Origin of the sequence: Vibrio sp. G-C-1 (assembly GCF_021728015.1) — a bacterium.
In the GTDB taxonomy this organism is placed as follows: Bacteria; Pseudomonadota; Gammaproteobacteria; order Enterobacterales; family Vibrionaceae; genus Vibrio; species Vibrio splendidus.
Window position 1 is genome coordinate 1 of the sequence record NZ_JAKKCR010000008.1, and the last position, 57,671, is coordinate 57,671.

Genomic DNA, 57,671 nt, shown 5'->3' on the forward strand with positions numbered 1-57,671 from the left:
GACGTTTGAATACCAAGTGTCGGACGTACTCATCATGACCAAGGCGCAGAAAATTAGCGTCAATAACGCGCTGTTGGTCAGTGAAATTGAAAAGCCTATCCAAGTGAGAAACGTGCTCGATCCCGTTAAGGTGAGCGAGGTGGAAACGCCCGTGACTGTCGCGGAAATTCAAGCGCCGGTGGAGGTTCAAAAAGTACAAGAACCCGTCAAGGTTAGTGACATTGTCACACCGGTTAAAGTTTCGGAAATACAAACACCTATCACTGTTAATGAAGTGCAAGCACCAGTAGACGTCCATCGCGTGGCCGAGCCGATCACCGTAGACGAAATCACTCAACCGTTAACCATTGAACGGATCCAACAACCGGTGAATGTCGAGGTCGGAAATGCCTCATTGGACGTGCAAGCCACCATCACTAACAGCGAACTGAAAGTCACGTCGGATCCGGAGCGCGTGACGTTCTACCCAATCGAAACGGGCACCTTGCGAATCACTGGGCAATCACAGACCATTCGAGGAAAAAGAGCAAGAAAGGCACTGATCTTACAAGCCCTGACGACCAATAAAGGCCTAGTCCTTGTGAAAGGGTTCTTGGAGTTACACCCGGGTGGGCATTTGATGCTCAACACCAATCAAGCGGTGAATCTTTTCGGGTCTAGGAATGACTACATTCGATTAGGAGAAGCGATATGATGCTGTCATTAACCAATCCAGAGATTGCCGGCGCTAATGATGGTTTTTTGAACGTGGAAGCGAAACACGACAATCAGATGAGTTTCATTGTCCACTCATATCGAAAGGCGACGTTTCCGCTTTCCAACCACGTTGAATTGCTCGATTTGAGTATTAACCGCCATAAACTCGAGCAAGCAACGCCACACAACCAGCGCCGAAGATCGTCTTCGCTTCTAGCAAAGGAAGGCATCGTCCAAATCAAGTTTTTGACTGCCAACAATACCAACGTATCGGGGCGCTTGCTCTCTCTGTATTTTGCCGCGAATTCCCTCTATGGCTATCCACTGTTTCTTATCAAACCGAAAGCCGCGACCAAGCTTGAGATCACCGTCTCCAACATTGATGCCAGCGTTACGCTGCATTCGAGACTCCTTGTGAAATCGGAGGGCGAATGAGATGGCTAGTGTTACTCGCCAGTGGCTTACTGGCCGGAGTGTACCTTATGAATAAGAAAACCATCGATGAGACGGTCAGCAACTTTGTGCTGTCCGCTCGTAGCGAAACCCGCATGCTCGGCGTGCATGGCGACTTAAAGAAAGTCGTGCGTCGAGCGCTCGAACTGTCCCCGTATGATTTTGGCATCACGGAAGGCCTACGCACCGCAAAACGCCAATACCAACTCTATCAGGAGGGCTTGAGCCAGCTCGATGGGGCTAAACGTCTCAGCCGGCACCAATCTGGCCATGCGATCGATTTCGTGGCTTACGATGAGAACAACAAGGTGACGTGGGACTTTAAGTACTACGACGCCATCAGTAAAGCCTTTAAACAAGCGGCGCGAGAGCTGAATGTCGCCATTGTTTGGGGTGGTGACTGGAAGAGCCTTAAAGACGGTCCGCACATTGAATTAAGTCGTCGGGTGTACACATGATTGGCGCGCTTGTTAATCTCGTGACCGGTGGTGTGGCTGCGTATCAGCAACACAATCAAAACCGAGCCGAAGCGCTTAAGCGCAAAGACGAACTTGAGAGCGAGAAGCATCAGGCGAGGGTGCGTCGACTTCAAAGCGGCGAAGAGCAGGCCAGTAGCCTCGATGAAGTCAGCATTCGAGAGCGGGGATTCAAAGATGAGTTCATTCTCTTGGTGGTGTTTGTGCCGCTTATCCTGTCGTTTATCCCCAATTACGCGCCCTATGTTGAGCAAGGCTTTGAGGCGCTGCAGGGCATCCCGAATCCGTATTGGTTTGTGGTGGGTGCAGTCGTCGTTGACACGCTCGGGATGCGCGCCATGGTGCGTTATCTCCTCGAATTTTACGTGTCTAGATGGAAGGGCAAATGATGAAGCTACTCAGCACATTACTGATTGCACTTCTGACGGGTGGAGTCTCAAGCCTCGGCACGATTACGGCTTTGAAAACGGACATTAATTGGATAAAGCGAGTGCAGCAAGACCAAGAGCAACGGATACGAAAACTGGAGATACCGAATGAAAGGACACAAGTGCAAAGGCCGCCGACCAAACGGCCAACTTAAGAAAGGTTATACGATCAAGAACGGGCGAGTGGTGAGAGCGAATGCCACGAGAAAACGTTACAAGAAACGCCGATAAATCACACGAATCAAAAGAGTCACTTTTGTTATAAAAGTGGCTCTTTTTGTATGCCCTCTATAAGAGACTGAGCTATCAGCATTTAGTTTTAGTGCTAATGATTTAAATCACTGTTATAAATGGGGTTAATAGGTATAATTAGTCTCGATAAATCAGACGAGGAGATAAATTTTGCAGCGTAAGATTCAAGTCGAAATTCAAGAAGATGAATTACTGAAGTTCGAGAAAATAAGTGGCATCTCGTACAAAATCAAAGGTAACTACTCAAAATTATTTTTGGTTGACTTGATGGCGTTTCATAAATTATTTGGCGTTAGCTCTGATGAAGTTTTTATGGTGCTTAATGATTATGAAAAAGGTTGGAATCGCGCTGGCATTAAGGAACCAACGCCTTTTAAGCACCCATCGTTAAAAGGGCTACATCATATCCACTTCGTATCTTCTCGCTACATTCCTCATAATATTAAAATTGGCTTAGGGAAGCATGGTTTAACGAATATCATCAACAGAGCCTTGGAGGACGATACTAAATCTCCTAACCAACAAGCTAAAGAAATTGCAGAACAAGTAGTATCAGGAACTCTTGATCAACGAAAAGCAAGGAAAAAAATGACAGGGGAATGGGTCGTGTATGCAAAGTACAACGATAAACTCTACTATTTGTGCTTGGCTCGCCATGATGATGGAGACGCGTTTATTCGTAATAGAATTAATCAATATTGCGTTGAAGAATTTCCCTTTCTGAACTCATTGTTAAGTAATGAGTACGTTAGTTAGCTAACAAGAATTCTAGAGTGATATACAGCGCCAGGTGCTAGTTATTTAATTTGTTTTATATTAAAAAACAATGGGTTAACGGTATATTTGTATGACGATTAGATTGAGGAGTCTATTTGATTATTGAAAGAATAAAGTTTTGGGCTTTGGCTTATTTTGCTAAGTATGCTTGTCCAAGTAGGTTCTCACTTTCTAGTGAAACTGCAAAGAATAATGACTTCTATGAGACCAATGTATATTTCCCTCAAGGGACAGTAGAGCAACTCGATTCAATGTCAAAAGAACGAGTCGGGACTCAAAACGTATTATATAGATTTATTCCTTCCAAAAATGGACTGCAAGCTAACCACTTAATTAGAGGTTACAGGTTTTTAGATGACAACCAGACCGTTGAATGTTACGTGTCGGATGCTGCACTCAAGCATGCCCGTATAGACGTTACTTATTACCTAGGCTATTGGAGAGATGAAAATACACACTGTACGGCAGGTAAGCTTGTGCAAATGGTTTTATGGCGAAAATGGCGCTTAATGTACATCAGTATATTTTATTCGAGGGTCCGCCAAAAGTTTCGTTCTTGGCGAGTTTCTAAAAGGCTACGTACACCTTTGCGCTCGAAATACGAAATATATGAGTGTTTGATGTCTAGCGATAAGTTCCTAACTAGGGGAACATTTAAGAAAAGTGATCTCGTTGAGCTATTTTTGGGTCAAAAAAGTATTTTTGACTATGAGCTTCATAGAAAGTTTTCACAATCCCTTGATTGGATTTTGGAAGCAAGTGTAGAGGATGGAGAAATTGTCAGAATTAGTCATGCTAATGAGTCAGACCCTTTATATAAAATGAAAGGAAAAGGTATTCACTACTTTACTCAGACCAAAGAAAATATACGAAATGAGGAACATCAAAAAGAAATTCAAAAGACGCAAGTAAGTATACAGAATAGAATGTTATTCCTAACTTTTCTGCTCGTCATTGCAACATTTATGACCGCGGTCGACAAGTTTGATGAGACTCTAGGAGTTATGTATAAGGTGGTTGATTGGTTAACCCAATTACTGGCTTTCGGGTAAGCCACATAACAAGTATTTAAGAGTGATTTTCAACGCGTGATATTTTACTATGCGTTGATTTTGTAGCTGAATCGCTCGTCCTATATATGAAGGGAAGTTATGAGTTTTAAGTCATGGACTAGCTATATGCAGTTTAGTCATTCAGTTAAAAGCAAATCACGATATGTATTAGACGCCGATTCTCAGGAATTTTTGGAAGGCATCAAAAACACATGTGTAAGTAGAATAGAAGTGATTGCCCCAAATTCATTGCTGTGGCGAGCACAAATGGGACATAGTGCTATCCCTTTGATGCAGGACGATATTGAAGTTGATGAAATATATGTTCCCTATTCAGAGTCTAGGATGAGGCCTTTGACAGATAGCGCCACTGAAGGAAGAGCAAACTCTAAGGGAATTCCTTGTCTGTACGTTGCATCGAATAAAGAAACTGCTATGTCAGAAATACGACCTTGGTTAGGTTCCGTTGTCTCAGTAGCTAAATTTTCTAACAATTGTGAACTTCAAGTTATTGATTTTTCAAAACATCATAATGGGTCTTTACCATTTTTCTTAGCGGAACCCGAAGATGCTAAGAAAATTGAAGCTGTTTGGACGCATATTGATAGAGCCTTTTCTGAGCCAGTGACTAACAGTGACCAAAAATCCGATTATGCTCCCACTCAAATAATTGCGGAGCTGATAAAGTCTCTAGGTTACGATGGAATTGCTTTTAAAAGTTCCTTAAATACCGGATTGAATCTTGCGTTATTCGATCTTAATTGTGTGGATTTTATTAATTGTAATCTTTTTAAAGTCAATAACATTCAATTCTCTTTCGAAAATCATGATGATGAACGCTACACATAAGACGGATCTTAAAACTGATTCACTATTCTCGCTCCAGTCGGCATTATTTAATACGTTGTAAGTAAGGAAAAAAATGAACAATCACGAAAAAATAAAACAACTGAAGAAATTGCTCAGTAGAGCTGAAATGGTAACAGTAGAGAAGAGTAGCGACCCTGACTTTAAACAGTGGAAAAACTCGGTAGAAAGAACATTTATTAAAGTGTTCGGAAAGGATTCAACGGAATTTGGACACTTTAATGACTTACTTTTTCATTTTCGAGTACTCATGTTCACAGGGACAAGTGATTATACCGCTGACCACTTAAGATGTTTCCGTCGTGATTTCAAAATGTTAATCAGCTCTATCGAGGAGTATATCCAAGACTTGGAGGATGAATTGCCTCAAGAAGTTGGTGGAAAGATGATCGACTCGGAAACGAGTATTAATAAAGTATTTATTAGTCATGCTTCAAAAGATGCTGAGATTGTAGAAGAAATTATAGAATTGCTTGAGGCTATTGGAGTTGAATCCAATCAAATTTTTTGTACGTCTTTTGAGGGCTACGGTATTGAGCTTGGTGAAAACTTCCTCGATGCAATAAAGAATGAGTTGTCATCAGACTCTATGGTTTTGTTCGTTCTGTCTGAGCACTTTTATGCAAGTCCAGTGTGTATGTGTGAAATGGGCGCTGCATGGGTTCTGTCTAAAGAACATATACCTCTTGTTGTTCCTCCTTTTAATTATTCGGATATAAAGGGTGTTCTTCCATTAACGCAAGGTATGGTTTTAACTGACGCAATGAAGTTGAATTCTTTCAAAGAAAAAATTGAAAAAACATTCAATATTGCAAATAAACTGAGCTTTTCTACTTGGGAACGAAAAAGAGACCGAGTATGTAATCGCTTAGGTAAAGCTCTCGGTTGATGTAAGAACGCGTGTAACAAAGTATCCAAGGGTGATTTCTTACGCGTGGTGACGATGAGTTGATTAACGTGTAATTTCCCAACAGAACTTATCATTATTTATTAACAAAAGCGCCAAATTCAGGCGCTTTCTTCTTGTTTTTCCGACTGTTTTTTTTGATTTTTTCTTAACGCGTCGAGTATTTCTTTCATGCGCTCTGGGGTTGCTTTGGGCGCGTTTGGTGCCGGCGCTGTGCGGTTTGTAGAGCGGGGAAGTTGTGCTGCCATATTGTCGCCCTCCATCGAAGCCCATTCGGCGATGAACTCGTGATATTCTTCAATTTTAGCCCCGATGTATTCTCGGTAACTGGTGTCAGTATAACACAAGTTGTCGTAGTACTGAGGCCACACCTTCTTATGGATCCCATTGCCGGATTGCTCGTCAACGTGGAACGCCATCGTCATCGCTGTATCTATTCTTGTTAACAGGCAAGACAGATTGTCGAGATCTTGATAAAACGTCGCCGCATGGAAGCCTCCAGAGCCGGTAAACACCAGCTCTCCAGTGGTTGCGTTATTGCCGATGGGCATGTCTATCAACGCACCGGTGTTTTCCGTTACCGCAATCAAGCCAATCTCATCGCGCTCGTCGAGCGCTTGGGCTAACTGAATGTATTCCTCGTCAGAAATTAAGGCCAGAAGCACGGCTTGCGCGAGGATAATAGGGTGCTCATCACCCGAAAAAAAGATCACTTGCTCGAGACACACAACGTGTTTGCGCGTCTCACAGTCGACCTCCAAACCACTGACTTGGCTGGTCCACATGGCGTCGCCTGCGATGAAGATGTTCGGACTGGCTATTATCGTTGTCATGACGTTCTGAGTTCCTAGGTTAAAGACGCTTATCTCGAGGGTTTTGACTCTGAATGTGGCCGTTATTTGAATTTGGCCGGGATCCAGGGCTTGGGTGGCATGCGACGACCGCCACGAAATGGCAAGGGATGCTCTTTAGCCGGATAGTATTTCGGGGACTCAATTTTGCCGTGGCGCTCAACCAGTTGACGGTGCTCGTCACGCCAGTACGCAAAACTGAGCAATTCCTTGGGATTGAATTCGCGATCTTCGGGGGTAATGAGAATGGCACGGTCAACGTTGATCCGAAATCCGTTCCAACGATGATCCAGGGGCAAGTAACCACGGGCGTGAATGTTCATCAATTTTTCGGCCAGTGGATTGACCGGTACCGCGCCAGACAGCCATCGCTTGACCGTGATCGGTTGCACGTAAAAATACGCGGCGGCTTCATGAATGTCGTCGAAGTAGCGATTCAACAGATCGGCAAAGCGAGGCGTGAGCATGTGATCTCCTTCAAGTTATCAAACATCCGTCGAATTATTTTTTCGATGACAAAACACGATGTTCATCGGTGAATTCGATGAAACTTGTCGTCAAACCGGAAAAAAGAACAGTGACGAAAACTAGGTATAACGCAAAATGGAAGGACGAAAACTAATTAATGTTCGTATTTATGTGGAAACATTTTGAATTTCAAGCGGCTATAACACGCGTGTACGCAAAATCTGCAAGAACTAAGGTGCTGAAACCCCTCAGATTTCAATGTCCGTCACTGCGTATTATGTACGTTATGTTAAATTGGTTTTGGTGTTTATAAGGCAGGTATCTTTGTGTGATGCCCTGCCTTTATTTGGTGTCGATATTCTCTGATTTATACTGTGTATTTAACCATATTAGCTATTTACCATAAAATACCTAATAACCAGTGATAATAATCTTCGATTTTACCCCTGGCATTAGTTAGAGCTCAACCGCCAGCAAATTTAACTTTGTAGCCTTTCTTTTCAAGGTGCGCTTTGAGCTTGTCACGAGCGTCGCCTTGAATCTCGATGTTGCCATCTTTTACTGAGCCGCCGCAGCCACACACTTTTTTGAGTTCCGCTGCCATTAGTTTTAATGGTGCGTCATCTAGGTCTAAGCCCGTTACGATAGAAACGCCTTTGCCTTTACGGCCTTTGGTTTCTTTTTGGATTCGAACGATGCCATCGCCTTTAGGACGTTGGACTTTCTCTTCTTCAGGTTTAATGCGACCTGTTTCTGTTGAATATACTAGGCTCATAAATTACTTCTTTTGTTGCTCTGCTTTTTGTTTTGCGAGTAAGTAAGCTTCTATATGACGCTGGATTGCAATCTTGCCGCCTTTGATAAGACGCCCGTTAAACATGCAATACCACGCGTTAGGCTCACCGGTGTCATTTTTGATCTGATAGCCATTGAAGTTTTCAGTTAGGCCACCAGTTCCTCTCGACTTATTTAATGCAGTGAACTCTTTAGGGTCAATAATAGACGCCGTGTCAATCCACCAATCAATACTCTTCTTCACGGCAGCTAGGTTGCCCTGAATCACATTGTTTTTTAACTTAGCACGCCAAATGGTGTTATTCGCATCCATCGATTGCAGATGGACGCTACGGTAAATTGAATTAGCCATATCTATTAATCATCTTTTTGTTTTCACTGTATTAATCATAAGTATACTTATAATGATATCAAGCATAATATGGTAAAAACACCTGTCGAGGTACGGTAATTTGCGAAAAAAAGTCCCTATTTTAACCGACTCTGTGACAATTAATTCATTTGTTGAAAAATTGAACAGGCACGCGACAATTGAAATTATAGATGAGTTAACAGGATACCAGTACTCTCGTAACTCACTGTTGGGTATCTACAGTGATTGGAATCGCTACCATGCGTTCTGTACTAAAAACCGTATCAACACACTTCCTGCCTCTATTACTGCTGTTCGTCGTTTTCTTGAGACTGAATCCAGTGACAGAAAATACGCATCTTTAAAACGTTACACTGCAACACTTAGCTTGTTGCATACTGTGCTGAGCTTTGCCAACCCAATCAAGCATAGACAAGTTCGTTTTGCCCTGCTCCACTTGCAAGCTCAAATGGCCGGCGACGCTAAGCAAACCAATGCCATGACTTCAGCACACCTCGCTGAGTTAAACACGTTACTTTCAAATGAGAAATCGAGCTTAAAAGAGATCAGAGACATCGCCATTTATAATGTGATGTTTGAGTGTGCTTTAAAACGCTCAGAACTTAAGGCGTTATCAATGGGTAATGTCGAGTGCGTTGAAAATGATTACCAAATTACAGTAAAAGATTCTGCGTATCGGCTGTCGCAAGTAGCAAGTGCTGCACTTCAGCGTTGGTTTGCGTTTACTGGAACACAAGATGAGTTACCCGTGTTTCGTGCGATAGACAAGCATGAGAATATCAGTCTGCAACCTTTAGATGATTCGTCGATCTATAGGATACTAAGAAGTGCAAGCGACTTACTTCAACTCGCAGAAAACCACCATTTTTCAGGGAATTCGATTCGTGTGGGTGCCGCACAAGAGTTGTCAAAACAAGGTCTTAAGGTAAGGGAGATTCAGGATTTTGGTCGTTGGCTCAGCCCTGCAATGCCTGCGCAATATGTGGGTTATTCGGGTACGGCTGAGACTGAGAAAATGAAGTTTAAAGCTCTAATCCCTTGGCAATAAGCTGACTATCTGTTGGCATTAAACCAATAGTTCCTTGGCTGTAAGCTGATGGCCTCTTTTGGAATAGTCAGCTTTTAATAGACAGCTAGTTAAAAAACGGCGTGATCAATAGACGACTGGCTTTAAAAACAAAAAGCTTTAACTCTGAAAAAGGCTCGGAATCTTAAAAAATAGCGCCTTGGCGGGTAAGCTCAAGGCGCTATTTTTTATTTAGCCAGTGGTGTAAGACTCGCTAAGATATTTTGGAAGAACTAAGAAATGCTCGTTCTCACACAGTTCTCTAAGAACTGGCTGAATTTGTGGCCATCATGTTCAACCATTTTAGGGAACATGGAAATTGGCGTCATACCTGGGAAGGTGTTGACTTCATTCAGGTAGATCTCGTTGTCTTGCGTTAAGAAGAAATCGATACGAGACAAGTGACGAAGCTTCATTTGGGTGAATACTTTGCGTGCACTGTCTGCAATTAACTCTAGTTGTTCGTCTGTTAAGTTATTTGCTTCAACTTCGGTAATTGAGTGGCTGTCTGAGCTGTATTTCTCTTCGTAAGAGTAAAATGCGCCATTAGGTGCAATCACCTCGCCCGGTTTGCTGATGTGTAGCTCACCATCGATTTCATAAGCGGCAACTTCGAGCTCTCTAGGCACAACTGATTTCTCAACCAGTACTTGATCAGAAAAGGTAAACGCCTTATTGATCGCTTCGCTTAAGTCTTCCACTTGGTTAACTTGGTAACAACCTACAGAAGAACCTTGACGAGCCGCCTTCACGAACACTTTGCCCCAATTTTCAAAAGCTTGAGTCGCTTGTGAATGTGCTTGGTCGTTGTTGTCTGATAAAAACAGATACGGCGTGTTTGGGATGCCAAGTGCGTCGTACCAAAGCTTTGACGTGATTTTGTTGAAGCTGTTGTTGCTCGCTTCAGAACCACAACCTAGGTACGGAATCTTAGCCATTTCAAACAATGATTGAATGTCACCTGTTTCACCCGGGAAGCCGTGAATACAAGGCACAATGAAATCGACTTTAGACTCTAGGTTGTCGCCACGTAAGGTTTGATTATTGATATCTAGATAAACCAATTCACCTGAATCAAGACACCAGCCTTCGTTTTTAAGTTCAACTCTGACAACGTTAAAATCTGCAACGCTATTCAGTTGTTCAAAAAGGTAATTGGCTGAAACTAAAGATACTTCATGCTCTGAAGATCCACCGCCACAAAGTAGAAGGATGTTAATGGTGTTCATGGGTAAATTCGGTCCTTGAAACTAGGAATACTGACTTCAATGATAAACAAAAGTCGAAATAGGTACAGTGTTTTGAACGTTAAAATTGTGTTCGAAAGAACGAGCGATTAACTATTAAACAAAACTGCTGGTCTTAAAACAAAAGAAGGAGCATTTGCTCCCTCTTTTTGAATTAAAACTTAGTTCAACTTGTTAAGCGTTGGGTATTCAGAGTTCTTGATGTCATCAATGCTCTTAACAAACGGCTTCAAGTTTTGGAAAGTGGTTGGCAGCGTTGAGATTGCCTTTTTAGCTTCTAAGCGTGTTGCGTAATCACCGTAAAGTACGGTGAACCACTTAGTGCCGTTAACCATTTTGTAGTTTTCCCAAACTGGTTGAGAAGTCGTAGGTAGCATTTTCACGAAAGAATCGACTTTACTCTGGCTGCCAACAGCAACAACTTGAACCGTGTAACCAAAGCGCTGGTTCATATCTTGTTGTTTATTCGTTGGGCCTGTCACTACTGCAACTGGCTTAGCTTTAGTCGTTTGAGTGACTTTCTGCTCAACAGGTTCGGTTCTGATCACGTTGACAACGTTTTCTTCAACAACGCCTGTTTGCTCAGATTGAGATACAACTGGAGCTTCAACTTTTGCCGTTTTGTACTCTTCTTGATAACTATCTGAAGTTACATTGGTAACGTAGTCGTCAGATACACATGCAGCCAAGAGCAGTGGCAAAGTCACAATTGCAAATTTTTTCATGGAAAGCTCTATATCCTTAATAATAATTACTATAAATCATGCCGATACGTCGGTTTAGAATCAAGTTAACTTTGAGATTATACACCATTAGTGGGTGACCTATTTCACAAACTTTATGCAGTGTTTGCTTATTCATCTGAATTCGGTGAATTTGCCATCAACCCGTGAGTGAAAAGTAAGTTACGATGAACTTACGTGCATTGCTAGGATATGTCTATGAATCATCTTGATCCCCTCCTTAAACCCCGTTCAATCGCTGTTGTTGGTGCTTCTCAACGAGAAACGCGCGCGGGATATATCGTCATGAATAACTTGTTGCACGGGGATTTTAAAGGTGCGGTGATGCCCGTTACGCCAAAATATGATTCAGTGGCAGGCGTACTCTCATACAAGAACATTTTGTCACTGCCTATCGTGCCTGACCTTGCGATTCTCTGTACCAATGCGACCCGTAATGTGGCTATTTTTGAAGAGCTGGCCGAGAAAGGCATAGCCTCTGTCATTGTGCTTTCTTCCGACATGCAGCAACAAAGCGATAATGGCGAAACGTATGATGCACGATGCCTAGCGATTGCTAAAAAACACAACATTAGGGTGCTTGGCTCCAATAGCTTGGGGATTATTGTCCCATGGTTAAATTTAAACGCCTCTTTCTCTCCAGTGACTGCGCTGCCAGGTAAAATCGCCTTTGTTTCTCAGTCGGCGGCAGTGTGTACCACGATTCTAGATTGGGCGAACGACAAAGAGATTGGCTTCTCAGCGTTTATCTCGATAGGCAATGGCAGTGACATTGAATTCTCGGAACTCTTGGATTATCTGAGTACCGATTCTCACACCGAAGCGATATTGCTTTATGTCGATAGCATTACTGATGCGAGGCGCTTTATCTCTGCAGCGCGTGCAGCGTCACGCAACCGACGAATTCTAGTGCTCAAAGGCGGACGAACAGCGAAAGGCCGAGCAGCGGCAATGGCACATACCGGTGGTGCCGATACCTTAGACATTATCTATGACTCTGCGATCCGACGCAGCGGTATGTTGCGAGTTAAGAACTTACATGAACTGTTTGCTGCGGTAGAGACACTGACTCATTCAGTGCCCTTGCGTGGCGAGCGCTTGGCTATTGTTACCAATGGTGGCGGCCCAGCAATTATGGCCGTGGACACCCTATTTGACCGCGGCGGCAAGCTCGCAGAATTCTCTGAAGATACGCTCGATAAACTCAGTAAGGTTTTGCCATCGAGTTGGTCTCATAGCAACCCTATCGATATTGTTGGCGACGCCGGCGATCAACGCTATATCGACACCATAAACATCTTACTCGATGGCGACGAAGCGGACGCGATTCTTATCATGCACAGCCCTTCTGCAGTCGCACATTCAGCCAGAACAGCAGAGCGAATTATTGAAGCGATTAAAAAGCATCCTCGCCACAAGCGCTTTAATATCTTAACGAATTGGTCTGGGGAGTTAACCGCAAGGCCGGCGAGAAAGCTGTTTACTGAAGCGGGTTTCCCAACCTATCGAACGCCTGAAAGTTCAGTGGTTGCATTCATGCACTTGGTCGAGTACAGACGCAACCAACGTCAGTTAATGGAAACGCCGACCACGGCAGAAAAAGTGCACATTGAAGACTTGGCAGATGCGAAAAGTTGGATAGAACGCCAACTACTGGATAAAGATACAGTTAGTCTTGATACTCACCAAAATAGTCAGTTTTTCAAGCACTTCAATCTTGATGTGTTGCCAACTTGGATTGCTTCCGACCCAAGTGAAGCGGTGCACATTGCTGAAACGATCGGTTACCCGGTCGCCGTAAAACTTCGCTCGCCAGACATTGCGCATAAGTCGGACGTTCAAGGTGTGATGCTCAATTTACGAAACAGTAGTGAAGTCGCGAATGCCGCTCAGGCAATTCTCGATCGATCTCAATTGTCGTTCCCTACTGCTCATATCCATGGCTTGTTGATTCAAGGTATGGCTAAGCTTGCGGGCGGCCAAGAATTGCGAGTTAAGGTCACAACGGACGAAACCTTTGGCCCTATCATTTTACTTGGCCAAGGTGGCTCTGAGTGGGATGAATCGATTGATGCCGCGGCTGCTTTCCCACCGCTTAACATGACACTGGCGCGTTACTTGATCATTAGGGCGATAAAAAGTGGCAAGATTCGCCTGCAAAAACTGCCTAACCCAATCGACATTGAAGGGCTCTCTGAGTTGCTGGTTCGTATATCGCAAATGGTAGTCGATTGCCCTGAAATACATGATTTGGATATCCATCCAGTACTGGCCAATGGTGACAAGTTCACGATATTAGATGCCGATATCATCTTGAAAGCGTACGAAGGCGATCCACAAGAACGTCTTGCGATTCGCCCTTATCCGGTCGAGCTTGAAGAGAATATAGTACTCAAGGACGGCACCGAAGTGTTGCTACGCCCTATTCTTCCTGAAGATGAACCGCTTCATGCTGACTTTATTAATCGCGTCTCTAAAGAGGATCTGTATAAGCGTTTCTTTAGTGATGTTGGAGAATTCAATCATGAGGCGTTGGCGAATTTTACTCAGATTGATTTTGATAGAGAAATCGCGTTTGTGGTGGTTCGTAAGGAACAAGGTGTGCCTGCGATTATTGGTGTATCGAGAGCGCTAATTAACCCAGAGAACACCGATGCCGAGTTCGCGATTCTGATACGTTCCGATCTGAAAGGTGTCGGCTTAGGTCGTATTCTTATGACTAAGGTTATCGATTACTGCCGTGCGAAGCAGACTAAACAGATGTCGGGCATGACGATGCCAACGAATAGAGGGATGCTGACACTAGCCCAAAAGCTCGGCTTCGAGCTAGATATCAGTTTTGAAGATGGTACTGCAGATATGGTGTTACCGTTACTTTAACGCCCATGTCTTTTTAAGATGTTGGATACACCAAGACTTGGCGTCGCCCATTTTGTTGCGTCGCCAAGCCATGACGATATCGATCGGCTGTGGTTCTGTACCCGAAATCTGCTGTAGAACGCCAGATTCAATCAGCGGCTTAGCAATACTACTCGGCAAGGTGCCAATCCCTAATCCAGTTGTCAGAGCCTCTACCTTTGCAGGGAAGCTTGTTACGGTTAAACGAGGTTGTTTCTCGAGAATGTTGCGACTCAACGCTGGTTGGTCGCGTGCAGTATCCGCAATTGCAATAACCCTGTAACTTTCCCTCGCTTTTTGATCGAACTCGCCAGAACGTTTATGAACGTAGTGGTTTGATGCCGCGACCCATACCATTTCCATCTTACCAATAATGTCACTTTTCATATCGTTTGGAATCGTGTCGAGCTTGGGACATACCAATAAATCGGATCGGCCATCTGTCAGGGATTCCCAACATCCGGCTAAGATCTCTTCTTGTAAGCGAACACGTGTTTTGCTGATTTTCCCGAGTTCGTCGACCAACGGGAAGAAATTGGCAATCGGAATGATGCCATCAAAGGCAATGGTTAAATCGAGCTCCCAGCCATTAGCAAGAATACTCGCATCGTTAACGAGTTGTTCAGTGGCACCAAGAATGATTCTACCTTGCTCTAATATTAACTGCCCCGCTTCCGTGAAATTTGCACGGTGGCCTGAGCGATCAAAAATCATGATATCTAAGTCTTGTTCTAACTTCTGGATTTGATAACTCAATGAAGAAGGCGCTCGGTCCAGTTCATTCGCTGCAGCTGCGAAACTCCCACGACGATCAATGGCATCTAATATGTGTAATGCTTCAAGTGTTATTGGACTATGCATAGCTTTCCTACTTTATAAATGAGACTTGAATCACAAAAACAGAAGCATTCAGGCGATGAATGGAACTGTAAAAGTCTCTTTAATACAGATATTTAAGAGTATTAATTATGAATTAGTTGATAAAATTGAAAATTATTTAAATGCAAATAATAGTAATTATCATTTAGATCCAATATTATCTTTCGCAAATCAAGATAATACTATGGAACTAAGGTAACTATCAGATGTATAAGCAATCCCTACTCTCTGCTTCAATCGTTTTAGCGCTTTCATCAACATCAGCCTTTGCTGACGATTATGCCCTATTTGACGAGGTTGTTGTATCGGCAACTCGTACGAATCAAACACTTATCAATACTGCGGCTTCTGTTACTGTCATCACGGATAAGCAAATTGAAGAGAACATGGCGAAAGATGTGAATGAAATCTTCGAATACACTCCGGGTGTAACGATGAATTCAAGCTCTCGCCAAGGCGCACAGACTATCAACATTCGTGGCATGGAAGGTAAACGCGTTAAGATTTTAGTCGATGGCTCTTCTCAGCCAGGTTCATTTGATGGTGGTCCATACGCATTTATCAATTCTAGCGGTATTTCAATCGATCCCGACATGCTTAAAAGTGTCGAAATTATCAAAGGTGCTGCTTCAAGTTTACACGGAAGTGATGCTATTGGCGGTGTTGTTGCCTTTGAAACTAAAGACCCTTCTGATTTCTTGAAAGATGGCGAAGACTTCGGTGGCCAAGCGAAACTGTCTTACTCTTCAGAAGATAACTCTTTCAGTGAGCACGTTGCATTAGCTAATCGATTTGGTGACTTAGAAACATTGGTTGCCTACACTCGCCGTGACGGTGAAGAGCTTCAAAACTTCCGCGACTCTAATAACTTAGAGAATTACGCAGTAGAAGATCAAGACACATCAGCCGATAACCTATTGGTAAAATTGCAATATCAATTGAATGAAAGCCATCGTATTGAGTTTCTAGCTGAACTAATCAAAGATACTTCAGACTCTGACATTTATCACTCAAGCTACGATAGCTACACGGGTGCAGATGATACAGAGCAAAATCGATTTGCGATTAAACACATTTGGTTTGCTGATGGCGCAATTGCCGATACCGTGACCAGTAAAGTGTCGTACATTTCTAAAGAAGAAAATGGTGTGACGAAGCGCTTTAAGCCAGCGGGTCCAGGTATGCCACCTTGGGTGCCAGCTAACAACGATAACTTACAAACAAAAGACTATGAATACACCGAAGATAAGCTTGAGATCGAAACTCAGCTAGATAAAGAGATTAACAACCATTACCTAGTTTATGGGGCAACTTATACACATAGCGACATCAGCAATACCAATATGGAGTACAACTCTGATACTGCGACTGATGATAAGCTCTATGTATACACTCCTGATGCTAAAGAGCAAAAATTTGGTCTGTTTGTACAAGACGAAATTAGCCTAATGAACGACAAACTTATTGTTACTCCAGGTGTTCGTTTCGATCACTTCTCTACAGACCCTGGTAAAAATACAGGTGAGTCACTTACGGACTTCTCTGATTCTGCGGTAACTGGACGTTTAGGCTCAACATACAAACTTACTGATACAGGCACCATTTTTGGCCAAATTAGCCAAGGCTTTAGAGCCCCTTCTTTCGATGAACTGTACTACACGTATGACAACCCAGGACATGGTTACGTAAACGATCCAAACCCGGATCTTAAGTCAGAAACCAGTATCTCTTATGAGCTAGGTTACCGTCATAATACACAGGCTTCATCGTCTGAGATTGCGGCTTACTACAGTGATTACGATGACTTTATCGAAACAGTGGTAACGAAAAAAGTTGGCGGAACTACACACTATTCTAACGTTAACTTAGATTCGGCAACAATTAAGGGTGTTGAATTCTCTAACACGTTACTATGGGATGTTTTGGTAGGTGCACCTAAGGGGATTTCAACTCACTTCGTTGCTTCATATACAGAAGGTGAAGACGGAAACGGCAATGCACTGAATAGTGTTAACCCTTGGAATGCTGTATTAGGTCTTAACTATGATGCTCCAAACCAAAACTGGGGTACTAGCCTTAAGTTAAACTACACGGCTAACAAGTCTGGTTCAGACATCAACTTCGATGACGAAAGCGGCGGAAACGCTGGTCAAGCTGAGCTTCCAAGCGCTACGGTTGTTGACCTGACAGCTTACTACAAGCCAATGAAGGATCTTACTATCCGTGGTGGTGTATTCAACTTAACTAACGAAGAGTACTACCGTTGGAACGACATTCGTGGTGATGATGAGCTTTACAAAGAGAACTCTCAAGCGGAAAGAAACTACGGCATTTCAGCTAAATACGAATTCTAATTCGTTAAAATCCTGAATTGCAGATACTAAAAAGCCAGCTAAATGCTGGCTTTTATTATTTCACTAAAAATTGTATCAAAAAGGGATAAAGTGAAATTACTTCTCTGCCATCTCTTTCTTAACCATTACTGCAGCAGCAATGATGAAAGTGATAATTAGGCCTAGTTCCATGATTAACTCCAAAGAAAATTAACATTAAACATATAATTCGCGAGCATGATAACAACAACCGATACAGAATGATACTTTTTAACCACCAATTCACTTTTTATTCGATTTAGATCAAAAAAGATGCCCTAAAGCATCTTTTTGTATATTAATCATTCATGAAACGACTAGATCAGCCAGGGAAACCATTAGGATTCGTTGACTGCCAACGCCATGTATCTTCCGTCATTTCAGTCAATGTACGCGTCGCATTCCAGCCCAGCTCTTTTTGAGCTTTAGCAGGGTCTGCCCAACATTCTGCAATATCACCTGGGCGACGATCGACCAGTTTATAAGGGACTTGTTTACCGCTCGCTTTCTCGAACGCTTTAACCATATCTAATACACTCGAACCGTTACCAGTGCCAAGGTTGTAGATATGAAGACCGTCTTTACGCCCTACTTTTTCAAGCGCTGCGATGTGGCCATCAGACAGATCCATGACGTGGATGTAATCACGAACACCAGTCCCATCTTTTGTCGGATAATCGCTACCAAATACCGATAGGAATTCACGGCGGCCCACGGCTACTTGAGAGACAAATGGCATTAGGTTATTTGGAATACCTTGCGGGTCTTCACCTAGCTCACCACTTGGGTGTGAACCTACTGGGTTAAAGTAACGCAGCAGCGTAATGCTCCAATCTGGATTGGCTTTTTGGAAATCGGTTAAGCACTCTTCAACCATTAGTTTACTACGACCGTAAGGATTGGTTGCGCTTGTTGGAAAATCTTCGGTGATAGGCACACTCGCAGGATCGCCGTAGACCGTTGCTGAAGAGCTGAATACTAAGGTTTTTACACCAGCGTCACGCATTGCATCAACAAGGACTAACGTGCCGTTCACGTTATTGTCATAGTATTCAAGAGGCTTAGCCACAGATTCACCAACCGCCTTTAGGCCAGCGAAATGAATAACGGCTTCAATGTTGTGTTGCTTCATGGTTTCAGTCAAAAGCGCTTTATCACGAACGTCACCTTCAATGAAATTAGGGCGAACACCAGATACTTTTTCGATACGCTCTAGAACGCTTGGTTTACTGTTATACAAGCTATCAAAAAGTACAGGTGTCATTCCTGCGTTGATCATCTGGATACTTGTATGGCTACCGATGTAACCCATGCCACCTGTAACTAAAACATTCATGTTTAGCAGACCTTTTAATTAAAAATATTCAACCTATCACTTATGATACAACAACTTAGGTAGAGGTCACAAACGCCTACGGCTATTAACTATCACGAGAGAACACAAATTGACCTTTTCCTTTGCGTTTTGCTTGGTACATCGCCTCATCGGCAACCTTTAGAATCACGTCTATATCACGCTCTGAACCATCAACTAAGTGTATGCCCAAGCTCGCTCCAACATGAAGCGAACGCTGTTTATGGGTCACCTCTTGCCCGATCAGCTCCAACAGTCGCTCCGCTAACTTAGCTAACAAGACTTTATTGGTCTGTTTAATAATAAGAACAAATTCATCACCCGACAAACGTGCTACCAAATCTCCTGCACGAACTTGAGATAGCAACCGGCTCGATACTTCTTTGAGGATTTCGTCGCCCGCATCATGTCCATAGTTATCGTTAACGTGTTTAAAGCCATCGAGATCCAAATAGATAACCGCAAAATGCTGATTAGAATAATGGCTAGACGTGACGACATCATCCATCACCTTATACAGCTGAGCTCTGTTGGCCAAACCCGTTAATGCGTCGTGATGAGCCAAGTGTTCAAGCCTTTCCATCTCTTTGACATTAGATAAATCAGACAGTGTGAGTACCATATCAAACTCGTCTTTCTCGTTGCCTGACGAAACTCGATTCACTTTTACAAACATTGGAACCAAAGTGCCAGATGCACTCTTCTCCCATACCTCGCCTTGCCACTGCCCATAATTTTCCAATGAACTGCGAATTGTCGGCATTAGGGATGAAAACTGTTGCCAAGAAAAAACGTCAAATGGTGTTTTGCCCACCAGCAGATCAGCGTGATAACCAAGAAGTTGGGTGACCGCTGGGTTTACCATGGTAATTACATTGGATGAATTCAGTACGATTAAGCCGTCTTTACTGTTCTCAAAAACACCCGCGGCTATACGCTGGCGACTCATGGCCGTTTCTATCCCCGTGACATCTTGGATTGCATAAAGAATGCGACCGTGCTTTGACAACGAACGGCTGCTCACACGAAGCCAGCGTTTTGAGTTAAAGAGATCGGTGGTTTCGAGTAGTTCGTCATTCAGCTCAATATTAGCGTCGATAACCTCTTGTAAGAACCCAGTTTGCTTTGTTGCGATCAACTCTTGGATCAATAAATTTTCAAGAAACGCTTCGGTACACTTAAAAATGTCACGAGTGGCAGCGTTCGCATGAACGATGAACCCTTTTTCATCGGCTACCAACAACGAGTGCTGAACAGTTTCAATTACCTCATTCGCAAACGACTTTTCTTCTTGTAGTTTATCTAGCGTAAAATTGATTTGGTTGTCACGTTGTTGAAGTCTTTCGAGCATGGTATTAAAAGCTCGAACCAGATCCCCTATCTCATCGTGGTTCGTTGCGACTAATTTTGGTTGTTCTGAACGACGTTCAACAAAGGCTTGCATCGCCTCATTTAGGTCAAACATTGGATCGATAATTAAGCGTTGAACCAATTTGACCAATCCCCCGCCTAAGATCACCAGAAACAGCAGGTAGACGGCCGCAACCTTGAAAATATTCGTTAAGATCGTATTAAACGTCTCTTTTGATATTGTTACTCTCAAGTTAGCGATCACAGCGTCATCCAGCGTCACCGGAACAAGCAAAAAGATGAAATTCTCGGAGATGGCAAATTGGTGATCCGCGATGTCATTTAATTCATCGTTATTCGGCCTTGGAACCAGCGTATTACTGACTTGATAACTCGCAAAAAGCTGTTCGTTAATGTCATAAAGCTTCACCCTGACTATATCTTTGTCCGCAACGAAGGCTGACAAAATCTCCTGAGCCGAAGATTTATCCTCAAATAGAATCGCGGCTTGTAGGTTATAGGCAACACCTTGAGCTAACACTTTAACTCGCTGAATAAGACTCTGTTTTTCTCGCTCAAAAGTGACAGTGTAATTAACTGATTGAATCGTCACAAAAGTAACCGCGATGAAGATGACAATCGGTAATATCAGCTTGTTTTTAATCGATAAATTATTAATGAAAGACAACATTATTGGCCCTCCACTATAGCGATTCGTAATAGGTTTGAGCCGATGACGTATTCACCGCGTCTTGCATTCACTAAGTTGATCTTAGGCTTTAGCTTATTATCGATGTGCGTTAGCTCAATGACTCCTCCCATGTCCGTAAAGTTTGGGATATCGCTAATCGTCACAGTATGTGGTGAGTGGGCTTTACGGCTAAATTGATCATTATCGAGATCAGATAGATAAGTGATATCACACTTAGGAGTCACCATTTGATGTACTTGAATAGCGAGAGAGCGAATAGATTTCCCCTGTGTAATCGACGTCAGTGCTTTGCTTACCTTCTCATCGCCAATCACACAGAAGTTAACCGTATTCATGGTGCTTTCGTCGTTCCAACGAATAAAGTTGGCAATTCTAAAAAGGTACACCGCTTTCACTTCATAAGGCTTGAAACTAGCCGCCGATGTATTTAAAGGCATAATAAACATCGCTAAAGTGGCAAGGCTGAGTTTAGTAAAACCAAGCTTAATACGGTACTTGAGCCACTTAGAATTCATGAGAGACCCTCACATATACAGACTCTTGGTTGACACAAATCTCGGTAAGTTTTTGTGTCACTTTCGAAGCCGTTTCCATTTCAACATCTAACATAGACAACTCTTCAAGGCTCATTGACATGAGTTGGTCTAAAGAATTTTCTTGAGCAGCTACAAAAACAGGTGTCGTTAATGCTAGTCCTAAACAAACCTGGCGCGATATCATGTGCTCACCTAATATACAGATAGATATTAATCCTTTAATCAATAGTTCAACTATATATGAAATGCCATACTGGTAAATTTTTGGTGTCGAAAGTTTGAGTCAGGTCACTGTTTATTTATGGCATTTATAAGACCGTCATTACTTACCTCAACGTAAAGGATTAGCACCACGTGACAACGAAGATTTTGCTTAATTGCGACATGGGAGAAAGTTTCGGCAATTGGAAGATGGGCGATGATGAGTCGGTCATGGAATGGGTCGATATGGCAAACATCGCTTGTGGCTTTCACGCGTCTGACCCGCACGTTATGTCCAAAACCATAAAACTGGCGCAGCACTATCACACTCAAATTGGTGCTCACCCTGGTTATCAAGATTTAGTTGGGTTTGGTCGCCGTTCTATTCCTCATACTATGGACGAGATCAGTGAACTGGTTTGTTATCAAGTCGGTGCACTACAAGCCCTTTGCCGATATCACCATGCATCTGTTGGCTATGTGAAACCTCATGGCGCCCTTTACAACGATATGATGGCGAACATTGATGTGTTTAATGCGGTAGCCCAAGCCGTCGCTGAATTTAACATCCCCTTAATGATCCTCTCTTCGTCAGACAATCAGCAGTATTTAGATATTGCTGACGATCATGACCTGCCACTCTTGTTTGAAGCGTTTGCCGACCGTGCATACTTGAATAATGGGCAGTTATCGCCGCGAACTCAAAAAGGCTCGGTTTACGTCAATCAAGACGACATCTACAACCAAGTCATGCAAATCATTAATTACGGTTCGGTCACGACCATTGAAGGTGAAAGACTGCCTATTGAAGCCGATACCATCTGTGTTCATGGTGATAATCCCCAATCCATCGCATTAATTAGAAAAATCAGACAAGACCTTAACGCTTTTAACTAGTATGAAGCGTGTGATTGGTATAGCGCATGGCCTTATCACTCGCCTAACCGAGCATCTAACCAATTACTCGTAAGGTCTAATCGCTTTGTATTGGTTTAGACACGGATGTTAAAAACGCCAAATACGCAAATAAAAGGCAGTAAGTAAATCAAAGGCAAACAAACGTATGGAAACGAAATGACGACGAATCAAATTGAGTTCAATATAGCGCCAGTCGCAGAATGCAGCGTTTTGGTGACCTTGACGCTATCGCCTTCAAATAATCAATCTAGCACTCAATATGCGCAGTACATGGCTCACTTTTCTGATGCCATTCGCCAAAACTTAGCATCTGTATTGATGAATGTGACACCGGCTTACCACACAATATTGGTCGATTACCTACCTTATCGAATATCAGAACAGCAGCTCATTGAACAACTCAATAATTTGTTGAATCACGCTCTTTCGTCCTTCTCTAGCGTTAGTAACACGCGTAACACTATCGAGCTTCCCGCCTATTACTCACCAGAAACAGCACTCGATTTAGACCGATATCAAGCCAAAGGCATCTCGCTGGATGAGATCATTCAACATCACACCTCACAAACATACAGCGTCAGTGCCATTGGGTTTACGCCTGGCTTTGCGTTTATGTCTGATGTGGTCAACGAGCTTGCTTTGCCTCGTCATTCAACCCCACGTTTAAGTGTACCGAAAGGTAGCATCGCCATCGCGGATACGAAAACGGCGGTCTATCCTTCGGACTCACCGGGCGGTTGGAATATTATTGGCAATTGCCCACTCGCACTGTTTGATCACAGCCAATTAAAGAATGCTGATACCACGCAAACGCCGCTGTCTCTACTTAATGTCGGTGACACAGTCCGTTTCATCGCGATTTCAAAACAAGAATTTGTAGAGCTTAGGCTTATGAAGATTAGTGGAGATGTCGCTAATGGTTAATACAATAGCTAAACCAACACTAACAGTGATTAAACCCGGCCCGTTGAGTTTGATTCAAGATTTCGGACGATTTGGTGTTGCTCATCTTGGATTAACACAAGGTGGTCCTGTTGATGATTACTCGTATAGCTGGGCCAATCACCTGCTCGGAAACCCAGTCAACCGAGCGGCGTTGGAAATCACGCTTGGGCAATGTGCGTTACGAATCGATTTTGATTGCGAAATGGCGTTATGTGGTGGCGATTTACAAGCGAAGCTCGATGGTAAGCCACAGTCGAACTGGCGTACTTTTCAAGCTTTCGCAGGGCAAGTTCTCTCATTTGGTTTGCCTAAAAATGGTCTAAGGGCGTATTTAGCCGTTAAGGGTGGCTTCGATGTTCCATCTACTCTTCATAGCTGTTCTACGGTGACTCGTGAAAAGATTGGTGGATTAACGCAAAATGGAGAGCCATGCCAGCAAGGGCAACAAATTGCGTTTACCCAACACAAACTCTCTCGCCCGTTTAAAGCGTTGAGTGTTACCTTTCGATACACGCCTAATTACAACCTACCAGTGAACCTGCGAGTGATTGAAGGCTATCAAAGCGAGCTGTTCTCCGAGTCAGCAAAAGAGACTTTGTATAACGCACAGTATCACGTTGACCAAAATTCAAATCGCATGGGCTATCGACTGAGTGGTGAATCGGTTGATTCACCTGATATTTCGCTATTGTCAGAAGGCATAGCCTTAGGTGCGATTCAAATCCCCCAAGATGGGAAACCTATCGTGTTGCTTAATGACAGACAGACCATTGGTGGTTATCCGAAGATTGGATGTGTCGCCAGAATCGATTTACCGCGCTTAGCACAAGCCAAACCTGGACATGAGGTCTCGTTTAGTAAAGGCGATCGCTTAAGATTACAAGATGTGTGGTGCCAATGGGCTCAGTTTTTCGGTTATTGATGCGCCCCTGTAGATAAAAGCCACTTAAATTAAGAACATGAGCAAGACGTATTACCTAAAAATCCAACTTACTGTTTGCAGCAAGCTGGATTTTTTTGGTGAGGCCATCATGATTTAAACGCTAGGTGAATCAGCGCAATTTTAAGCGTGATCTTGACCTGATACCTTTGCAAGCGCTTCTGGGTATCCACGTTCTTGTGTCAAATCTATCGCTCTATTCTCAATAGCATTTAGATTAAGTGACATTGTCACTGAGTGTGTATCTTCAATCGATACTGACTCTGCGACATCAAACCAATGCTCAGCAACCTTTTGTGCAGCCTCTAAGGTTGAGGAAGCTTTGACTACTTCAAGTCGAGCATAGCGATCACCACAGAATGAAACGTCTGAAGCTCTTAAGCTCGGATCGGTTCCCGGAATCTGCTGTGCACCGAACAGAGGCTTACCACCTACCAGTGCAGAGCTAAAACTTGGGATGAACTGGGACATATGCGTTATCGCAGCGCGAGTTCTTAATTCAAGCTGCTCTTCACTCCAACCTGATACGATTTTCTTAAGAAGCTTAGAAGGCAGCTGAGGCTGTGATGAATCGGTTGACGATGAAACAAGCCCACCCTCAAACAGAGTAATCCCTTCTGTCATACCGTGAAGTTGGAATACACCATCAGCGTACGGTGTTAACTGAGCCATGCCTTGCGGTGTGCCTCTCGGGCCATGGAAGATAACCTCTGGCCACTCTTCCTTACATTCTTGCGAATACGGCCACTCTGTAACGTATGCGGCTTTGAACTCAACAAGCCTTTGTTGCTTAGAACCGACAAAGTCATCCACGATGCCCGTTTCAAAGCCACTTGCATTAATCAAGTAGTCGGTCGTTAAATGACAGCTTTGGTTCTCAGCGTCTGTATAAGTCAAAGACCAGCCTTGCTCTAACGATTCAACAGATTGTAATCGGCTGTTGGTTAATACTGAGCAATTCGATTGTTGCCCCAAAGACAGTTGAGCGGTTGCAGACAAGCGGAATACACTCCAGCCATACTCTTGAACCATAGCAACAGGATACTTAAGGGTTTCTAGATCCGTATGTTTAGCGAAAGGAATACACCAATCATCAAGCGATGTTGGTTTCAGAGGCTGTGTTTGGGTAGCAAGTGCTAGTAACTCTTCTTTGCTGTACAGCTTGTAATACTCTTCCGGTTTACCAAGCACTTGGTTGCTTTTATCTTGATTAACAAGCTCAGCATAAGCGTCCTTGATTATCTTTAGACGCGGAAGTAGATCCAACGGCTCTCCACCATCACTGTGTGGAACAGCGATAATTGTCGGACGAATATTGATCGTGTGGGGAAACAAGCGGACGGTATCAATTGACTGCGTGAGTAACTGCAGACACTGCTCTACAGAAATATCTCGATACAAATTGCCGCCAGCGTGCAGGTGGCAAATTGGTGGGCCATTAACCAAACTCGGCCCTTTTTCCAAGATAGTGACCTTAAAACCCAACTCACTAAAGTGAATCGCGCTTGTTGTTCCGGCAATACCACCACCAACAATGGCAATAGAAGGCTGATTTGTATCCGTTTTGTTGTGGTTCATCGTGTTCTGTAGAATAAGATTAACTGCCGCTATTCTACTTTTGTTCTGCGATGAATTAAAACACATTTTTATCAAGGTCTTAGTTAAGTGGGATTTAATATCTATGTAAAAAACATAAATAATCTCTTGACTCAATAACTCCAGATAGAGTTTTAAAGGTTATTCTAACAGTCAAAATTGTCCTAAGTGACGCCACATAAAGGCTGCATCAGTACTCTTAAAACATAGATGTTAACTTATCCCTAAAGTTATCCACCGTTTTTGTGGATAACTGTTGATAACGTTCTTGCTAAGTTGCGCAAACCCTTTGTTTACAGGGACTAACCGCTGTTCATTAAATCGGCATTATTGTGCGATTAGTTTTAAAAAACACTAAAAAATTGGAAAATTAAGGTGCGATATTCGTTACTTGTGCTACGCATTGGTCAAATAAAAAACGGTCTAAAGCGACGCCTTATAAATAGTGCATGACTAAATATAAATAATGTCACTTTTAGACCGTTTTAAGCATTTGTGAGATCTCGCTAGAGACTAGCCAAAATCCTTGTTTACTGGTGCCAACAAACGTTTGATTAAGCTATTCACTACCGCGGCCAATGTGATAAACGTTAGCACGGGTAGCGCCATCCACAGCATTGGGTGGAGTGAAGGCTCTAACTCGAAGCCAAAGTTCATTACCCCTGCAACACTGAGCTCAGAACCCATCGCAGCAATAGAGCCAGCCACTAACGCCATTAACCCGTATTCACACCAAATAGTGTTGAGAATTCGCTTCTTACTCGCACCTAGAGTGCGATACAAACGTATCTCTTGTTGTCTTTGAGACAAGCTCAATCGCAACAGAGTAAAGATTAGCAACAACCCCGCTACCACACCCAAAGCCGCAAGTACGGTTATCGACCAAACAATCTGTTTGAGCAACTCTTGGATCTTGCTACCCATTTTACGAATATCCATCAAACTCACGGTTGGGTGATTTCGAGAGAGTTCGTTGAGCATCTGATTATGTTGTTCTTCTAGTCGGAAACTCACGAGCCAAGTAGAAGGAATAGAGCTCAAAACATCTGGCGTAAATATGAAGTAGAAATTCGGCTTCATTTCTCGCCACTCTACTTTTCGGATGCTGTTCACCTTGGCAGAGACATTCTGGCTGTTGATTGTGAACGATAACTCATCGCCAATCTTTAGACCCAGCTGCTCCGCGACATCGGATTCTACAGATACGCCCTGCTCTTGTGTCCAGCTGCCTTCTAACACTTCATTGTACTCAGGCAGGCTATCTCCCCAAGTGAAGTTAATTTCGCGGCTTAATGCGTCTGTTTCTTCTGAGGTCTCGCTGTATTTTGCCGCCTCAACGCCGTTAATGGTTGTGAGTCTTCCTCGTATAATTGGAAACGCTTGAGTACGCTCTACTGCGTTTGCATCAATCGTCTCGAGATAACTGTCTTTCTCATAGCTCGCAATATTCAGCGCAAACGCATTTGGCGCGTTTTCAGGTAAGGTTTGTTGCCAATCCGACAACAAGTCACTCCTGACCAACCAGATGATAGACAACAGCATCAGTGAAAGCGCTAAAGAACCAAATTGAATCCCTGTTGCTAATGGTGTGCGATTAATTCGGCTCAATGCCAAGCGCATAGATGTCGACGTCGGCAGCTTGCCGACCAAACGCAGAACAAGCGTACTGACAATCGCGAGCACTAAGAACAGGCAAGCGATACCCGCAAGAACTATCCATACCAACAAGTTATCGCCGTACATCAGCATCATTGGAATAATAGGCACCAGCAACAACAGGTATTTCTTGTAGCTTTCATTGGACTGATGACTTGATTGAATCACGCTGATTGCCGAGGTGTTTACCAAGCCAATTAACGGAATACCAAGAGCAGGCACACCAATGAGGATGCTTGATAAAATCGCCAAAATGACAGGTTCAATACCATAGCTAGGAAGTGGTGTCGGCAACAAATCACCTAAAGGTATACGAAGTAGAAACTCTAAGCCGACCCCTATTGTAATTCCCAGTACAGCGCCGATGACCACTAACAGAGACACCTGTACAAACAACCATTTAATGATCCATTGCTTACTCGCACCCAAACTTTTAAGCATCGCAATGGTTTTACGGCGACTCGCAACATAATGTTGGCAAGTAAGTACCAAAGTGGTCGCCGCCATTATCACAACGATAGCCACAGTTAACGAAAGATATTGAGTTGTGCTCTCGAACATGTCGTTAGTGCGACTCGCAGAGTCTTGCGTGCGCCAGCGATCGCTCGGTGTTAATTCTACGCTGTCTTGCGCGGCTTTCAGTTTTGTATCATCACCGTTTAGAAACAGCCTAAAGCTTACACGACTGCCCGGTTGAATCGCTCCAGTGGCCTCGATATCGCTGGTATGAATTAGCACAGCAGGCATTTGTTGGAATGGGTTAAAGCTCAAACCTGGCTCTTGGGTGATACGCCCTGTTATCGTTAAATCGGCATCGCCAATAGTGACATTGTCACCAATTTCAACCTCAAGCTGTGCAAATATACGCTCGTCTAACCAAAGTTCACCTGGCTCAACATGGTTACTTGATGCTTTATCAGCACCCTCTAAGATCATTTCACCGCGTAATGGGTAATTACTTTCAACCGCTTTCACCGTTACTAGCTGCATCGAGTTATCACTGAATGCCATGGTTGAAAAACGGGTCAACTGAGAGCTTTCTAACTGTTCAACCTGAGTGAGGTCTAGCAAGGGTTGCGGGATTGGGTTTGCTGAAATAAACACACTATCGGCAGTAAGCGCATCTTTGCCTTGTTTAACAATCACCTGCTCCATACGTTCGGCCAATGCCGACAATGCAAAAACACACGCAATGATCAGTGTTAATGCTATGGAAACTGGCCACAACTGACCGTGTCGAATCTCTTCGACACTCCATGAGAACAGGCGTTTATTCAGTCCGTTTGATGAATTCAATTTAGACTTCCTCTATCTGACCGACATGCATCTTAAGTGTTCGTTGGCAACGTTGTGCGAGTTTAGGATCATGCGTCACTAGAACAAGCGTTGTGCCGTGGGATGAGTTCAACTCAAACAGTAACTCGACAATTTTGGCTGCCGTTTGTTGGTCTAGGTTGCCTGTGGGTTCGTCAGCAAAAAGGATTTTTGGCTTGATCATAAAAGCACGAGCTAAAGCGACTCTTTGTTGTTCACCGCCTGATAGCTGAGATGGCAGGTGATCAAGTCTGTCTTTTAAGCCCACTGATTCAAGCAAAGCCGTCGCACGTTCAATGTCTTCGTCTTCACCTTTAAGTAAACAAGGAAGCGTGACATTTTGCAGCGCAGAAAGGCTTGGGATTAATAAGAAGCTTTGAAATACAAACCCTACCGACTCACTGCGGATCTTAGCCCTTGCCTCATCATCAAGCTGTGACAGCGGCTGCCCTAACAAACTGATTTCGCCTTTCGTTGGCACATCAAGCCCTGCAAGTAACGTCATTAGGGTTGATTTTCCTGCGCCAGACGTACCGACAATCGCAACAGTTTCACCTTCACGAATATCAATATCGACGTGCTCTAGGATTGTTAAATGTTCTTGATTAGTAGACACTGTCTTCGAAACAGCTTCTGCTTTAATGATGGATGTATGCATGACTCGACTAATTTCCTTTTTATTCTTTATTATATTTTCAACCGCTTCTTTGGCTCAAGATACCGAGTTAGATTCTAAGTTACTGGTACTTGGTGATAGCTTGAGTGCTGGTTATAACATGGACATCAAACAGAGTTGGCCAAGTCTATTGCCAAACGCATTAGCGAAGCATGACAAAACAGTTACCGTGGTTAACGGCAGTATTTCAGGTGACACAACCGGCAACGGGTTAGCTCGTTTACCACAATTGCTTGAAGAACATGCTCCAGACACGGTTCTTATCGAACTCGGTGCAAATGATGGCCTTCGTGGCTTCCCACCTAAGCTGATGTCTGCAAACCTTGATCAAATCATTGAGCAGATAAAAGCTGCGGGCGCCAAGCCAATTATGATGCAGATTAAAATCCCACCGAATTACGGTAAGCGTTACAACCAGCAATTTGAATACGTTTTTGCAGCGCTTGCTGATCAACAAAATGTGCCGCTTTTGCCGTTTTTCCTAGAGCATATCATCCTTAAACCTGAGTGGATGATGAACGACGGACTGCATCCAAAACCAGAAGCTCAACCTTGGATCGCCGAATTCGTCGCCGAAGAATTATATCAGTATCTTTAAGTTTTAATGGTCTAGCTCAATAAATTTTACATAGCTTTACGTTAGCCTGAGTGCATATCACCGTTAACTGTAAGGTTATTTATGCTGATCGAACCTATTATCAAGGGTGTGGTAGCCAAAAGCGCTCACCCTCTTGGCTGTCAAGAAGCCGTAAAGCAACAAATCAAGTTTGTTAAGAGTGCGCCGCAAATCAAAGATGGCCCTAAACGAGTACTGATTATCGGCGCTTCCTCAGGCTTCGGCCTTGCAGCTCGTATTGCCGTGACCTTTGGCGGTGCAAAAGCTGACACCATCGGCGTCTCATTCGAGCGCGGTCCTAACGAAAAGTCCCTCGGTAGTGCTGGTTGGTACAACAACATCTACTTCAAGAAAGAAGCCGAACGAGAGCAACGCACTGCTATCAACATCGTTGGCGATGCATTTTCACAAGAAACACGTACACAAGTTGTCGAAGCCATTGAAACCTACTTCGAAGGTGAAGTGGATCTGATTATCTATAGCTTAGCGGCTGGCGTTCGACCTAAGCCAAATTCTGATGAGCTTTGGCGTTCTGCCATTAAGCCTATTGGTGAAAGCGTTACCGGCGCGACTATCTCGCTAGAGCACGACAACTGGGTGACAAACACACTTGCTGCAGCGACGGAAAAAGAAGCCGAAAGTACCCTTAAAGTCATGGGCGGCGAAGATTGGGAACAGTGGATAGATGAGCTCATCAACGCTGAATCCATTGCCCCAGGTTGTAAAACCATCGCATTTTCTTATGTTGGTCCAGAAGTCACGCACCCTATTTATTTAGACGGCACTTTGGGACGCGCTAAAATAGACCTTCATCAAACCAGCCATGCGCTGAATCTTGAACTAGCAAACTTCGGCGGTAATGCCTATGCGACTGTGTGTAAGGCACTCGTCACCAAAGCCAGTGTGTTCATTCCGGGGTTAAGCCCCTATCTGCTCGCTTTATATAAAGTGATGAAAGAGAAAGAGACGCACGAAGGTTGTATCCAACAAATGCAGCGTCTGTTTAGTAGCAAACTCTATGGTCAATCAAAAGTCCCTCTGGACGGCGAACGCCTAATTCGTATGGATGAATGGGAACTCGATCCAGAAACCCAAGCCCATGTGACTGAGCTACTTGAAGCTATGGATGAAAACAACTTCCAAGCAATTGGCGACTATCAAGGATTCAAAGAAGAGTTTTTACAGTTGAACGGGTTTGCTCAACCGTCGGTAGACTATAAAGAGAAACTAAACACTGATGATTTTATAAAGTTAAAGCCTTAATCGAAACTTATCTCATTACTGAGACCCAGATTCACATTTGAAAACCTCTGCAAAATTGCAGAGGTTTTTTTGTGCAACATTTCTTATACTTAGTAAAAGTAAGATTCACAGTTTATTTGGTTCATCTTAATTAACACAGGATGTGTTGATGCATTTAGCATAATTGACTCGGAGTCATATGAAGAAGATAAAAACGATAGACTTAGATATCCCTGACGATATGGCCTCCAGTTGGCAGAATATTGTCGACCTCTTGGCTCAAATCACTGAAGTTCCCGCCGCACTTATCATGCGCGTTCACACCAACTACATTGAAGTTTTCTCTACCAGCCGCAGTGAGGATAACCCTTACAACAAAGGCGATTCTGAGACCTTAGGAAATGGGCTTTACTGCGAAACGGTGATGGAATCTCAGCAACAGCTTGTGGTGCCCAATGCGCTTGCCGATCCTGATTGGGAAAACAACCCCGACACAAAGCTTGGCTTAATCTCTTATTGTGGCATTCCGCTGTTTTGGCCTAACGGCGAATTGTTCGGTACTATTTGTATCTTGGACTCGAAAGAGAACCACTACACACCTACCTATATCAAGCTATTAGAAAGCTTTCGTACCTCGATAGAATCCCAGCTTAAAACCTTGTTTCAGCACGCTAAACTCACCCAAATGAATCGTGACTTAAAGAACCGGGTATACACTCGCACTAAAGATCTCGCGAGCCTCAATTATTCTTTAAACCAAGAGATTGATAAGCGAAGAGCGGCTGAACAAAAGATAAACTTCCAAAAGAATCATGACATCGGCACCGGTTTTTTTAACCGAACCGCATTCGAGTCTCGCCTAAATAACAAACTGTCGTCACAGCAAAGGCTGACGGACAGTTCATTTGCGGTTATTCATATAGGGTTTACGAATGGAAGGCGTATACAGGCTCGATATGGTTATGACGCGTTAGACCAAGTGTTAGTTGAATACCGACAACGTATCGACAGTATCTCGGATATCGAGGTACTAACTGCACGCCCTACTTCTATCGATCTAGTACTGGCGTTCAGCGTAAAAGATTTGCACCAACGCCTAGAAGAACTTTGCCAGACGCTCGTTAAGGTCGGCCATTCAGAGTTCGATATCGACAGTGACAAAGTACATTTGCATGCCTTTATCGGGATCGCGATTACTGATAACGAAGATGATGCGGAAAGCATTCTCCAGAAATCATCAGAAGCCATGCTCGCCTGTAAAGATTCCGGACAAAAATTCGCTTACTACTCTCAATCTCATACTGAACAACAAAGTCACATCAATAAGATCGAAGGTTATTTGCTTCAAGCTGTCCGTAATGATGACCTCATGCTCTACTTTCAACCTAAGGTATGTCCATTAACGCATCGTTGGGTCGGTGCTGAAGCCCTACTACGTTGGCGCCATCCAGTATTAGGTGATATCTCCAACGAAACCTTGATACATATGGCCGAGCAAAACGGCTTGATTTTCGAAGTCGGAAGCTTTGTTCTGCGTAATGCGATTGAAAAAGCGAAAGAGTGGTCCGAATACGTTGAAGATTTCAAGATGGCTGTGAATGTGTCTGCAATTCAACTCAAGAATGTGCACTTTGCGGAACAAGTGGTTCACCTACTCGAAACCTATCACCTAGAACCCCACTTCTTGGAACTCGAGGTGACAGAAAGTGGCCTGATTGCCGATGAAGTTGTCGCTAAGAATACCTTAGAATCGCTGCATGACATTGGCGTTACATTGTCACTGGATGACTTTGGTACAGGCTACGCGTCTTTCAGTTATCTCAAGAAATTTCCGTTCGACACGATTAAAATTGATAAGAGCTTCATCGATCAGATGCTTAACTCACACGAAGACTCGGAAATCGTTCGTTCTATTGTCCAAATCGCGAAGAAGCTCGACCTAAAAGTCACAATTGAAGGCATAGAATCGGAAGTTCAGGAGCAATTTATTATCAACGAGGGCTGCGATGTGGGCCAAGGTTACCTTTATGGGCGGCCAATGCCGAGCCAAGAATTCGAACACAGTTTAATCAATCAAAACTATTTGGGGACAACCCGTTACGCTTAAAGCGAAAAAGAGCAGTTTGTTTTGGATTTAGGCCTACTTTCTCTTTACTCTAAAGGTGGTGATTTTTATAATCGCCGCCTTTCTGTTTTAATCTTCCCTTTATATAGGCATTCCTCGTTATGGATCAGTTGACTGCAAAGCTTAAAAAGCTCGAAAAACAAAACTTCCGCGCATATCAACAAATTAAAGGTCAATACGACTTTGCTGATTTCGAATTACACATCGACCACGTTCAAGGTGACCCGTACGCATCTTCTTCACGTTTTCGCGCAACACGCGCCTGGTCGTTAACAGGGTTAGGTTGGCTGAAAGAAAAGTCTTACGAATACCAAGTAGCAGCGCGTGATTTTATTGCACGTAGCTTCTCTGAATTTGCTAAGCAAGAAACGACTGTGTCTATCGCACTAACAGGCCAAACTGTTTTGGATAACACATCTGTGGTTTTCACCGAGCACGGTATCGAAATTCGTTTTCGTATCAACCTACCGGCTGATGGGCGTAGTATTCTTGCAAAGAAAGCAATCAACATCATTACATTCTATTTGCCTAAATTTATTCGTCGCGCAACGCTTGAACGCGAACTCAACATTGAAGCGATGATTAAGCATTGTGAAGCCGTTGAAGACCAAGACGCGTTGCGTGCGCAATTGGAAGAAAACAACCTAGCGGCATTCGTAGCAAATGGCAGCGTATTACCTCGTATTGCTGGTAACTGTGACCTACCAATGAAAGGTGCGGTGCCTTTTGCTGCTCCAGAATCGTTGAGTGTTACTTTAAACACACCGAACCAAGGTGATGTGACTGGCCTAGGCATTCCAAAAGGTATCACGCTAATCGTTGGTGGTGGTTTCCATGGTAAATCTACGCTGTTGAACGCCGTTGAACGTTCTATCTACAACCATATTCCTGGTGACGGTCGTGAAGGTATCGTGACGGCGACTGATACGATGAAGATCCGCGCTGAAGATGGCCGCTGTGTTCACAACTTGAACCTATCAAATTACATCAACCATTTGCCGATGCAAAAAGACACATCTGATTTCAGTACACAAGATGCGTCTGGCTCGACATCGCAAGCCGCTTGGTTACAAGAATCAATTGAAGCAGGCGTTCAAACGCTACTTATTGATGAAGATACGTCAGCGACTAACTTCATGATTCGTGACGAACGTATGCAAGCGCTAGTATCAAAAGGTGCTGAGCCAATCACGCCACTTGTTGACCGTATTGGCCAACTACGTGAAGAGATGGATATCTCTACCATTGTTGTAATGGGGGGTTCTGGCGATTACTTAGATGTGGCTGATACTGTGATTCAAATGCACGATTACCAAGCGGTAGACGTAACTGCAAAAGCACAAGAAGTGATAGCTCAACACCCTACTCAACGTACTAACGAATGTGAGACGGCATTAGAAACGTTTGTTCCTCGTTCGTTAAACCGCGCAGCACTGATGAATATTCTTACTGACGGTAAGTTCCGTGTTAACGCGAAAGGCAAAGAGTCTCTGCGTTTTGGTAAGGAATTCGCTGATCTTTCTGCATTGGAGCAGTTAGAGTCGACATCAGAAGTTAACGCGATTGGTTGGGCATGGTTCCAGTTTGCACAAACTCCAGGTTGGTCAAATAACCCAGCTAAAGAGTTTAGTGCAATCTTAAGTGATGAGTGGCACGTTAATATGCCAAACTACGGCGATTTGGCGAAACCAAGAGTATTGGATGTAATGGCCGCACTAAACCGTATGCGTAAGTCTCAGTTCAAACCTTCGAACTAAGTTAGACTCAAGCATCATAAATTGTATTGACGGCTCTCATTGTGAGGGCCGTTTTTTTATTCGCTAGCTCTAGCTTTATATCTAGATCTAAAGCCTTAAGACCGTCTCCTGCCTCACTTTTCTTGTTTGGCGATAAAACCGACCAATATTGTACTTATCCTAAAAATCATGACACAGCTTTTACAAAACTATGGCGATATTCATATAAAGTTCCGACTCGACAGGTGTAACTAAATGTAACAAACCCTTGAGGCTTCAATGAATCATAAACGCGTTAAGATGCGTGACCATAAAAAAGAAGTAAATCTGTTCAAAAACCGTGTAACCGTTGCGTTTTGTGGGATCTTGCTGTTCACTCTTGTCTTAGTCGGCAACCTTTACCGACTTCAAGTCGAAAATTTTAAAAGCTATCAAACTCGTGCCGATGGCAACAGAATCAAAGTATTACCTATCCCCCCGACTCGCGGGCTTATTTATGACCGCAACGGTGTGCTACTCGCCGAGAATGAACTTGTCTTTAATCTGACGATGATTCCAGAGCAAACTGATGATGTCGATGCAATGCTTACCAAGTTGGACAAATACATCCCGCGAGAGGCTGAGCAGATCGCTCGTTTCAAAAAGCGTTATCACAACACTCGCCGTTTCAAATCGGTCACGATATTAGAGAACCTAAGCGAAGAGGAAATTGCTAAGTTCTCAGTGCACCAGTACCAATTCCCCGGCTTATCGATTGATACCAGCTTGAAACGATTTTATCCAAATGGAGAAGTACTTACCCATGTCTTAGGATATGTCGCACACATCAATGATAGCGATCTTAAGAGGCTAGAAGAAAAAGGCATCGAAGCGAATTATCAAGCGACGACCATTATCGGTAAGCTTGGTGTCGAACGCTATTACGAAGACATTTTGCACGGTACCAAAGGTTATCAAGAAGTCGAAGTAAACAGCCGTGGGCGAGTCGTCCGCACCATTGAGTATGTAGCTCCAGTAGCAGGAAAAGATATCGTTTTAAATATCGACCTCGAACTACAAAAATACGTATTCGACCAGCTTGATCACCGAACAGGCAGCGCGGTCGTTCTTGACCCGAAAGATAACAGTGTACTTGCAATGGCATCAAGCCCCAGCTACGACCCGAACCTCTTTGTCGACGGTATTTCTAGCAAGAACTATCAACGTTTATTGAATGATCCTGCTCACCCATTGGTAAACCGCACGACTCTCGGCGTTTATCCTCCGGCGTCAACCGTGAAACCATTTATGGCTGTAGCGGGACTGCAAGAACATGTCATCTCCGAGGATACTATTCGTAATGACCACGGCTCATGGCAAATTCCCGGTTCCAAGCGTAACTCTAAATCATGGCGAGACTGGAAACGCTGGGGTCACGGCCCTGTCGACGTTACTCAGGCCATTGAAGAGTCTGTGGATTCGTTCTTCTATCAAACCGCTTTTGACTTGGGCATTGACCGTATTTCAAGCTGGATGAATCGCTTTGGTTTTGGTGAACCTACAGGTATCGATATCTATGAAGAGAGTACCGCCAACATGCCAACCCGAGAATGGAAGATGATGCGTTATCGTACGCCTTGGTATCAAGGTGACACAGTTCCAATTGGCATTGGCCAGGGTTATTGGACATCGACACCAATGCAACTTGCCAAAGCGACTTCAGTGTTGGTCAATCATGGAAAGGTGATGCCACCTCATATCCTGAGAGCAATCTTGGATCATGGTGAGGACTTTGACACACAACAACTCGTTACACCTAAGCCTATGCCGTCTATCACTGAAGTCCCTGACAAAATATGGGATGTACCTATCAATGCAATGAGACTGGTAAACCACGGTAGTCGAGGTAGCGGCAGGCGCGCATTTAAGGGAACTAACTACACCAGCGGCGGAAAATCAGGTACGGCACAAGTATTTGATCTTGCGAAAGATCAGGTCTACAACTCGAAGAAGTTGGCTAAGCATTTACTCGACCATGCGCTTTACACGGCTTTCGCACCTTATGAGCACCCTGAGTATGTCGCGACGGTGGTCATTGAACACGGTAACGGCGGTTCAAAAGTCGGCGCGCCATATATCCGTAAAGTACTCGATTATGCATTTGAGCATAAAAGTGGTGAAAGCAAAGACCAGTCGTAGCACCATTAAATGAAGTAGTGACAACACTTAATCTAGTTGCAACACATAGTGTAGAAACAGCGCATAATGTAAAAGCAACACATAACGTATTTACAAAACATAATATAGTTACAGAACATAGCTTAATGACGACAAAGCCCCACTTGTATCACTCACAATGTGGGGCTTTCTGTTTTAGGGTTCTACTCAACTAAGCAGCTAAAAGTGCCTTTCGATTACGAGCTTCGTAATACATTCCATGCTTCACAGAGCGTCTGGAATCTCGCCGTATTTCCCTCGTCCCGATCTGGATGCCAGCGCAAAGCCAATTGTCGCCAGCGCTTTCTAATCTCATGGTGAGTCGCGTCCAACGGTAACTCAAACAAATTTAACGCTCGGCTTCTATCCATATCGAGTTCATCACCACCGACAAACTTTCTGTACCGAGTCCAGAACTCGTTCAGCAGCCTTTTGACTTCGCCCTCGTCCGCTTCATAGTTAATCCAATTAATGTAGTATTCTCGCAGTGGGTCTTGATGATCGATGCTGTGACTGCTTCCGTGATACCGACCATTCATCAATTCAATGTCCATCGCTTGGACTTGTAGCCAACCATCAGGGTGTAAGGTTTCTTGAAGCTGATAAAGCGCATTCATGATGAGGAAGTTCTTTTTAAACAACTCTTTCTCAGGTGCTGGGTCTAGCACCGGTACAAACCCAAGGTCGTTAAGGTGAGCCGCCAATGTGTGTACTTTCCAGCCGCTTGGCTTTTGCTTAAGCACTTCCATAATCGGCCAAAGCAATGGATTCTCCATATGGCAATGAAAGTTTGCTCTCACCTCTTGATGATTCGACATAGTAGACTCAGTTAGCTTTTCTGTATTAATGGATGACTAGGGTATTGGATACAATGAGCAACCTACATCATAACCATTGGCGTATCTCTTTTAATTGAAAGCGATTTTCTGCGATTTGTCGAGCTAATGGACCAACAACTTTCAAACGCTTGGCTCAAAGGCACCCTTTCATCATGAAACTGAAAGTCATTAAGTGAGTGCAACCGCCATCAATGCAGAAATGATCCTGAAGTACAGGTACAAAAAAGGTCAGCAATTTAGCTGACCTTTGATATCTATACCAATTTTAGTACGAAATATTTCGCTAATTAGATAACGCCCAGTTCTCTTAGGCGCTCCATTAGGTACTCGTTTGCTGTGTACTTTTCTGACAGCACAACTTCCGGTTTCGGGTGAAGGAATAGAGGCAAAGAGATACGAGATTTCTCTTGGCGTTCACCTGATGGATTGATTACACGGTGAGTTGTCGATGGAAAGTAACCACCCGATGCCTCTTGAAGCATGTCACCAATGTTGATGATCATGTTGCCGAAGTCACATGGAACATCTAACCACTCGTCGTTTTGAGCTTTAACTTGAAGGCCCGGCTCGTTTGCTGCAGGAAGAACAGTCAGTAAGTTGATGTCTTCGTGTGCTGCTGCACGGATAGCGCCTGGCTCTTCGTCACCTTGCATTGGTGGGTAGTGAAGAACACGAAGCAGAGTCTGCTCACTGCCGTTGATCATTTCAGACAATGCGATAGAGAACTTCTCTTGTACTTCTTTAGGAGCATGAGCTTCAACCCATCCTAGAAGCTCTTGAGCAAAAGCATTCGCACGTTGGTAGTAATCTAGAATCTGTTCTTTTAGCTGCTCAGGAATTTGGCCCCAAGGGTATACGTGAAAGTACTCTTTGATGTCTTTTACAGTGTGGCCCTTAGCAACTTCAGACACTGATGGTGGAAAATATCCATCTTGTGTTTCAACATTAAAGTGGAAGTTTTCTTTCTCTTCAGAGATGAAGAATTGGTACCAGTTTTCGTAAATAGACTCAACAAGCTCTTTCGGGATTGGGTGGTTCTTAAGAACACCAAAACCAGTTTCACGTAGAGAGCGAACAAATTGTTCTGCTGCGTCGTCAGCAAGGTAATCGACAGTTTCCAGTTTCATGACTTTTCTTTCTTGTTATGTAGTGATGAAGCGATTTTAAGGATCGCTTTGTTGTAAATCAAACTTTTGTGAAACTCTCGCAACCGTTTGTCTAGATACTGGGCGATAAAGCCAGTTTTCAACAAATATGGTGATTACAGCCCAATTGAACACTGTTCAATATTGTGTAACACTAATAAAAACTTCGACGAGAGATCTCGATATGACAATTACGCCACTTGCTCAAAATCGACCATTGCTTTCATTAACGACGCTTTATCTGATTGTGTTTCTATTTTCAGCGTTTGCTCCCTCTTCAAGAGCGGTATGGATTGCCGAAATTGTTCCGGCTCTAGCGATATTGGTGGGTATCTGGTGGTTATCAACAAAGCTGACCTTCACTAAGACAGCCTACGTTTTGATGTTTATCTGGCTGATACTACATACGATAGGCGCGAAATATACCTTTGCAGAAGTGCCGTTTGAATGGTTTAACAACATGATTGGCTCTGAACGTAACAATTTTGACCGTGTCGCGCATTTCTCTATTGGCCTTTACGCTTACCCACTCGCTGAGTATTTGATTCGCAAGAAACTGGCTCAACCGGTACTGGCATGTTTCTTTGCCTTATTTGCGATCATGAGTGTTGCAGCAGGTTATGAGATTATTGAGTGGTGGTACGCCGAGATTGCAGGTGGTGATGAAGGTATCGCGTTCCTTGGCTCACAAGGTGATATTTGGGATGCGCAGAAAGACATGCTGTGTGATACAACGGGGGCTATTGTCTCGCTATTACTTCTGAAACTTCAAGGGCGAGTTAGAGCTCAGTAGTTCGTGGATAGCCCGCTCAACTTCTTGCTTATAAGTTATTTAAATGCCACACACAAACTGTGTCGTGGCATTTGTTCTTTTCTACTTCATAGTCACCTTGCCACCCACAAACTTGTAGGCTGGCGTACCTCGAACCAAGGTATCTCGCGCGAATTCAATCCCACATTCAGGGCACACACATGGCTCTTTAGTGAAATCTTCAACAATACGTTCCTTAAAACACTTCACGAGTGCACCTTTGCCACCTTTCCGATACTTAAAAAGTTGCGTTTTGCATTTCGCACAGAAAATCTGAACCGTTTTGGTCGGTTGTTTCTTGTTTGGTTTAGCCATAGAAGTTAATGATTGAACTCTTTATTTCTTAAGTTTAGGTGCGACAAGAACCAAGCTTATCCCGAGTAAAATAACGGTCGATGATATAATGAATTGCATGGTGACCGGCTCGGAGAGTAACAAGACGCCACCGAGTGTCGCGATAACCGGCACAGAAAGCTGTGCAATGGATGCGACCACTGTATTCAGCTTTTTCACCACGTAATACCACAAACTATAACCCACACCAGAAGCCACCGAGCCCGATATAACCGCGTAAATCAAACCTTGCTCAGTGATAGAGACTTGAGGCATTGCATTAGGTATTACAACTAGAAGGCTTAAACCTGCAAGGATAACTAGCGAGCTAAATCCAAAGTTAGCGGTCGTCGATTGCAGTGCGTTTAAAGATTTCTTCCCTGCCAATGTGTAAATACCCCACCCAACTCCGGCCAGAGACATCAAGATGATAGAAACTAAGTCTGGTGCCTGTGTCGATTCAGTTGGCATTAACAAGTAAACAAGCCCTACCACCGATAACAAACATCCGCCCCACTCAAGTAATGACATCCTGTTTCCAGAGAACAAGTGCGCGGCAATCATCGTAAATTGTACTGCGACAAACAACACCAGAGCACCAAGACCTGCGCCAAGCTCTAGGTAAGCAAATGAGAAACCAAACATATACACAAGCAGTGACAATATTGATGTGAATTGAAACTGTGACTTTAGCTTTGTATATACCGATGTGCTGTTGTTTGCTAGCTCTTGCTTAGATTTTGATTGGGAAGATAAAGTGAATAAAATCAGAAGTGTAAGCGCACCAGACAAGATGCGTACGATCGAAAAGCTCAAAGGATCAATCGTTTGATCCATTAAAGCCCAGCGACACAAAACTGAATTAGCAGCAAAGGCCACCAGCGTAATAAATGTAACTATCACAGTTTGCATCGTGTTGTCCTAATTGAGTTGTTTGGTCCTAATAAGTGTTCTTGGGTTTCAATCAACGTCAGGCTTCACCCAAACTTGACTAAAGTCGAACCAACCTAATGCATTACATTTCGCGTTCTGCAACGTGCCACATTGATCTTTGTTAACGCCCAACCAACAGTGGAACATCGGAATTAACTGATTGCTTTGCACCAGTTGTTTACCTAACTGTCGTGCTGGGAATTGCTCGAATTCGCCTGAACGCCAACGATCAATCATATGACACCATTGGTCGAAGTCTTCAGCTGGGCTAGATTCATCAAGAAAACTGTAGTCCATTAACCAGCCGGCCAATGCATCGTCTCTGTTGTTAGCTATACCCATAGGATTAATCCAAATATCAACATTATCGGCGTGTGGAGGATCGGTTTCGTAACCGATAAGCTCAACATCGACATTATATTGCTTCAACACGGTGACAATCGCTTTGGCAAGTGTTGGAAACATCGGGTGTTGGCATTGGTACGCCAATCTAATGGTTGGTTTCACATTTGCTGGTGGACAGACTGGCGTGTTTAACTTTATGTCATACCAACCAGGTTTTATCCCATAGGCGTGCAGAACGCCCAAATCGATGACGGTCTCTTTTGGGATATGAACAAACAGATCAGCTGCATTCAATGCGTTAGACAAAAACTCCGCCCATGCGGGATCTTGTGCGATGCCCTTCTTTCTATTCAACAGTAAATACGTACAACCGGGATCAAGCTCTACTTCATCACTATCACCACGGTCGGCCATCACCGGTTTCGAAAGGCTTGGGTAAACCATAGAGGAATACGCTTCATCAACCACCCAAACCTCAACGCGATCAATCAACGGCCTGAAACCAAAGTATCCGTTGAAAGCCGTTAGTACGAGTTGCTTCTCATCGTTCTTCTCAATGCGATACGGCCCCGTACCAATTGGTCGAATATCGTAGTCTTCGCCACGTAAAATCATCGGTAAAGTGACCTTAGCGACCGACTCCGTGAGCGCGAGTGGGAAATACTTATCTGGGCGCGTTAAGAAGACATCGACCACGCAATTTGCGGGTGAAGAGACATCTTTAATATGCGAGAACAAATTGAGTGGTTCGAGCGCAAGAAGCGTGTCGACAACATGGTTCGTTAATAGAGGCTCCCCGTTATGAAAACGGACACCCGGCCTTAAGAAGAATCGCCATTGATAGTCACTGATTTTTTGCCATGAATGAGCAAGATCGGGTTGTAACTGATCATTTTCATCCAGTCGCGTTAACCCACTGAAGACTTGGCAGGCAATATGCTGCTCTGAACGTCGCATCGATTTTGTAGGGTTAAGCATTGAGAGCGGTCGGTAATAAGGCAAACGAATGACCTGCTCACCTTCTTGATATTGCACACCCAAATAGTTTTGAATAACCTGAGTAAGCTTGGCAGCATTGTGGTCAAGCACTGACAGCGCCTGACCAATTTTACCTTCCTGTAAGTACCGCCTCGCTAAGTTTTCACTGACATCGCAACGATTCTGCTTAAAGATAAGTTGAGATAACTTACCTCGGCCAGCTGCCGGTAGCCATTCTACCCAGCCTTGTTCTTCAAGTTTGTTGAGTACCATTCTTGCATTACGACGCGTACAACAGAGTACATCTGTTATGTCATCGAGCTGAACATCAGAATCTTTACCATCGAAGTATTCAAACAGGGTTTCAAATTGAACGCGAAGTCTTGGGCTGCTCATAAAGAGGAAAACTTATTCAAAGGACATTGAATTCAGTTTCCCTATTTTAAGACGTAAAATCAATCTTACTGACGTGTTTTTATTGCGAATTATTGGGTATGACGTCCCAAGATTTTATTCAAACAGAATGGCTAAGTACTTTTGCAGCATACGGTTACATCACATCGCAGCCGATTTCATTGGCGATGTCACGAAGCTGTTGTTCATTATCTAATTTAATTGACCACTTGCACTCAGAGCCATTCGCCGAAATGACATTTGCCCCTTTTCCAATTAATTGAATCGCATCAACTTGCGCTTGCAGCGTGACTCTATGTTCACCATCTAAACGAACAACCAGCTCATGTGCGGTTGCGATAACTTTTCCACTTTTAAACGTTATGACCATCGGTTTCTCTAGCTACTTCTTTGAAATACAAATTACTATTTTCTAAATAGAACACAGTTAACTGCTGCCGACTCTATTATCGCTTATGTTTCTTCACGGCAATCGTTAATCGACTCGTACAAACTAAGCGTTGACGCTCGTCAGTGATATTGATTTGCCATACTTGGGTAGAGACACCCAGATGAATAGGTTCAGCAGTACCGATAACATGGCCTTCACGCATTGATCTTACGTGATTCGCGTTGATATCTAATCCAACGCAATAGTAGCCTTCTGGTACGCAGAAATTAGCCGCCAATGAGCCAAGCGTTTCCGCTAGCACAACCGATGCGCCGCCATGAAGCATGCCTAGTGGTTGGTGCGTAAAATGACAAACTGGCATGGTTGCCACTAAGGAATTGTCGTTTACTTCTGTGTAAACAATGTTGAGATGCTCAATTAAGGTGTTTTTTGAGGTCGCGTTGAAGGTATCTAGGTCAACGGGCTTTTTCCAAATACTCATATGGGTTCCTTAATTATTGACTTTATTAGTGCGTGAATCGCTTTATTAGTAACTGAATAGCTTCATTATCGTTAATAGTGATCTTAACGATAACCATGTTTTTAAATACAATACTTATCTTACAGCTCTTAGTTATTACGCAAGTTGATGTTAACATGCATAAAAACCGAATACACAGAGGATATTGTATGACGTCATGGATGAAGTTTGCCTCGCTTCTCACACTTGCAGGCCTAACCGCATGTAGCGCTTCCCCGACAGGAAGAAACCAATTACTGCTTTTTTCTGATCAAGACATGTCTCAACTTGGGGCGCAATCTTTTGAACAAATGAAGAAAGAACAGCCAATAAGTAAAGACGCGAAAACAAACGCTTATGTACAGTGCGTTGCAAATAGCATTACTCAACATATTCCAAAACAAGGCTTTAGTGAATGGGAAGTTGTTGTTTTTGATAGCGACCAAGTGAATGCCTTTGCTTTGCCGGGTGGCAAAATTGGCGTATACACCGGGTTACTTAAGGTAGCGGTCAATCAAGACCAACTCGCAACGGTTATCGGACACGAAGTGGCTCACGTACTCGCTGACCACAGTAATGAGCGTCTCTCTCAGTCTCAAATCGCTAATGCTGGTTTATCCATTACCAGTGTTGCGTTAGGCGCATCAGAATACAAACAGTACCAAGGAATGACAATGGCTGCCCTAGGTTTAGGTGTTCAATACGGGGTTATTCTACCGTATGGCCGAACTCAGGAATCAGAAGCCGATGTTGTTGGTTTAGAATATATGGCTCAGGCTGGGTTCGATCCTAAACAGAGCGTCGACTTGTGGCAAAACATGGCGAAAGCATCAGGTGGTAGCCAACCGCCAGAATTGCTGTCTACGCACCCTTCCCACAGTACGCGTATCAAAGATCTACAGGCGACGATAAAAACGTTACCTCAATCGGGTTCACCAAGACCAAATTGCAAAGCGTAATCTAACATTTGTTTAGACGCTAAACTTCGAATACAAAAATGCCCTATCCATATTGGTTAGGGCATTTTTTTGTTTTTGATTCTTGTTAAGTACCAAGAATTTGCAATGGTAGGCTTAATAGCTGATCACCTGTAGATGCAAAATACCAGATAACACCGATCAAACTGCTCACTAAACCCACATACCAAACAAACGACACGACTTGACCGTATTTGTCTAATGGCAGCAAGTGACTGTGGTGACGCCCTTTCCATTCGAATAGTATTTCCACACTGCCCATGATCAATAAGAAACCAAACAAGGTTAAGTTCAACTGGTAACTCAATACAACGCCAGCAACGGCTGCTGCAACACAAAGCACAATGCCAAGCACACTGTTCATCGAAAAACTGATACTTTTCAGTACATGTCCGCCATCGAGAGGCAAAATCGGTAATAGATTAAACAGGTTTAATAACGCGTTAAATACCGCAAGCCCCGCGAAGAACATTTCGCCAGTCGCCCAGTACAACACCATAAATATCAACGACAATATCAAGCCAAACAATGGTCCCATGATCGAGATAACCACATCTTGCCAGCGCGTATTGATCTTTTCGTCGGATAACGCCAAGCCACCAAGGAACGGTATTAAATAGATGCCTTTGGTCTTCATTCCAAAGTATTTCATTGCTCTGATGTGGCCATATTCATGAAACATAAGGCAAGCGATCAAGGCTAAAGCGAACTGAATTGAAAATAGCCATGAGTAAGCAGCTAAACTCGCAGAGGCAAGTACCACCTTGATTAACTTGGCACTCTTGAGGGCTTTCATTCCCAGCGAAACTAACCCAATTAAGCTAAAACGCTTCTCTGGTTTTGGTGCGACAACCGGGGTTTGTTGCTCGATATCTTTAGTATTGCGATTGCCTTCGGTAACGGTTTGGCCATTCACGGTCGCTTTATAGGTCATCTCAAACGGTTGCCACTGAACGGTCGCCTCAACGTGACACTGCAACGTTTCTTCACCTGCGCGCAGAGTAAATGCATGCGTTCGAGCGTCATCTTGATCTGTGGTTGCGTCTAATTGGGACACCAAAGTATTGTCCCAATACAACTGTTGCCACCCTGCCATTGACCCCTCTAAACGAAGTGGTTTTCCAAGAAACTCTATCGCGAGTAATTCCAAACTTTAATTCCAATTTAATGACTATCAATATGAATCGATATTATGCCGATTTAGCGATTAACGGTAAACATAAACAAAGTTGTTACATATTGAGCAGTTGAACACTATTTATACCAACACCTAACATAAACATTCTGGTCACACCTCCAACCACTCACAAATCATTGATTGTAGTTATATTATTAGTGTTAGAGTGCCGCCCCTTAAAAATATTACTTCACAAAATGATAACTCATTCTTTGACTTTATATTAAACATGAATTTAACATGCTGTTTACATTAGAGCTTAAGCACCAACACAGCTCAGTGTGTTTTCAACAATAAGAATGAGATTTGATGCCCTAGGAGGGTCAAGGATGAAAACAATACAACGCTCTCTCGTTTCACTTTCTGTGCTATTTGCATGTAATTCACTTGCGGCTGGTTTCCAAGTTGCTGAGCACTCTGCCTCAGGTCTTGGTCGCGCATTTTCAGGTGAAGGTGCTGTAGCTGATAACGCGAGTGTACTAGCGAGAAACCCCGCCGCAATGACCCTATTTGATACAGCCCAATTTTCAGGCGCGGTTTCTATCGTTGATCCAGAGGTTAATGTGTATGACGTGGACAATAACGAACACTCAAAAGATGTTGCCCCATTGCAAGTCGTACCAGCCGCGTATTACATCAGCCCGATCAACGATAAGTGGGCTTGGGGTATTGGTATGTTCACTAACTATGGTGTTGCTACTGATTACCCTGATGACATCTCGGCTGGTGATATGGCTGGTGATACGTCCCTGTTATCTGTCAATCTAAATCCAAATATTGCATATCGCGTTAATGAATCATTTAGCGTCGGTGCAGGTTTAAATCTTGTGTATGCGGAAGCTGAACTTACTCGCCACAAAGGTGAGCTAGCAGATTGGGTTGGTGGAAATCAATCTGACAAACTTATTGGCATGACTGGTGAAACTTTTGCCTACGGTTGGAACGTTGGTGCGATGTATGAGCTGAACGAAAACAATCGCTTTAGTATCGCTTACCGCTCTTCTGTTGATCTTGATTTCGATGACGGTGAATTCACCAGTTACGACTCAGGTAGGGCAACATCTCCCAAGGTTGATGGTCGCTTACAAATAGAGCTACCTGCAATCTTAGAGCTTTCTGCATTTCACCAACTTAACGAACAATGGGCAATTCATTACGGTTGGCAACAAACTGATTGGAGTACTTTCAAAGAGCTAAAAGCAACGAGTCCAGATTGTACCGATAACGGTGTGGCTGGCCAGTGCTTCTATAAACCAGAAAAATATGAAGACAACAATCGATATTCATTAGGTGCGACCTATAAACTAAACAGCAAGTGGACATTAAGAGCTGGTTACGCTTATGACGAACAAGCTGGTGAAGCAACGCTCAGTATCCCGGATAGTGACCGTATGTGGTACAGCGCTGGTTTCACTTATGCGTGGAGCGAAAACATGACTGTCGATGCCGGATTTGCGCTTGTAGTAAGTGATGAAGGTGAGTTCACAGAGACAAATGGTGCTCAGCAAGAAAGAACGTTCGAAGCCGAAGGTACCGCTTATCTTTCGTCAGTTCAGCTTAATTACACATTTAACTAAATCAGGGTCGCATCATGAAACGTAACTTTAAGATATCTCTATTATGTTCCGCGATTCTGCTAGCAGGTTGTGGTGACAATACTGAAAGCTCGGGGACAAGCAACCAACAACTCGAAGCTTATTTAGAAACTTCTTTAGCAAGAGCTACAACGCAAAAAATGCTCTTGCAAGGCAGTAACGCATCTGTTCCTTTAAGTAATAACCTATTATTCGACTCTACAGATGGAACGTTAGCGATCCCTACTGGTGGAGACGAGAGCATTTCAAACCCAAAAGCAGCACTGAACTATGCCGATGGTTTTTCGACAAGCATGCCAATTTACATCGAGTTTGAAGGTGATGGTTTTGGTGATACCCCTGGAGTTGTTACTTCTGGAGTTACATTGTTGAAGCTTTCAAAAAAGCTAACAGACACATCCACAGCGGCTCAAGTACCAACACCTGTTGCTAGCTCTGAATACACAGTTTACAAAGTAGGCTCAAATCTAGCAATTACGCCGAATACTCCTTTTGATGAGAAGTCTGAATATTTGCTTGTTATTACTGATGACGTTACAGATGTAAATGGTAACCCAGTAGGTACATCGCAAAGCTATGCGGCTCTCAAAACAGCAACGAAAACATACACCACCGGAGATCTAGCGAGTGCGCAAACTTTAATTAAAGGCCAAGAAGCAATAGCAGCTGCTGTCGGTGTTGACGCCAATAAAATTGTCTATTCAGCTTGGTTCACTACAACTTCCGTTGGCGATGTACTTGCCTCTACAGCATCGTTGATTGGTGGAATGATTGATGCTGGAGCCCCACTTTCGACTTATTGGAATGGCAGCGCAAACCCAAATAGTGTCGATCTGTCAAACGCTTATAATCTTAGCCTAGATTCTTCATCAACAGTTCCGTTTGCCACAGCAATCGCTGCCGATGCAAACTTCAAGAAATATCTCGGAGATGATGACGCTACAGAAACTGCGACCTTAATTGGCGGAATAAACCTCCTCTACTCTAATGGTGTTATCAGTACTACAACTGTAAATGTGACTAAAGGTACCATTCAGCTTCCTTATTTCTTGGAAACAGATCCAAGTAAGTTTTCTGTTACACCATTTGCCTCAGCGTTGGACAGTTTAGCTGTTATCAAAAGCGCACTAACGGATAGCTCTACAAGTTCTTTCGTTGGTGGAGAGTTGGTTAAATTGGGATTAGACCCAACAAACCTTAGCGCAGCTGATGTCACGACTTTAATGGGAAAAACACTCACAAAGGACGCAAGTGGAACAGCTCTAGATAGTGATCGCATTGTCACTCAGTATTCACCAATACCACAAATTAAATCACTTGAAGCTGTTGATGTGCTTTTGTTTACACCCACAACTGGCACGCCTTCAGGTGTAGTCATTTATCAGCACGGTATTACCTCTGTAAAAGAAAACGCGTATGCATTCGCTGCTAATTTAACGGCCGAGGGTCTTGCAGTGATAGCGATTGATCACCCTATTCATGGCTCGCGTTCGCTTGCTGGCGGTGCTATATCAACTAACGATAATGCACTGTACTACTTGAATCTAAGTGCTTTGCCTGTTGCCCGTGACAATATTCGTCAAAGTGCGCTTGATGTAATAGGTCTTCGTATGGCACTTGAAAAAGTGGGTAATGATTTTACTGGTACACCATTAGCCGGAGTTGATGTAAAAGACACAACCGTTAAGTTTATGGGTCACTCATTGGGTGGCATTACCGGATTTACTTCTGTTGCTACATCAGAAATTGCTGGCACACATAAATTTAGCTCGGCGGTATATGCTAATTCAGGTGGACACATTGCTGAATTGTTGTTCGCATCGGAAACCTTTGGCCCTGAAATTAAACATAATTTGGCTAAACAGCTGAATACGGCTTACAAGGATTCAGTCGCGACAGCTTGTGCAACCAACAACATTAAAGATGGTGATTGTTACACCGCTTTTGCTAAGGAAAATCCAACTAGCGCCGCAGCAATTGAAACTGAATTAGTTGCATTTAAAGTCGCCGCTCAAACCCTTATTGACACGGTCGATCCACATTCACTAGCAAACACTGAGGACCTGTCATCATTTAGCTCTAGCTATCCAACGTTGTTGATACAGTCGCAAAATGATGAAACGGTACCAAACAATGGCAATGATGATAATGGTGCACCGTTATCATATACAGCTTCATTTGTTGGCTCTGAAGGGTTAGATTCGACGTTAGGATTGACTGACTCAACAAAAGCTAGCCCTTCAACTGGGAATCGTGTGTTTGTTCAATATAACGAAATAGCAAAGCACTCCACGATCATCGGACCGCAAGCAGACCTTTCTGATGCCACTCATACCCTATCAATGAGAGCTCAAGTAGCTGATTTCTTAGAATCGGATAGCCTTGATGCAGCAGCACCGGATGTTTTATTGGAATAACTAAGACTTAAGCTTTTTAACTAAACCAAATGCCAGCCTAACCGCTGGCATTTTTGTATCTATCGACACCCCATCGTCCCTAGTTAACCGTTTGCATAGAACCTTAAAACACAAATGGTTGATCTCAGCTAAAATTAATCAAGACAGAATACCGTACGACCTCTTTCTTTATTGTAAATAAAGTGGATAATAGCCCCGTAATTTAATACCTAATAAATGTGAGTCCATTATGTCTTCTGAAGCTACTATGCTAGAACGCTGCCAATCTAAATGTGAACTATGTGGTTCTGATTCTTCTCTTACTGCATACGCAGTACCGCCACACAGCCACGTAACAGTGGATCACGGCATCATGGTATGTGACAAATGCCTGGGTGAGATTGACGATCCAAAAGATATCAACCACTGGCGTTGTCTAAGCGACAGCATGTGGAGCCAAGAAGCGCCAGTTCAAGTAATGGCATGGCGTCAACTTACTCGTCTGAACTCTGAAAGCTGGGCTCAAGACGCGCTAGACATGATGTACCTTGAAGAAGAAACATCAGTTTGGGCACAAATCGGCATGTCTGCTGATGACAAGCCTCTTGATGTGAACGGCGTTGAACTTAAAAAAGGTGACGACGTAACAGTAATCAAAGACCTGCCAATCAAAGGTACTAACCAAGTGATTAAGCAAGGTACTGTTATCCGTGGCATCAGCGTTGGTGACGATCCTAAGCTTGTTTCTGGTAAAACAAACGGCGGTCAATCAATGTACGTAATCGCTGAGTTCTGCCGTAAGAAGTAATTCTTCTCTTAGCTGAACAAAATCTAAAAGGCGCTAATGAATAATTAGCGCCTTTTTTGATTGGAAAATTCAAACCAATTTTTTTGTCAGAATCCACTGCCTATATTAAAGTAGACGGCACTTTCTTCATGGCTTTGTGCGTAATCCATCCCGATATGTAAACCATACCTACGAGCAATTTGATAACGAAAGCCTACTCCACCTGCGCTCACCTTGTTACTTTGTTCAGCTCGCTCTGATGCTTTTCCTGATCCATAGAAGCCTGATACGTTCCAACGATGGCTTATGCTGTAAGTTAGCTGCCCTTGAAGTGTCTCAATTTCATCTCCCTGATAGCGAAATGAGGAAACACCTCTTAATTCAACATATGGCTTGGCTGTTGGAGAAACGAACCCATCATCTTGCTCATAGCTTTGATAATTACCCGCTAGCCCAAGCGTCCACTTTTCTGCGACTGGGATGTAACCTTCGCCTTCAATATTGAAGTTACGGTAGTTTGAATCACTACCAATAGCATCATCAAAAACCATGTAGTCCGCTGAAAACCGGTACCCGTTCTTTGGATAGAACAAGTTATCTCTTGTATCAAATTCAGCTTCAATACCTAAGCCTGATGTCACCGACTCTGTGCCTAAAGTGAGTTCCATTAACTTATCAATCAAGCGATTATCAGATTCAACTTTAGACTTGGCTAATAACTGTTTCACGCCAATCATCCAGGGCGTGTTTCCAATTCTAAATTGCACCTTTTGCGACAGTACAGCGACTGACGTTTTTGTACCAAATTTAAGGTCTAACTCTTTCCCGCCAAGAGAAAGCTGCTTATATAAATCAAGATTCGCAACACCAAAACCACCACCACCAATATAACGTATTGAATCATTCACCCAAGATCGTCTATGGCCACCGAATACAAACCAAGTATCATTCTCAGTCCCCAAAGCACCTACGACACTCATCGCAGACGGAACGAGTTGCGCCCCTCCATCAATAGCCTTTAACGCAGCTTCTTTACGGACACGTTTTTCTTCTTCACTCTCATGTAGAAACAACCCAGCAACACCGCCACCGTACCCAACGGCAGGTTCTGTAATTAAGATAGGTATGGGTAAGAATCCAGTCGCATTTTCCGCGATGTGATGCCCCATATCAAACTGACCGTCCACTGGGTCGTAAAAGGATGCCATAGAAGTAAAAGGGGTCAATAAGGAGCTTGAGAATAACGCAAGCACACCACAGCGATTCATATAAATTGCCTCAAAAAAAAACCGAGGACTGAGCCTCGGTTGAAAGTTTGCTTCCGTGCAATAAACATTGAAATTAAGAACTTTTTGCTGCTAAGAGAGTTCCTCATCAGCACGGGCATAATAACCAGCTTTGTATATTTGCCCTACTCCCATATGGAGGATGTCGCCCTACAAAATTAAAGAACTTTCTAGATGACAGAAACGCAAAAGGCTCATATAAATGAGCCTCTATTAATAAGTTACTTACGTTCTTGCTCTGCTAATCTCGCTTCAATACTCGATCAACATGTTCTTTTATAACAGATAAAACCGATAATTTTACTTCCCTCATTTGCTTAGAGTGATGGCACCAAAGCGCAAAACCGAATTTGAATCCTTGGTGCATTTCAGACGACTGTATAGGTTCAATGTCGTAATGGGAAAATTCAGAATGAGCAAACGTTTTTGGTAACAATGCCCACCCTAAACCGGCTTCAACCATTTTAATAACTAACGCCAATTGATCGACTTCTTCGTTATCGGAGCTGATGGTTACTTTTTCTGACATTCCCTCCTCAATAAACGATCTCAAGATAAACTGCTTTGAATTTCTTAACGCTAAAAGTACATCCTCTTTCGCCAAAGATGAGAACTCACCATTTTTTTGAACGAATGGGGAAAATTCAATGTGACCTAGAAAAGTCGCATCAAAGCTGTGTATACCACGGCTGTCATGCACATTGACTAGTCCAAAGTGGTATTCTCCGCTTTGAAGGCCCTTCTTAATATCCTTTTTGTTTCGAATTAAAAAGTTCACTCGCATCATCGGGAAATCACGACGCAGTTTCTTTCGAATATCCAAAAGCATTTGATGAGGTATCACACCAGAATAAGCAAAGGTGATGTTTTCCAACCCGCCATAAGACAAGCTCAAAGCCACCTTGTCGAATGTTCTTGCCTGTTCAATCGTTTGCTTAGCGTAGTGGTACAGATGATGACCATCTTCCGTCGGCTTTACAGAGCGTCCAACCCTTTCAAATAGGCTTACCGCGAGTTGGTCTTCAAGATTAGTTATAACCTGCCCGATTGTCGTTCTATGCTTGTTAAGTTTGACTGCTGCCTTGCTGAAAGACAGTTGGTCATAGACAGTCACAAAAGCAAGAAGTTGTTCAATACTAAAGTTCATAATGAAGTACTAATTTTTCTCGAATCATGTATTTAAACTATCACAAGAACGCGTAATTGCTACTAAGCAACGAAAATAACGCCATGACTAACATGCTGGATAGAAAAGAAACCTACTGAATTGAGTAGGTTTATAGAACGCTTATTTATATTCGATGACACGCGCTAAGTAATTAAATTCACCTGAGTCTCCATGATAATCTCGGTATACATCAACACTGAAATAGCTCGGGCGATCTTTCTCAATATGTTCCATTAACTTTTGTTCTAAGAACTCGAGGCTATCGCCAGTTTGTGAGTAAACAAATTTTTTGCCCACTTTTTGTAGTTGCAGCGCGTTTGCCTCATCATGAGAAACGTAATTGTTTATCTCTGTCCATTCGCCAACGTATTCAATAGAAACATAACTCGAATTCTCATCAATCATAATAATGGCCGAATCTTCATGTACTCGTGTCATTTGTTGCATTTGGTTATCTACGTGATGTTGCTCAGCTTTCGTTAGGTTTTGCGCCATAACGCTCGTTGACATGCTTAGTAATAGTAACGCCAGTGTTGTGTTGTTCATTTCTTTGCTCTTTTTATTGTGGTAATTCAGTGACCCAAAGCTGCCCTTGAGTCGCTTTATTGAAGCCGTATTGATAAATTGCTTTCAAGTAGTGCTCGTCAAACATGTCTTTTGAGCGTTTGGCAAATCCAAAGTCTTTTTCGATATAGGTAAATTGCATTTTGATGTCATTCAGTTCACTGAAGTATTTCATTCGATAAAGGTCTCCTCGCGTCTGTGCCAACGTCAAGCTTGTTAAACTTTTTGCTACCAAATCCAACCCCTTATCTTGTAAACGATGATAAGGCGCTTTAAGAGCCCCATTTCTAATTACGTCTAATTGGGGAGGTGTTTCGAGGTCTAACGCTTCAGATATCTTTGTATAATCAAAATTTGATGGATTAAAAAACACTTGAGCAGCAAGGCCACCATCAACATGCAACTCTTCATATGTCTTTCCGTCTAGTTCTGCATTGATGAACTGCGGTGGAAAAACCCCGGGGATTGAAGCACTTGCGGCTAACACTTTGTATACGAGTTCCGCCTTATCTGGTCGTTCACTGTTAGCAATGGCGCCTAAATTCCAAATAACCAATTCTCCGGAATCAAAATGCGTACTACCAATGAATAGGCGTTTACCATTTCGATGTTGTTGAGCGATTTGGTCGATCATTGATTCCGGATAAGCATTGGCAATGAATTGGTATAAATGTTCACCGTCAGTAAAGGCGTCTTTGAAAACCGTGTTTAGAAAATTCTTTTTCCCTAATATTGCATCGTCGTTTATGTCGAGCATGACGTTTTTCATATCACGTAGCGCATCTCCGCCGATGAAAGCAAACGGCGCAATCAACGCCCCCGCGCTAATGCCTGTGATAATTGAATAGTCTTTGAGTTGTCCTGACTCCTTTAGTCCCATCAAAACTCCAGCCCCAAATGCCCCATTCGCCCCTCCACCAGAAAGCGCGAGTATATTTAAATGTTCGCCACTCACCTTAATCGGGGTTGTTTTGTTATATTCAGAATAGAGAAAATCAGGGGTTTCATTCGCCCACGTACGTAATGGCTCATGAGAAGGTGTCGCTGCAACCGTTACGTCTCGATAATTATCCTTAGAAACTCTTGCATCTAAGGTGTGAGGAGAACTACACGCCACTAAGAAGGCGGACAGCAGGACAGTAAAAACAGAGTAAACTCGGCGATTCATATTTGGACTCATTTCATCTTCTCCGGTGCTTTCCAGAGTTTTGTTTCAAGGGTAAGAAATAAATGAAGTCCGTTTCTTCTGTCGAATAAATATAAAACGAATCGACGAGTTTAAATAATCACGTATGTAGGATGTAACCCTTCGAAAAAACACCCGATAAGGTGCTATGCAATTTTAACAACATTGAAATCACTCGTTGGTTCTACGAATTCATATTGAGCATTGATGGTTTGTAGCTCCCAAGTACCATAACTTTTAGTTACTTCTAATACCCCATAGACCGCATTATGTGCGTGACGAAAAGCGGCAACAGGCGACATGCGTTTAACTAAACATGCGGTGAACAGCCCTGAAATTAGGTCACCAACACCTACAGGTTGTCTAGGAAAATCGATATTTGGTCGCTGAGCTAGATAACAGGCTTTAGGTGTCGCCAAGATCATGCTGAAAGCTTCGTCAGGTAATGAATGGAGATGTTTTACTAGAACGATTTTCGGGCCCAGTTCTAACGCTTTTTTGCATGCGGTCACTGCATCGTACAAAGAGTTGATATTGATACCCGTAAGTTCCGTAAGTTCAAATTGATTCGGAACAATGACATCAGAGATGGGTAAAAGATGCTCGACAATCGCTGCCTTAACACCGTCATCAACAATGCAACCTTTGTCCGGGTCACCCATTACTGGGTCGCATACATACAAAGCATTTTTATTGCGTTCTTTGACTAAAGTTACTGATTCAGCAACAGCCCGACACTGGTCTGCACTCCCTTGATAACCCGATAATACAGCGCCGCATGCTCGCAAAGAGTCAATGTTATCAAGCCCTTTCATCAAGTTTCGAATGTCATCTGATGTAAACTTTTGCCCAGTCCAACCCTGTGTATACTGTGTGTGGTTGGAAAACTGTACAGTGTGAATCGGCCATACATCTAGCCCCATTCTCTGCATCGGAAACACTGCTGAACTATTACCAGCGTGACCATAAACAACATGAGATTGGATCGAGATAATACTTTTCATAGGTCACTCTTCTTTAGTGAGATCGATTGACGACTAAATAAACACAACAGATTAATTGGATTTCACTGTGCTTATTTGGTCGGAATAGCCCCGACGGTGTCGAGGCTTATTCTTTATAATGTAAACCGTTGAGTTAATAGGACCGGTAAGTGAATAGAACCACTAACTCATTAGCGATTATTAGCCTTGAAACTCAACAAAGTGTTCATCAAGTACTTTACGAGTCGCGCGGCCAATTAGCTCGTATTCATGGTGAGTTAGGTTAGCGAGTGATACACGAACTGATGCATGTACCGTGTCGAAACCCTTGCCTGGCAGCAAAATAACGCCCGTTTCATGCGCAAGACGGAATAGGAAATCTTTACCTTTGCCATTTGATTTGAACCAATCGACAAACGCGTCGCCGTACAACTTGCCACCTAAAGTATCCAGCTCAAGCAGTGTGTAGTAATCAACGCGATCTTTGTTCTCTTCAACTTCAAGACCCATGTTTTTGTAAAGCGTAATGTAACGTTCACGGATGATGCGTTTACACGCCGCTTTATAGCTGCCTTCAGAATCCATAAGGCATGTTAGGGCAAACATTGCCATTTGCACTTGTTGTGGTAATGACAAGCCAGCAGTGTGGTTCAATGCAACGCTTCGGCTATCTGCCACAATACGATCGATGAATTTGATGTCGCGAGGTTCAGGAGACAACGTTTTGTAACGGTCATCAAGCTCACATTGTTTCTCTTCACTGAATGAGCTCAGTGTGTCGTCGAATACATTTTTGTGCTGAATCCCGATAGTACCTAAGCGCCAGCCAGTTGCACCGAAGTACTTAGAGAATGAATAAACACAAAGTGTGTTGTATGGTAGTTTTGCAAATAGAGAAACGAAATCGTCAGCAAACGTGCCGTATACATCGTCGGTAATGATAAATAGATCGTTGCGTTGCTCATTTACAAATTTTGTTAAGTTATCTAGCGTTTCATCCGAAAATTTCACTGATGCCGGGTTCGCCGGGTTAACGACACAAAGCAGTTTAATGTCTGTATCTGCTAGTTTTTCAATTTCAGACATTGGTAGTTGCCAAGTTGTCTCATCAAGGCGTAGTTCGACGATCTCTAGCTCATATTCAGAAAGTT

At 43.3% G+C, this 57,671-nt stretch carries 54 protein-coding genes (1 of these 54 running past the window's edge); 26 read left to right on the plus strand and 28 right to left on the minus strand.

Going from position 1 to position 57,671, the window contains the following annotated elements; translation table 11 throughout:
- From L3V36_RS13035 to L3V36_RS13070, 10 genes are all read left to right on the plus strand, one after another.
- The coding region (locus L3V36_RS13035) for a hypothetical protein (protein WP_237296670.1) at positions 1 to 694 on the plus strand (694 nt) is incomplete at its 5' end.
- Positions 691 to 1,131: a hypothetical protein gene (locus tag L3V36_RS13040; RefSeq protein WP_102533711.1), complete on the plus strand. Its 441-nt coding sequence runs from the start codon at positions 691 to 693 to the stop codon at positions 1,129 to 1,131. The genes L3V36_RS13035 and L3V36_RS13040, both read left to right, overlap by 4 nt.
- Before the next feature lie 47 nt (positions 1,132 to 1,178).
- Positions 1,179 to 1,607 carry a M15 family metallopeptidase gene (locus tag L3V36_RS13045; RefSeq protein WP_048666316.1) on the plus strand — a complete coding sequence of 143 codons (429 nt, stop codon included), beginning with the start codon at positions 1,179 to 1,181 and terminating at the stop codon, positions 1,605 to 1,607.
- Positions 1,604 to 2,014: a hypothetical protein gene (locus L3V36_RS13050; protein ID WP_208774806.1), complete on the plus strand. Its 411-nt coding sequence runs from the start codon at positions 1,604 to 1,606 to the stop codon at positions 2,012 to 2,014. Before L3V36_RS13045 ends, L3V36_RS13050 begins: the two co-directional genes overlap by 4 nt.
- Entirely contained in the window at positions 2,011 to 2,208 is a 198-nt protein-coding gene (locus L3V36_RS23950) for a hypothetical protein (RefSeq protein WP_272265286.1), read from the plus strand. Before L3V36_RS13050 ends, L3V36_RS23950 begins: the two co-directional genes overlap by 4 nt.
- Positions 2,162 to 2,284 carry a hypothetical protein gene (locus L3V36_RS23885; protein ID WP_267136745.1) on the plus strand — a complete coding sequence of 41 codons (123 nt, stop codon included), beginning with the start codon at positions 2,162 to 2,164 and terminating at the stop codon, positions 2,282 to 2,284. The genes L3V36_RS23950 and L3V36_RS23885 overlap by 47 nt, the downstream gene beginning before the upstream one ends.
- Positions 2,285 to 2,455: 171 nt before the next feature.
- Positions 2,456 to 3,061 (plus strand): hypothetical protein, encoded by a 606-nt coding sequence (locus L3V36_RS13055; RefSeq protein ID WP_208774808.1) that lies wholly within the window; start codon positions 2,456 to 2,458, stop codon positions 3,059 to 3,061.
- A 116-nt stretch (positions 3,062 to 3,177) separates the two neighbouring features.
- Positions 3,178 to 4,134 carry a hypothetical protein gene (locus L3V36_RS13060; protein ID WP_208774809.1) on the plus strand — a complete coding sequence of 319 codons (957 nt, stop codon included), beginning with the start codon at positions 3,178 to 3,180 and terminating at the stop codon, positions 4,132 to 4,134.
- Positions 4,135 to 4,260: 126 nt separating this feature from the next.
- The gene (locus L3V36_RS13065; protein WP_237296672.1) at positions 4,261 to 4,983 is read left to right on the plus strand and encodes an RES family NAD+ phosphorylase; all 723 of its coding nucleotides are present in this window, start codon (positions 4,261 to 4,263) and stop codon (positions 4,981 to 4,983) included.
- Positions 4,984 to 5,056: 73 nt separating this feature from the next.
- Complete coding sequence (locus L3V36_RS13070) at positions 5,057 to 5,890, plus strand: toll/interleukin-1 receptor domain-containing protein (protein ID WP_208774813.1); 834 nt, start codon at positions 5,057 to 5,059, stop codon at positions 5,888 to 5,890.
- Positions 5,891 to 6,009: 119 nt separating this feature from the next.
- Here the strand turns inward: L3V36_RS13070 and L3V36_RS13075 are convergent, their stop codons facing one another.
- The 4 genes from L3V36_RS13075 to L3V36_RS13090 form a co-directional block, all read right to left on the minus strand.
- Positions 6,010 to 6,741: a hypothetical protein gene (locus L3V36_RS13075; RefSeq protein ID WP_208774815.1), complete on the minus strand. Its 732-nt coding sequence runs from the start codon at positions 6,739 to 6,741 to the stop codon at positions 6,010 to 6,012.
- Positions 6,742 to 6,803: 62 nt separating this feature from the next.
- Entirely contained in the window at positions 6,804 to 7,226 is a 423-nt protein-coding gene (locus tag L3V36_RS13080; RefSeq protein WP_057622055.1) for a phage protein, read from the minus strand.
- Between the two features lie 464 nt (positions 7,227 to 7,690).
- Complete coding sequence (yciH, locus tag L3V36_RS13085; RefSeq protein WP_009845368.1) at positions 7,691 to 8,002, minus strand: stress response translation initiation inhibitor YciH; 312 nt, start codon at positions 8,000 to 8,002, stop codon at positions 7,691 to 7,693.
- A 3-nt stretch (positions 8,003 to 8,005) separates the two neighbouring features.
- The gene (locus tag L3V36_RS13090; protein ID WP_004730993.1) at positions 8,006 to 8,374 is read right to left on the minus strand and encodes a DUF3319 domain-containing protein; all 369 of its coding nucleotides are present in this window, start codon (positions 8,372 to 8,374) and stop codon (positions 8,006 to 8,008) included.
- 100 nt (positions 8,375 to 8,474) lie between these two features.
- Here L3V36_RS13090 and L3V36_RS13095 point away from each other — a divergent pair, with 100 nt between their 5' ends.
- A complete protein-coding gene (locus L3V36_RS13095) occupies positions 8,475 to 9,443 on the plus strand; it encodes a tyrosine-type recombinase/integrase (protein WP_017086435.1) in 969 nt (322 codons plus the stop codon).
- Positions 9,444 to 9,694: 251 nt separating this feature from the next.
- On the opposite strand, the gene L3V36_RS13100 is transcribed toward L3V36_RS13095, so the two are convergent.
- A complete protein-coding gene (locus tag L3V36_RS13100) occupies positions 9,695 to 10,690 on the minus strand; it encodes a D-alanine--D-alanine ligase (protein ID WP_108161756.1) in 996 nt (331 codons plus the stop codon).
- 179 nt (positions 10,691 to 10,869) lie between these two features.
- Positions 10,870 to 11,433, minus strand: a complete 564-nt coding sequence (locus L3V36_RS13105; RefSeq protein WP_208774817.1) for an SPOR domain-containing protein — start codon at positions 11,431 to 11,433, stop codon at positions 10,870 to 10,872.
- A 216-nt stretch (positions 11,434 to 11,649) separates the two neighbouring features.
- Between L3V36_RS13105 and L3V36_RS13110 the strand changes: the two genes are divergently transcribed.
- Entirely contained in the window at positions 11,650 to 14,331 is a 2,682-nt protein-coding gene (locus L3V36_RS13110) for a bifunctional acetate--CoA ligase family protein/GNAT family N-acetyltransferase (RefSeq protein ID WP_017095712.1), read from the plus strand.
- Here the strand turns inward: L3V36_RS13110 and L3V36_RS13115 are convergent.
- Positions 14,323 to 15,210 (minus strand): LysR family transcriptional regulator, encoded by an 888-nt coding sequence (locus L3V36_RS13115; RefSeq protein ID WP_208774818.1) that lies wholly within the window; start codon positions 15,208 to 15,210, stop codon positions 14,323 to 14,325. The two genes, L3V36_RS13110 and L3V36_RS13115, sit on opposite strands and share 9 nt — an antisense overlap.
- A 224-nt stretch (positions 15,211 to 15,434) precedes the next feature.
- On the opposite strand from L3V36_RS13115, the gene L3V36_RS13120 reads away from it, so the two are divergent.
- The gene (locus L3V36_RS13120) at positions 15,435 to 17,582 is read left to right on the plus strand and encodes a TonB-dependent hemoglobin/transferrin/lactoferrin family receptor (protein ID WP_208774820.1); all 2,148 of its coding nucleotides are present in this window, start codon (positions 15,435 to 15,437) and stop codon (positions 17,580 to 17,582) included.
- Between the two features lie 340 nt (positions 17,583 to 17,922).
- Here L3V36_RS13120 and galE read toward each other — a convergent pair whose 3' ends face one another.
- The 4 genes from galE to L3V36_RS13140 all read right to left on the minus strand — a co-directional run bounded on the left by galE (position 17,923) and on the right by L3V36_RS13140 (position 21,736).
- Positions 17,923 to 18,936, minus strand: a complete 1,014-nt coding sequence (gene galE / locus L3V36_RS13125; protein WP_017079232.1) for a UDP-glucose 4-epimerase GalE — start codon at positions 18,934 to 18,936, stop codon at positions 17,923 to 17,925.
- Between the two features lie 85 nt (positions 18,937 to 19,021).
- Positions 19,022 to 20,995 (minus strand): diguanylate cyclase, encoded by a 1,974-nt coding sequence (locus L3V36_RS13130; RefSeq protein ID WP_208774826.1) that lies wholly within the window; start codon positions 20,993 to 20,995, stop codon positions 19,022 to 19,024.
- On the minus strand, positions 20,995 to 21,531 hold the full coding sequence (locus tag L3V36_RS13135) for a YfiR family protein (RefSeq protein WP_004730973.1): 537 nt from the start codon (positions 21,529 to 21,531) through the stop codon (positions 20,995 to 20,997). The genes L3V36_RS13130 and L3V36_RS13135 overlap by 1 nt, the downstream gene beginning before the upstream one ends.
- The gene (locus tag L3V36_RS13140) at positions 21,521 to 21,736 is read right to left on the minus strand and encodes a hypothetical protein (protein WP_065681473.1); all 216 of its coding nucleotides are present in this window, start codon (positions 21,734 to 21,736) and stop codon (positions 21,521 to 21,523) included. Before L3V36_RS13140 ends, L3V36_RS13135 begins: the two co-directional genes overlap by 11 nt.
- A 170-nt stretch (positions 21,737 to 21,906) precedes the next feature.
- On the opposite strand from L3V36_RS13140, the gene L3V36_RS13145 reads away from it, so the two are divergent.
- The 3 genes from L3V36_RS13145 (at position 21,907) to L3V36_RS13155 (ending at position 24,538) form a co-directional block, all read left to right on the plus strand.
- Positions 21,907 to 22,650, plus strand: a complete 744-nt coding sequence (locus L3V36_RS13145) for a 5-oxoprolinase subunit PxpA (protein WP_017064591.1) — start codon at positions 21,907 to 21,909, stop codon at positions 22,648 to 22,650.
- A gap of 177 nt (positions 22,651 to 22,827) precedes the next feature.
- Positions 22,828 to 23,595 (plus strand): carboxyltransferase domain-containing protein, encoded by a 768-nt coding sequence (locus L3V36_RS13150; protein WP_208774828.1) that lies wholly within the window; start codon positions 22,828 to 22,830, stop codon positions 23,593 to 23,595.
- A complete protein-coding gene (locus L3V36_RS13155; protein ID WP_208774831.1) occupies positions 23,579 to 24,538 on the plus strand; it encodes a biotin-dependent carboxyltransferase family protein in 960 nt (319 codons plus the stop codon). Before L3V36_RS13150 ends, L3V36_RS13155 begins: the two co-directional genes overlap by 17 nt.
- Before the next feature lie 141 nt (positions 24,539 to 24,679).
- On the opposite strand, the gene L3V36_RS13160 is transcribed toward L3V36_RS13155, so the two are convergent.
- From L3V36_RS13160 to L3V36_RS13170, 3 genes are all read right to left on the minus strand, one after another.
- The gene (locus L3V36_RS13160) at positions 24,680 to 26,134 is read right to left on the minus strand and encodes an NAD(P)-binding protein (RefSeq protein WP_108091512.1); all 1,455 of its coding nucleotides are present in this window, start codon (positions 26,132 to 26,134) and stop codon (positions 24,680 to 24,682) included.
- Positions 26,135 to 26,665: 531 nt separating this feature from the next.
- Positions 26,666 to 29,104 (minus strand): ABC transporter permease, encoded by a 2,439-nt coding sequence (locus L3V36_RS13165; protein WP_208774833.1) that lies wholly within the window; start codon positions 29,102 to 29,104, stop codon positions 26,666 to 26,668.
- 1 nt (position 29,105) lies between these two features.
- Positions 29,106 to 29,780, minus strand: a complete 675-nt coding sequence (locus tag L3V36_RS13170) for an ABC transporter ATP-binding protein (RefSeq protein WP_004730959.1) — start codon at positions 29,778 to 29,780, stop codon at positions 29,106 to 29,108.
- On the opposite strand from L3V36_RS13170, the gene L3V36_RS13175 reads away from it, so the two are divergent.
- The 5 genes from L3V36_RS13175 (at position 29,779) to mrdA (ending at position 37,695) form a co-directional block, all read left to right on the plus strand.
- Positions 29,779 to 30,396 (plus strand): arylesterase, encoded by a 618-nt coding sequence (locus L3V36_RS13175; protein WP_004730957.1) that lies wholly within the window; start codon positions 29,779 to 29,781, stop codon positions 30,394 to 30,396. The two genes, L3V36_RS13170 and L3V36_RS13175, sit on opposite strands and share 2 nt — an antisense overlap.
- Before the next feature lie 81 nt (positions 30,397 to 30,477).
- The gene (fabV, locus tag L3V36_RS13180; protein ID WP_065681470.1) at positions 30,478 to 31,677 is read left to right on the plus strand and encodes an enoyl-ACP reductase FabV; all 1,200 of its coding nucleotides are present in this window, start codon (positions 30,478 to 30,480) and stop codon (positions 31,675 to 31,677) included.
- A gap of 178 nt (positions 31,678 to 31,855) precedes the next feature.
- The gene (locus tag L3V36_RS13185) at positions 31,856 to 33,763 is read left to right on the plus strand and encodes an EAL domain-containing protein (RefSeq protein WP_208774835.1); all 1,908 of its coding nucleotides are present in this window, start codon (positions 31,856 to 31,858) and stop codon (positions 33,761 to 33,763) included.
- A 119-nt stretch (positions 33,764 to 33,882) separates the two neighbouring features.
- Positions 33,883 to 35,538 (plus strand): ABC-ATPase domain-containing protein, encoded by a 1,656-nt coding sequence (locus L3V36_RS13190; protein WP_004730952.1) that lies wholly within the window; start codon positions 33,883 to 33,885, stop codon positions 35,536 to 35,538.
- Positions 35,539 to 35,796: 258 nt separating this feature from the next.
- On the plus strand, positions 35,797 to 37,695 hold the full coding sequence (gene mrdA, locus L3V36_RS13195) for a penicillin-binding protein 2 (RefSeq protein ID WP_065607160.1): 1,899 nt from the start codon (positions 35,797 to 35,799) through the stop codon (positions 37,693 to 37,695).
- Positions 37,696 to 37,910: 215 nt separating this feature from the next.
- Here the strand turns inward: mrdA and L3V36_RS13200 are convergent, their stop codons facing one another.
- On the minus strand, positions 37,911 to 38,531 hold the full coding sequence (locus tag L3V36_RS13200) for a DNA-J related domain-containing protein (RefSeq protein WP_017081100.1): 621 nt from the start codon (positions 38,529 to 38,531) through the stop codon (positions 37,911 to 37,913).
- A gap of 308 nt (positions 38,532 to 38,839) precedes the next feature.
- A complete protein-coding gene (locus L3V36_RS13205; protein ID WP_004730947.1) occupies positions 38,840 to 39,679 on the minus strand; it encodes a 2OG-Fe(II) oxygenase family protein in 840 nt (279 codons plus the stop codon).
- Between the two features lie 202 nt (positions 39,680 to 39,881).
- Here L3V36_RS13205 and L3V36_RS13210 point away from each other — a divergent pair, with 202 nt between their 5' ends.
- Positions 39,882 to 40,490, plus strand: a complete 609-nt coding sequence (locus L3V36_RS13210) for a DUF2238 domain-containing protein (protein ID WP_017092850.1) — start codon at positions 39,882 to 39,884, stop codon at positions 40,488 to 40,490.
- Between the two features lie 81 nt (positions 40,491 to 40,571).
- Here the strand turns inward: L3V36_RS13210 and L3V36_RS13215 are convergent, their stop codons facing one another.
- The 5 genes from L3V36_RS13215 to L3V36_RS13235 form a co-directional block, all read right to left on the minus strand.
- Positions 40,572 to 40,823 (minus strand): hypothetical protein, encoded by a 252-nt coding sequence (locus tag L3V36_RS13215; protein ID WP_017082269.1) that lies wholly within the window; start codon positions 40,821 to 40,823, stop codon positions 40,572 to 40,574.
- A gap of 21 nt (positions 40,824 to 40,844) precedes the next feature.
- Positions 40,845 to 41,753 carry a DMT family transporter gene (locus L3V36_RS13220; protein ID WP_208774837.1) on the minus strand — a complete coding sequence of 303 codons (909 nt, stop codon included), beginning with the start codon at positions 41,751 to 41,753 and terminating at the stop codon, positions 40,845 to 40,847.
- 48 nt (positions 41,754 to 41,801) lie between these two features.
- Complete coding sequence (locus L3V36_RS13225) at positions 41,802 to 43,493, minus strand: SgrR family transcriptional regulator (RefSeq protein ID WP_102445891.1); 1,692 nt, start codon at positions 43,491 to 43,493, stop codon at positions 41,802 to 41,804.
- Positions 43,494 to 43,647: 154 nt separating this feature from the next.
- A complete protein-coding gene (locus L3V36_RS13230; RefSeq protein ID WP_004730938.1) occupies positions 43,648 to 43,881 on the minus strand; it encodes a DUF3389 domain-containing protein in 234 nt (77 codons plus the stop codon).
- 76 nt (positions 43,882 to 43,957) lie between these two features.
- Entirely contained in the window at positions 43,958 to 44,383 is a 426-nt protein-coding gene (locus L3V36_RS13235) for a hotdog fold thioesterase (protein WP_004730936.1), read from the minus strand.
- A 188-nt stretch (positions 44,384 to 44,571) separates the two neighbouring features.
- Between L3V36_RS13235 and L3V36_RS13240 the strand changes: the two genes are divergently transcribed.
- Positions 44,572 to 45,360, plus strand: coding sequence for a M48 family metallopeptidase (locus L3V36_RS13240; protein ID WP_208774839.1), 789 nt, complete (start codon positions 44,572 to 44,574; stop codon positions 45,358 to 45,360).
- A gap of 85 nt (positions 45,361 to 45,445) precedes the next feature.
- Here L3V36_RS13240 and L3V36_RS13245 read toward each other — a convergent pair whose 3' ends face one another.
- Positions 45,446 to 46,528 (minus strand): site-2 protease family protein, encoded by a 1,083-nt coding sequence (locus L3V36_RS13245; protein ID WP_208774841.1) that lies wholly within the window; start codon positions 46,526 to 46,528, stop codon positions 45,446 to 45,448.
- Positions 46,529 to 46,884: 356 nt separating this feature from the next.
- Here L3V36_RS13245 and L3V36_RS13250 point away from each other — a divergent pair, with 356 nt between their 5' ends.
- From L3V36_RS13250 to L3V36_RS13260, 3 genes are all read left to right on the plus strand, one after another.
- Positions 46,885 to 48,132: a porin gene (locus tag L3V36_RS13250; RefSeq protein ID WP_102447387.1), complete on the plus strand. Its 1,248-nt coding sequence runs from the start codon at positions 46,885 to 46,887 to the stop codon at positions 48,130 to 48,132.
- 14 nt (positions 48,133 to 48,146) lie between these two features.
- Positions 48,147 to 50,567 (plus strand): VolA/Pla-1 family phospholipase, encoded by a 2,421-nt coding sequence (locus tag L3V36_RS13255; protein WP_208774843.1) that lies wholly within the window; start codon positions 48,147 to 48,149, stop codon positions 50,565 to 50,567.
- A gap of 229 nt (positions 50,568 to 50,796) precedes the next feature.
- Positions 50,797 to 51,354 carry a PhnA domain-containing protein gene (locus tag L3V36_RS13260; RefSeq protein ID WP_004730927.1) on the plus strand — a complete coding sequence of 186 codons (558 nt, stop codon included), beginning with the start codon at positions 50,797 to 50,799 and terminating at the stop codon, positions 51,352 to 51,354.
- Between the two features lie 86 nt (positions 51,355 to 51,440).
- On the opposite strand, the gene L3V36_RS13265 is transcribed toward L3V36_RS13260, so the two are convergent.
- The 6 genes from L3V36_RS13265 to L3V36_RS13290 form a co-directional block, all read right to left on the minus strand.
- Complete coding sequence (locus L3V36_RS13265) at positions 51,441 to 52,601, minus strand: BamA/TamA family outer membrane protein (protein WP_208774845.1); 1,161 nt, start codon at positions 52,599 to 52,601, stop codon at positions 51,441 to 51,443.
- A gap of 259 nt (positions 52,602 to 52,860) precedes the next feature.
- Positions 52,861 to 53,766 (minus strand): LysR family transcriptional regulator, encoded by a 906-nt coding sequence (locus tag L3V36_RS13270; protein WP_017081109.1) that lies wholly within the window; start codon positions 53,764 to 53,766, stop codon positions 52,861 to 52,863.
- A 141-nt stretch (positions 53,767 to 53,907) separates the two neighbouring features.
- A complete protein-coding gene (locus L3V36_RS13275; protein ID WP_017087681.1) occupies positions 53,908 to 54,333 on the minus strand; it encodes a hypothetical protein in 426 nt (141 codons plus the stop codon).
- Between the two features lie 13 nt (positions 54,334 to 54,346).
- Positions 54,347 to 55,519: a patatin-like phospholipase family protein gene (locus tag L3V36_RS13280; RefSeq protein ID WP_208774847.1), complete on the minus strand. Its 1,173-nt coding sequence runs from the start codon at positions 55,517 to 55,519 to the stop codon at positions 54,347 to 54,349.
- Positions 55,520 to 55,683: 164 nt separating this feature from the next.
- The gene (gene pdxY / locus L3V36_RS13285) at positions 55,684 to 56,541 is read right to left on the minus strand and encodes a pyridoxal kinase PdxY (RefSeq protein WP_017079209.1); all 858 of its coding nucleotides are present in this window, start codon (positions 56,539 to 56,541) and stop codon (positions 55,684 to 55,686) included.
- Between the two features lie 180 nt (positions 56,542 to 56,721).
- Positions 56,722 to 57,671 carry the 3' portion of a bifunctional aspartate transaminase/aspartate 4-decarboxylase gene (locus L3V36_RS13290; RefSeq protein WP_017081112.1) on the minus strand. The gene runs 646 nt beyond the window's last position, so only the last 950 of its 1,596 coding nucleotides appear in the window; its start codon lies off the right edge, out of view — the gene reads right to left on this strand; its stop codon occupies positions 56,722 to 56,724.

Bases quoted from the DNA above. Each gene is read 5' to 3' on its own strand.
- L3V36_RS13170 (WP_004730959.1), bottom strand. From the start codon at position 29,780: ATGCATACATCCATCATTAAAGCAGAAGCTGTTTCGAAGACAGTGTCT.
- L3V36_RS13105 (WP_208774817.1), bottom strand. From the start codon at position 11,433: ATGAAAAAATTTGCAATTGTGACTTTGCCACTGCTCTTGGCTGCATGT.
- L3V36_RS13255 (WP_208774843.1), top strand. From the start codon at position 48,147: ATGAAACGTAACTTTAAGATATCTCTATTATGTTCCGCGATTCTGCTA.
- L3V36_RS13265 (WP_208774845.1), bottom strand. From the start codon at position 52,601: ATGAATCGCTGTGGTGTGCTTGCGTTATTCTCAAGCTCCTTATTGACC.
- L3V36_RS13045 (WP_048666316.1), top strand. From the start codon at position 1,179: ATGAATAAGAAAACCATCGATGAGACGGTCAGCAACTTTGTGCTGTCC.
- L3V36_RS13115 (WP_208774818.1), bottom strand. From the start codon at position 15,210: ATGCATAGTCCAATAACACTTGAAGCATTACACATATTAGATGCCATT.
- L3V36_RS13065 (WP_237296672.1), top strand. From the start codon at position 4,261: ATGCAGTTTAGTCATTCAGTTAAAAGCAAATCACGATATGTATTAGAC.
- pdxY (WP_017079209.1), bottom strand. From the start codon at position 56,541: ATGAAAAGTATTATCTCGATCCAATCTCATGTTGTTTATGGTCACGCT.
- L3V36_RS13225 (WP_102445891.1), bottom strand. From the start codon at position 43,493: ATGAGCAGCCCAAGACTTCGCGTTCAATTTGAAACCCTGTTTGAATAC.
- L3V36_RS13270 (WP_017081109.1), bottom strand. From the start codon at position 53,766: ATGAACTTTAGTATTGAACAACTTCTTGCTTTTGTGACTGTCTATGAC.
- L3V36_RS13175 (WP_004730957.1), top strand. From the start codon at position 29,779: ATGACTCGACTAATTTCCTTTTTATTCTTTATTATATTTTCAACCGCT.
- L3V36_RS13215 (WP_017082269.1), bottom strand. From the start codon at position 40,823: ATGGCTAAACCAAACAAGAAACAACCGACCAAAACGGTTCAGATTTTC.
- mrdA (WP_065607160.1), top strand. From the start codon at position 35,797: ATGAATCATAAACGCGTTAAGATGCGTGACCATAAAAAAGAAGTAAAT.
- L3V36_RS13130 (WP_208774826.1), bottom strand. From the start codon at position 20,995: ATGTTGTCTTTCATTAATAATTTATCGATTAAAAACAAGCTGATATTA.
- L3V36_RS13050 (WP_208774806.1), top strand. From the start codon at position 1,604: ATGATTGGCGCGCTTGTTAATCTCGTGACCGGTGGTGTGGCTGCGTAT.
- L3V36_RS13220 (WP_208774837.1), bottom strand. From the start codon at position 41,753: ATGCAAACTGTGATAGTTACATTTATTACGCTGGTGGCCTTTGCTGCT.
- L3V36_RS13160 (WP_108091512.1), bottom strand. From the start codon at position 26,134: ATGAACCACAACAAAACGGATACAAATCAGCCTTCTATTGCCATTGTT.
- L3V36_RS23885 (WP_267136745.1), top strand. From the start codon at position 2,162: ATGAAAGGACACAAGTGCAAAGGCCGCCGACCAAACGGCCAACTTAAG.
- L3V36_RS13135 (WP_004730973.1), bottom strand. From the start codon at position 21,531: ATGAATTCTAAGTGGCTCAAGTACCGTATTAAGCTTGGTTTTACTAAA.
- fabV (WP_065681470.1), top strand. From the start codon at position 30,478: ATGCTGATCGAACCTATTATCAAGGGTGTGGTAGCCAAAAGCGCTCAC.
- L3V36_RS13120 (WP_208774820.1), top strand. From the start codon at position 15,435: ATGTATAAGCAATCCCTACTCTCTGCTTCAATCGTTTTAGCGCTTTCA.
- L3V36_RS13080 (WP_057622055.1), bottom strand. From the start codon at position 7,226: ATGCTCACGCCTCGCTTTGCCGATCTGTTGAATCGCTACTTCGACGAC.
- L3V36_RS13090 (WP_004730993.1), bottom strand. From the start codon at position 8,374: ATGGCTAATTCAATTTACCGTAGCGTCCATCTGCAATCGATGGATGCG.
- L3V36_RS13280 (WP_208774847.1), bottom strand. From the start codon at position 55,519: ATGAATCGCCGAGTTTACTCTGTTTTTACTGTCCTGCTGTCCGCCTTC.
- galE (WP_017079232.1), bottom strand. From the start codon at position 18,936: ATGAATGTTTTAGTTACAGGTGGCATGGGTTACATCGGTAGCCATACA.
- L3V36_RS13205 (WP_004730947.1), bottom strand. From the start codon at position 39,679: ATGAAACTGGAAACTGTCGATTACCTTGCTGACGACGCAGCAGAACAA.
- L3V36_RS13150 (WP_208774828.1), top strand. From the start codon at position 22,828: ATGACGACGAATCAAATTGAGTTCAATATAGCGCCAGTCGCAGAATGC.
- yciH (WP_009845368.1), bottom strand. From the start codon at position 8,002: ATGAGCCTAGTATATTCAACAGAAACAGGTCGCATTAAACCTGAAGAA.
- L3V36_RS13190 (WP_004730952.1), top strand. From the start codon at position 33,883: ATGGATCAGTTGACTGCAAAGCTTAAAAAGCTCGAAAAACAAAACTTC.
- L3V36_RS13240 (WP_208774839.1), top strand. From the start codon at position 44,572: ATGACGTCATGGATGAAGTTTGCCTCGCTTCTCACACTTGCAGGCCTA.
- L3V36_RS13200 (WP_017081100.1), bottom strand. From the start codon at position 38,531: ATGTCGAATCATCAAGAGGTGAGAGCAAACTTTCATTGCCATATGGAG.
- L3V36_RS13275 (WP_017087681.1), bottom strand. From the start codon at position 54,333: ATGAACAACACAACACTGGCGTTACTATTACTAAGCATGTCAACGAGC.
- L3V36_RS13210 (WP_017092850.1), top strand. From the start codon at position 39,882: ATGACAATTACGCCACTTGCTCAAAATCGACCATTGCTTTCATTAACG.
- L3V36_RS13155 (WP_208774831.1), top strand. From the start codon at position 23,579: ATGTCGCTAATGGTTAATACAATAGCTAAACCAACACTAACAGTGATT.
- L3V36_RS13075 (WP_208774815.1), bottom strand. From the start codon at position 6,741: ATGACAACGATAATAGCCAGTCCGAACATCTTCATCGCAGGCGACGCC.
- L3V36_RS13070 (WP_208774813.1), top strand. From the start codon at position 5,057: ATGAACAATCACGAAAAAATAAAACAACTGAAGAAATTGCTCAGTAGA.
- L3V36_RS13185 (WP_208774835.1), top strand. From the start codon at position 31,856: ATGAAGAAGATAAAAACGATAGACTTAGATATCCCTGACGATATGGCC.
- L3V36_RS13235 (WP_004730936.1), bottom strand. From the start codon at position 44,383: ATGAGTATTTGGAAAAAGCCCGTTGACCTAGATACCTTCAACGCGACC.
- L3V36_RS13100 (WP_108161756.1), bottom strand. From the start codon at position 10,690: ATGAACACCATTAACATCCTTCTACTTTGTGGCGGTGGATCTTCAGAG.
- L3V36_RS13260 (WP_004730927.1), top strand. From the start codon at position 50,797: ATGTCTTCTGAAGCTACTATGCTAGAACGCTGCCAATCTAAATGTGAA.
- L3V36_RS13110 (WP_017095712.1), top strand. From the start codon at position 11,650: ATGAATCATCTTGATCCCCTCCTTAAACCCCGTTCAATCGCTGTTGTT.
- L3V36_RS13250 (WP_102447387.1), top strand. From the start codon at position 46,885: ATGAAAACAATACAACGCTCTCTCGTTTCACTTTCTGTGCTATTTGCA.
- L3V36_RS13140 (WP_065681473.1), bottom strand. From the start codon at position 21,736: ATGATATCGCGCCAGGTTTGTTTAGGACTAGCATTAACGACACCTGTT.
- L3V36_RS23950 (WP_272265286.1), top strand. From the start codon at position 2,011: ATGATGAAGCTACTCAGCACATTACTGATTGCACTTCTGACGGGTGGA.
- L3V36_RS13230 (WP_004730938.1), bottom strand. From the start codon at position 43,881: ATGGTCATAACGTTTAAAAGTGGAAAAGTTATCGCAACCGCACATGAG.
- L3V36_RS13040 (WP_102533711.1), top strand. From the start codon at position 691: ATGATGCTGTCATTAACCAATCCAGAGATTGCCGGCGCTAATGATGGT.